At 40.9% G+C, this 57,671-nt stretch carries 48 protein-coding genes and 1 pseudogene (2 of these 49 only partly in view); 24 read left to right on the forward strand and 25 right to left on the reverse strand.

Going from position 1 to position 57,671, the window contains the following annotated elements:
- Positions 1-1,566, reverse strand: partial view of a sensor histidine kinase gene (locus IPMB12_RS07380; RefSeq protein ID WP_166916415.1) — the 5' portion only. It extends 126 nt beyond the left edge of the window; only the first 1,566 of its 1,692 coding nucleotides appear in the window; it begins with the start codon at positions 1,564-1,566; its stop codon lies off the left edge, out of view.
- Positions 1,567-1,785: 219 nt separating this feature from the next.
- On the opposite strand from IPMB12_RS07380, the gene trmB reads away from it, so the two are divergent.
- Positions 1,786-2,508, forward strand: coding sequence for a tRNA (guanosine(46)-N7)-methyltransferase TrmB (trmB, locus tag IPMB12_RS07385; RefSeq protein ID WP_166916417.1), 723 nt, complete (start codon positions 1,786-1,788; stop codon positions 2,506-2,508).
- A 67-nt stretch (positions 2,509-2,575) separates the two neighbouring features.
- Here the strand turns inward: trmB and tal are convergent, their stop codons facing one another.
- Both tal and rpiB read right to left on the reverse strand, forming a co-directional pair.
- Positions 2,576-3,526, reverse strand: a complete 951-nt coding sequence (tal, locus tag IPMB12_RS07390; RefSeq protein ID WP_166916419.1) for a transaldolase — start codon at positions 3,524-3,526, stop codon at positions 2,576-2,578.
- 53 nt (positions 3,527-3,579) lie between these two features.
- On the reverse strand, positions 3,580-4,038 hold the full coding sequence (rpiB, locus tag IPMB12_RS07395) for a ribose 5-phosphate isomerase B (protein ID WP_166916421.1): 459 nt from the start codon (positions 4,036-4,038) through the stop codon (positions 3,580-3,582).
- A 641-nt stretch (positions 4,039-4,679) separates the two neighbouring features.
- Between rpiB and pdxA the strand changes: the two genes are divergently transcribed.
- Both pdxA and IPMB12_RS07405 read left to right on the forward strand, forming a co-directional pair.
- Complete coding sequence (gene pdxA, locus IPMB12_RS07400) at positions 4,680-5,687, forward strand: 4-hydroxythreonine-4-phosphate dehydrogenase PdxA (protein ID WP_166916423.1); 1,008 nt, start codon at positions 4,680-4,682, stop codon at positions 5,685-5,687.
- Positions 5,688-5,777: 90 nt separating this feature from the next.
- Complete coding sequence (locus tag IPMB12_RS07405; protein ID WP_166916425.1) at positions 5,778-7,508, forward strand: four-carbon acid sugar kinase family protein; 1,731 nt, start codon at positions 5,778-5,780, stop codon at positions 7,506-7,508.
- Positions 7,509-7,597: 89 nt separating this feature from the next.
- Here IPMB12_RS07405 and ppa read toward each other — a convergent pair whose 3' ends face one another.
- Positions 7,598-8,128, reverse strand: coding sequence for an inorganic diphosphatase (gene ppa, locus IPMB12_RS07410; RefSeq protein WP_166916427.1), 531 nt, complete (start codon positions 8,126-8,128; stop codon positions 7,598-7,600).
- A gap of 123 nt (positions 8,129-8,251) precedes the next feature.
- On the reverse strand, positions 8,252-8,800 hold the full coding sequence (gene yjgA, locus IPMB12_RS07415) for a ribosome biogenesis factor YjgA (protein ID WP_166916429.1): 549 nt from the start codon (positions 8,798-8,800) through the stop codon (positions 8,252-8,254).
- A gap of 141 nt (positions 8,801-8,941) precedes the next feature.
- On the opposite strand from yjgA, the gene pmbA reads away from it, so the two are divergent.
- The 6 genes from pmbA to IPMB12_RS07445 all read left to right on the forward strand — a co-directional run bounded on the left by pmbA (position 8,942) and on the right by IPMB12_RS07445 (position 16,406).
- On the forward strand, positions 8,942-10,288 hold the full coding sequence (gene pmbA / locus IPMB12_RS07420; protein ID WP_166916431.1) for a metalloprotease PmbA: 1,347 nt from the start codon (positions 8,942-8,944) through the stop codon (positions 10,286-10,288).
- A gap of 46 nt (positions 10,289-10,334) precedes the next feature.
- Complete coding sequence (locus tag IPMB12_RS07425; RefSeq protein ID WP_208293454.1) at positions 10,335-12,074, forward strand: SulP family inorganic anion transporter; 1,740 nt, start codon at positions 10,335-10,337, stop codon at positions 12,072-12,074.
- Positions 12,075-12,104: 30 nt separating this feature from the next.
- Positions 12,105-13,307, forward strand: coding sequence for a nicotinamide mononucleotide deamidase-related protein YfaY (locus IPMB12_RS07430; RefSeq protein ID WP_208293455.1), 1,203 nt, complete (start codon positions 12,105-12,107; stop codon positions 13,305-13,307).
- 56 nt (positions 13,308-13,363) lie between these two features.
- Positions 13,364-14,263 carry a PHP domain-containing protein gene (locus IPMB12_RS07435; RefSeq protein WP_166916433.1) on the forward strand — a complete coding sequence of 300 codons (900 nt, stop codon included), beginning with the start codon at positions 13,364-13,366 and terminating at the stop codon, positions 14,261-14,263.
- Positions 14,264-14,350: 87 nt separating this feature from the next.
- Positions 14,351-15,628: a putative DNA modification/repair radical SAM protein gene (locus IPMB12_RS07440; RefSeq protein WP_166916435.1), complete on the forward strand. Its 1,278-nt coding sequence runs from the start codon at positions 14,351-14,353 to the stop codon at positions 15,626-15,628.
- Position 15,629: 1 nt separating this feature from the next.
- Positions 15,630-16,406, forward strand: coding sequence for a TIGR03915 family putative DNA repair protein (locus IPMB12_RS07445; protein WP_166916437.1), 777 nt, complete (start codon positions 15,630-15,632; stop codon positions 16,404-16,406).
- Positions 16,407-16,413: 7 nt separating this feature from the next.
- Here IPMB12_RS07445 and recG read toward each other — a convergent pair whose 3' ends face one another.
- The 4 genes from recG to gmk form a co-directional block, all read right to left on the reverse strand.
- Positions 16,414-18,501: an ATP-dependent DNA helicase RecG gene (gene recG, locus IPMB12_RS07450; RefSeq protein ID WP_166916439.1), complete on the reverse strand. Its 2,088-nt coding sequence runs from the start codon at positions 18,499-18,501 to the stop codon at positions 16,414-16,416.
- A 29-nt stretch (positions 18,502-18,530) separates the two neighbouring features.
- On the reverse strand, positions 18,531-20,639 hold the full coding sequence (spoT, locus tag IPMB12_RS07455; RefSeq protein ID WP_166916442.1) for a bifunctional GTP diphosphokinase/guanosine-3',5'-bis pyrophosphate 3'-pyrophosphohydrolase: 2,109 nt from the start codon (positions 20,637-20,639) through the stop codon (positions 18,531-18,533).
- 24 nt (positions 20,640-20,663) lie between these two features.
- Positions 20,664-20,957: a DNA-directed RNA polymerase subunit omega gene (gene rpoZ / locus IPMB12_RS07460; protein WP_166916444.1), complete on the reverse strand. Its 294-nt coding sequence runs from the start codon at positions 20,955-20,957 to the stop codon at positions 20,664-20,666.
- Between the two features lie 231 nt (positions 20,958-21,188).
- Entirely contained in the window at positions 21,189-21,824 is a 636-nt protein-coding gene (gene gmk, locus IPMB12_RS07465) for a guanylate kinase (protein ID WP_166916446.1), read from the reverse strand.
- A gap of 214 nt (positions 21,825-22,038) precedes the next feature.
- Here gmk and IPMB12_RS07470 point away from each other — a divergent pair, with 214 nt between their 5' ends.
- Complete coding sequence (locus IPMB12_RS07470) at positions 22,039-22,362, forward strand: putative hemolysin (protein ID WP_166916448.1); 324 nt, start codon at positions 22,039-22,041, stop codon at positions 22,360-22,362.
- A 59-nt stretch (positions 22,363-22,421) separates the two neighbouring features.
- Here IPMB12_RS07470 and greB read toward each other — a convergent pair whose 3' ends face one another.
- The gene (greB, locus tag IPMB12_RS07475) at positions 22,422-22,904 is read right to left on the reverse strand and encodes a transcription elongation factor GreB (RefSeq protein ID WP_166916450.1); all 483 of its coding nucleotides are present in this window, start codon (positions 22,902-22,904) and stop codon (positions 22,422-22,424) included.
- A 46-nt stretch (positions 22,905-22,950) separates the two neighbouring features.
- Between greB and IPMB12_RS07480 the strand changes: the two genes are divergently transcribed.
- The 3 genes from IPMB12_RS07480 to birA are packed head-to-tail and all read left to right on the forward strand — an operon-like array spanning position 22,951 to position 27,258.
- Positions 22,951-25,266, forward strand: a complete 2,316-nt coding sequence (locus tag IPMB12_RS07480; RefSeq protein WP_166916452.1) for a Tex family protein — start codon at positions 22,951-22,953, stop codon at positions 25,264-25,266.
- Entirely contained in the window at positions 25,263-26,285 is a 1,023-nt protein-coding gene (gene murB, locus IPMB12_RS07485; protein ID WP_166916454.1) for a UDP-N-acetylmuramate dehydrogenase, read from the forward strand. The genes IPMB12_RS07480 and murB overlap by 4 nt, the downstream gene beginning before the upstream one ends.
- Positions 26,286-26,295: 10 nt before the next feature.
- Entirely contained in the window at positions 26,296-27,258 is a 963-nt protein-coding gene (gene birA, locus IPMB12_RS07490) for a bifunctional biotin--[acetyl-CoA-carboxylase] ligase/biotin operon repressor BirA (protein WP_166916456.1), read from the forward strand.
- A 19-nt stretch (positions 27,259-27,277) separates the two neighbouring features.
- Here the strand turns inward: birA and IPMB12_RS07495 are convergent, their stop codons facing one another.
- Entirely contained in the window at positions 27,278-28,921 is a 1,644-nt protein-coding gene (locus IPMB12_RS07495; protein WP_166916458.1) for a sulfatase-like hydrolase/transferase, read from the reverse strand.
- Between the two features lie 142 nt (positions 28,922-29,063).
- Between IPMB12_RS07495 and IPMB12_RS07500 the strand changes: the two genes are divergently transcribed.
- Both IPMB12_RS07500 and IPMB12_RS07505 read left to right on the forward strand, forming a co-directional pair.
- The gene (locus IPMB12_RS07500; protein WP_166916460.1) at positions 29,064-30,218 is read left to right on the forward strand and encodes an iron-containing alcohol dehydrogenase; all 1,155 of its coding nucleotides are present in this window, start codon (positions 29,064-29,066) and stop codon (positions 30,216-30,218) included.
- Between the two features lie 169 nt (positions 30,219-30,387).
- A complete protein-coding gene (locus IPMB12_RS07505; RefSeq protein WP_166916462.1) occupies positions 30,388-30,720 on the forward strand; it encodes a DUF305 domain-containing protein in 333 nt (110 codons plus the stop codon).
- A gap of 102 nt (positions 30,721-30,822) precedes the next feature.
- On the opposite strand, the gene IPMB12_RS07510 is transcribed toward IPMB12_RS07505, so the two are convergent.
- Positions 30,823-32,031, reverse strand: coding sequence for an aminotransferase-like domain-containing protein (locus tag IPMB12_RS07510; RefSeq protein ID WP_166916464.1), 1,209 nt, complete (start codon positions 32,029-32,031; stop codon positions 30,823-30,825).
- A gap of 150 nt (positions 32,032-32,181) precedes the next feature.
- On the opposite strand from IPMB12_RS07510, the gene IPMB12_RS07515 reads away from it, so the two are divergent.
- Complete coding sequence (locus tag IPMB12_RS07515; RefSeq protein WP_166916466.1) at positions 32,182-32,865, forward strand: inner membrane CreD family protein; 684 nt, start codon at positions 32,182-32,184, stop codon at positions 32,863-32,865.
- A gap of 20 nt (positions 32,866-32,885) precedes the next feature.
- On the opposite strand, the gene rbsR is transcribed toward IPMB12_RS07515, so the two are convergent.
- From rbsR to rbsD, 6 genes are all read right to left on the reverse strand, one after another.
- Positions 32,886-33,896 carry a ribose operon transcriptional repressor RbsR gene (rbsR, locus tag IPMB12_RS07520; protein WP_166916468.1) on the reverse strand — a complete coding sequence of 337 codons (1,011 nt, stop codon included), beginning with the start codon at positions 33,894-33,896 and terminating at the stop codon, positions 32,886-32,888.
- A 165-nt stretch (positions 33,897-34,061) separates the two neighbouring features.
- Positions 34,062-34,994, reverse strand: coding sequence for a ribokinase (rbsK, locus tag IPMB12_RS07525; protein WP_208293456.1), 933 nt, complete (start codon positions 34,992-34,994; stop codon positions 34,062-34,064).
- Positions 34,995-35,088: 94 nt separating this feature from the next.
- Positions 35,089-35,979, reverse strand: a complete 891-nt coding sequence (rbsB, locus tag IPMB12_RS07530) for a ribose ABC transporter substrate-binding protein RbsB (RefSeq protein ID WP_166916470.1) — start codon at positions 35,977-35,979, stop codon at positions 35,089-35,091.
- A gap of 21 nt (positions 35,980-36,000) precedes the next feature.
- On the reverse strand, positions 36,001-36,948 hold the full coding sequence (gene rbsC, locus IPMB12_RS07535) for a ribose ABC transporter permease (protein WP_166916472.1): 948 nt from the start codon (positions 36,946-36,948) through the stop codon (positions 36,001-36,003).
- A 2-nt stretch (positions 36,949-36,950) separates the two neighbouring features.
- Positions 36,951-38,447, reverse strand: a complete 1,497-nt coding sequence (rbsA, locus tag IPMB12_RS07540) for a ribose ABC transporter ATP-binding protein RbsA (protein WP_166916474.1) — start codon at positions 38,445-38,447, stop codon at positions 36,951-36,953.
- A gap of 21 nt (positions 38,448-38,468) precedes the next feature.
- Entirely contained in the window at positions 38,469-38,888 is a 420-nt protein-coding gene (rbsD, locus tag IPMB12_RS07545) for a D-ribose pyranase (protein ID WP_166916476.1), read from the reverse strand.
- Positions 38,889-39,115: 227 nt separating this feature from the next.
- On the opposite strand from rbsD, the gene asd reads away from it, so the two are divergent.
- Entirely contained in the window at positions 39,116-39,961 is an 846-nt protein-coding gene (gene asd, locus IPMB12_RS07550; protein ID WP_166916478.1) for an archaetidylserine decarboxylase, read from the forward strand.
- A gap of 231 nt (positions 39,962-40,192) precedes the next feature.
- Positions 40,193-42,640, forward strand: a pseudogene (mscM, locus tag IPMB12_RS07555) (miniconductance mechanosensitive channel MscM); the annotation flags it as partial.
- Positions 42,641-42,644: 4 nt separating this feature from the next.
- On the opposite strand, the gene IPMB12_RS07560 reads toward mscM, so the two are convergent.
- A complete protein-coding gene (locus IPMB12_RS07560) occupies positions 42,645-43,178 on the reverse strand; it encodes a DedA family protein (RefSeq protein WP_166916482.1) in 534 nt (177 codons plus the stop codon).
- Between the two features lie 93 nt (positions 43,179-43,271).
- On the opposite strand from IPMB12_RS07560, the gene fdhD reads away from it, so the two are divergent.
- On the forward strand, positions 43,272-44,072 hold the full coding sequence (gene fdhD, locus IPMB12_RS07565; protein WP_208293457.1) for a formate dehydrogenase accessory sulfurtransferase FdhD: 801 nt from the start codon (positions 43,272-43,274) through the stop codon (positions 44,070-44,072).
- 272 nt (positions 44,073-44,344) lie between these two features.
- A complete protein-coding gene (msrB, locus tag IPMB12_RS07570) occupies positions 44,345-44,785 on the forward strand; it encodes a peptide-methionine (R)-S-oxide reductase MsrB (protein WP_166916486.1) in 441 nt (146 codons plus the stop codon).
- Between the two features lie 608 nt (positions 44,786-45,393).
- Here the strand turns inward: msrB and IPMB12_RS07575 are convergent.
- From IPMB12_RS07575 to ygfZ, 4 genes are all read right to left on the reverse strand, one after another.
- Complete coding sequence (locus tag IPMB12_RS07575) at positions 45,394-46,518, reverse strand: ABC transporter permease (protein ID WP_166916488.1); 1,125 nt, start codon at positions 46,516-46,518, stop codon at positions 45,394-45,396.
- Between the two features lie 2 nt (positions 46,519-46,520).
- A complete protein-coding gene (rbbA, locus tag IPMB12_RS07580; RefSeq protein WP_166916490.1) occupies positions 46,521-49,262 on the reverse strand; it encodes a ribosome-associated ATPase/putative transporter RbbA in 2,742 nt (913 codons plus the stop codon).
- Positions 49,259-50,332, reverse strand: a complete 1,074-nt coding sequence (locus IPMB12_RS07585; protein ID WP_166916492.1) for an HlyD family secretion protein — start codon at positions 50,330-50,332, stop codon at positions 49,259-49,261. Before IPMB12_RS07585 ends, rbbA begins: the two co-directional genes overlap by 4 nt.
- A 267-nt stretch (positions 50,333-50,599) precedes the next feature.
- Positions 50,600-51,538: a tRNA-modifying protein YgfZ gene (gene ygfZ / locus IPMB12_RS07590; RefSeq protein WP_166916494.1), complete on the reverse strand. Its 939-nt coding sequence runs from the start codon at positions 51,536-51,538 to the stop codon at positions 50,600-50,602.
- A 192-nt stretch (positions 51,539-51,730) separates the two neighbouring features.
- Here ygfZ and IPMB12_RS07595 point away from each other — a divergent pair, with 192 nt between their 5' ends.
- The 3 genes from IPMB12_RS07595 to IPMB12_RS07605 all read left to right on the forward strand — a co-directional run bounded on the left by IPMB12_RS07595 (position 51,731) and on the right by IPMB12_RS07605 (position 54,399).
- Positions 51,731-51,991 (forward strand): FAD assembly factor SdhE, encoded by a 261-nt coding sequence (locus IPMB12_RS07595; RefSeq protein ID WP_166916496.1) that lies wholly within the window; start codon positions 51,731-51,733, stop codon positions 51,989-51,991.
- Positions 51,973-52,377 (forward strand): protein YgfX, encoded by a 405-nt coding sequence (locus tag IPMB12_RS07600; protein ID WP_166916498.1) that lies wholly within the window; start codon positions 51,973-51,975, stop codon positions 52,375-52,377. The genes IPMB12_RS07595 and IPMB12_RS07600 overlap by 19 nt, the downstream gene beginning before the upstream one ends.
- Before the next feature lie 63 nt (positions 52,378-52,440).
- Positions 52,441-54,399: a peptidase U32 family protein gene (locus IPMB12_RS07605; RefSeq protein WP_323811307.1), complete on the forward strand. Its 1,959-nt coding sequence runs from the start codon at positions 52,441-52,443 to the stop codon at positions 54,397-54,399.
- Between the two features lie 84 nt (positions 54,400-54,483).
- Here IPMB12_RS07605 and queG read toward each other — a convergent pair whose 3' ends face one another.
- The gene (gene queG / locus IPMB12_RS07610; protein WP_208293458.1) at positions 54,484-55,593 is read right to left on the reverse strand and encodes a tRNA epoxyqueuosine(34) reductase QueG; all 1,110 of its coding nucleotides are present in this window, start codon (positions 55,591-55,593) and stop codon (positions 54,484-54,486) included.
- Positions 55,594-55,814: 221 nt separating this feature from the next.
- Between queG and IPMB12_RS07615 the strand changes: the two genes are divergently transcribed.
- Entirely contained in the window at positions 55,815-57,182 is a 1,368-nt protein-coding gene (locus IPMB12_RS07615) for an L-serine ammonia-lyase (protein WP_166916500.1), read from the forward strand.
- 68 nt (positions 57,183-57,250) lie between these two features.
- On the opposite strand, the gene rsmI is transcribed toward IPMB12_RS07615, so the two are convergent.
- Positions 57,251-57,671 carry the final stretch of a 16S rRNA (cytidine(1402)-2'-O)-methyltransferase gene (gene rsmI / locus IPMB12_RS07620; protein ID WP_166916502.1) on the reverse strand. It continues 422 nt past the right edge of the window, so the window shows 421 of its 843 coding nt (coding positions 423-843); the start codon falls outside the window, past its right edge; the stop codon is at positions 57,251-57,253.

Genomic DNA, 57,671 nt, shown 5'->3' on the forward strand with positions numbered 1-57,671 from the left:
CCCAAGACCAGTACTGCTTTTCTCTTTTTCTTTATATAAACCGGCATTATCGAGTACCTCTAAAATGAGGTGCATACCTTGTTCATAGGCATTAATGGTCAGTGTTCCGCCATCCAGCAAATTAGAAATACCATGTTTAATTGCGTTTTCGACAATAGGTTGCAAGGAAAAAGCGGGTAACTGAGCATTGTCCAGAGACTGCGGCACATTGATTTCAACCTGCAGATTTTCCATAAAACGGGCTTTCTCAATCTGTAGGTAAGCATTTACGTGTTCAATCTCATCGTGCAATGTGACGATTTCTTCCGGGCGTTTCAGGTTTTTTCTAAAGAACGTCGATAGATTTTGTACTAAGCCACAAGCTTGTTCGTTATTACGGCGAATCACCGCCATAATAGTGTTGAGTGCATTAAACAGGAAGTGAGGGTTAACTTGAGCGTGTAATAATTTGATCTCAGTTTGAGACAGCAGTTGCTTATACCGCTCATTTTGACCAGCCAGAATCTGAGCGGATAATAGGCTGGCAATCCCTTCACCAAGGGTACGGTTAATTGAGCTAAATAACTTATTTTTAGCTTCATATAATTTAATGGTCCCAATAACCTTATGATTATCCCCAATCAGTGGAATAACGACAGTCGATCCCAACGGACAAGATTTATGTAACGAGCACTGATACGGCTCATCAATGCCATTGATATATTTAACTTCATTATTTTCAATCACTTGTTTGGTGTGTATAGATGCTATTGGTGTGCCAACAATATGGTGATCATCACCAATACCAATAAAAGCCAGTAACTTTTCATGATCAGTGATAGCTACCGCCCCAATATCCAGCTCTTTATAGATAATCTGAGCAACTTTGGTACTGTTTTCCTGATTAAAGCCGTTACGCAAAATACCTTCCGTACTGGCAGCAATTTTTAGTGCTCGGGCAGAAAAGGCTGAGGTATATTTTTCAAACATCGCCCGTCTGTCGAGTAAGATACGCATAAACATAGCAGCACCTACACTATTAGCAATCATCATTGGTGCTGCAATACTTTTTACGATATTTAGCGCTTCAGCATGAGGCTTAGCAATCAGTAGAATCAGTCCCATCTGAAAAGCTTCAACTCCAATCGTAATCAAACCAACAGTGAGGGGATTATACAGGCGATCAACTCGTCCCTTACGCAGTAAATAGTAGTGAACCAGACCACCCACAATGCCGGCAAAAATGGTCGAGAGTACACAGCTTTCTGCGGTAATACCACCAAGTTGATAGCGGTGCAAACCACCTGTCAGTCCGACCAACAGTCCAACGACTGGACCACCAAGCAGACCACCCAGTACCGCCCCAATTGCGCGGGTATTAGCGATGGAATCTTCGATATGTAAACCAAGATATGTTCCTAAAATACAGAACATAGAGAAAATAATATAACAAAGGAGCTTATGAGGCAGATGTACTGTCACCTGCATAAGTGGGGTGAACAGTGGCGTTTTACTCAACAGATAGGCAATCATCAGGTAAATACACATTTGCTGTAATAGCAAAAGAATCAGATTAAATTCATACATCAAAGATACCCACTAAATGCCTGTTATTGGCGACGAATAAAACATAATTTTATAAGACTTGTAAAGTTAATTTAAAATCAAATTTATAACTATTTGATTTTATTGAATATTTTTAATTTGGTTGTGTAAGGGTATTTTACACACAGTTTTTCTGGCGACAAGGCAGAAGTTACTATAAACTACGGGCAATTTTTTAATCCCGATGATTTATACAGATATATGATTAATAATATTATTACTCCGGTTGTTGATGAAAACGGACAAAAACGTCGTCCAATACGTAGCTTTGTGCTAAGACAAGGCCGTTTAACAAAAGGACAGGCACTGGCGATTGAAAATCTCTGGCCTAAGTTTGGTATTGAGTATCAGACAGGTCAGCTTATCAATTTTACAAAATTATTTGGGCGTCAGGCTCCGGTAACGCTGGAAATTGGTTTTGGTATGGGAGCATCTTTAGTTGAGATGGCTAAAAATAATCCTGAACAAAACTATATCGGTATTGAAGTTCACCAGCCAGGTGTTGGTGCATGCCTGATGGGGCTGGAAGAAGCTGGTTTAACTAACCTGCGCGTAATGTGCCATGACGCGGTTGAAGTGTTCGAACAGATGATTCCTGATAATAGCTTACACATGGTACAACTGTTCTTCCCTGATCCGTGGCATAAGGCTCGTCATAATAAACGCCGTATTGTCCAGACTCCATTTGCTGAAATGGTGCGTAAGAAGCTGGCAATTGGCGGTGTATTTCATATGGCAACAGACTGGGAAGAATATGCTCAGCATATGCTGGCTGTCATGAGTCAGCTGCCTGACTATGAGAATCTTTCCAGAACGCAAGATTACGTACCAAGACCTGACTCAAGACCAGTGACTAAGTTTGAACGCCGTGGACACAATCTGGGACATGGTGTCTGGGATTTGATGTTTAAGCGTCTGCGTTAAAACAACTAAAAATACAGATATAAAAAAAGCCCTGATTAAGGGCTTTTATTTTGAGCAGAGAAAAGTATTAAAGTAGTTTAACTAACATCTCTTCCAGTTTATTCTGATCGACAGCAAACTGACGGATACCTTCAGCCAGTTTTTCAACCGCCATTGCATCAGAATTATGCTGCCAGCGGAATTCTGACTCAGTAATTGGACTTGGGCGATTTAATACTTCTTTAGAAGGCTCAAGTACACGAGTTACCGGCTCTTTTGAATCTTTCAGTTCATTTAACAGGTTAGGCGAAATGGTCAAACGATCACAACCAGCTAAAGCTAAGATCTGCTCTTTCTTACGGAAACTTGCACCCATTACAACAGTAGTATAACGGTGTTGTTTGTAGTAGTTATAAATGTTACGTACAGATACCACACCCGGATCTTCAGCAGCTACATAGTTAGTGATTGGTTGTCTGGTGTTGTACCAGTCGTAGATACGACCAACAAACGGAGAAATAAGGTAGACACCAGCCTCAGCACAGGCTCTGGCCTGAGCAAAGGAGAATAACAAAGTCAGGTTACAGTTGATTTTTTCTTTCTCAAGTTCTTCTGCTGCTTTAATACCTTCCCAGGTGGCAGCAATTTTGATCAGGATACGAGATTTATCGATCCCTTTTTCTTGATACAGAGCGATGAGTTTACGCGCTTTAGCTACACACATACCACGGTCAAAAGATAAACGAGCATCAACTTCAGTTGAAATACGGCCCGGGACATATTTTAAGATTTCAGCACCGATATTGACGGCAACCTGATCGCTGGCGTTAAGAAGCTGGGTCTCTTTTGAACCACCTTGTTGTTTTGCTGTTTCAATTGCAGAGTCAATTAAATGCTTATATTGTGGTAATTGTGCAGCTTTTAAAACAAGTGATGGATTGGTTGTTGCATCTTCAGGAGAGAATTGTTTAATGGAATCAATATCTCCGGTATCAGCGACAACAATAGTGTATTTTTTTAACTCATCTAACTGACTCATTTCATTATCCTCAAGTTTGATTTTTAAGAAAAAATAGACTCGTTTACTATAACCTATTTTTTATAATTTTGTTGCTCATAATAGCTAATTCGTTCAACTTTTGGTGCTGAACCACCGCCTTCATATTCTGAATCAAGCCACACCTGAACAATTTTTTTTGCCAGCTCAATTCCAATGACTCTTGCACCCATTGTCATTATCTGAGCATTGTTACTTTTTCGGGCACGTTCGGCTGAAAATGTATCATGGCACTGTGCTGCTCTGATTCCGAACACTTTATTGGCCGAAATGGCGACACCGATGCCAGTACCACAAATTAAGATACCTCGTTCATGTTTGCCATCTTTTATTGCGATAGCCACAGCCTGTGCTACATCCGGGTAGAGTTTATTTTCTGGCTGGACATCAGCACTGTAGTCGATAACAGATAAGCCTTTAGACTTTAAATAATTGGTGATCTGATCTTTAAACTCAAACGCAGCATCATCAGCTCCAATAGCAATCGGTAACATATTTGTTCTCCTTAAGAGGTTGTAAATTGTTCAAATGTTCATTTAATTAACTTTTGTTGTTTTGAAGTATATAAGGATTCATTTTTACGATCAAGCATTTGATCTCAATAAATGCATTTGTTCAGTTTGTTACATTGGTAGTGAGTGATGCTTAATCTTTTTCTATTTGATTAATTTGTATTTTTTATAATTATTCAAAGATGTGCTGTTAAGAGATGCAGCCTGAAGAGTGAGTATCTGACATAGAATTATTTTAAATGTAAAGGTTTGCTTTATATTTCAATCGTTTTCTATTGGGTTTATGCCGTGATTAGAAAGATATTTCTTTTTTGTATCTATTGGAAAATGGCCTTTTGTTCGCTTTTCTCTTTCTGAAATAAACATTTGTTTTATTGTTGTTCTTTCATCTGGTTTAAATTTGAACCTGATCACATTTTTAATATTCAGCATCATTTTATTGGTTGTTTAAGTATAGAAATTCAAAAAATTTGATGCTATTGTGATTAACAATTTGAACTAAAGTTCAATATATATTCAAATGTAATATTTTTTATTTAAATTCAATAAAATCAATTGGTTAATTTTATTGAATATCCCTCGATCAAGATAGTCTTAATAAAGATAGTTCCAAGGAGAATACTATGTCACAAATCAGATTACCCATTGTTGCCGTTACTACAGGTGATCCTGCTGGTATTGGACCAGAAATTACTGTTGCAACGTTGCAACAAAAAGAGGTCTATGATGTATGTAAACCGTTTTTAATTGGTTCAATTCCAATCATTAAAAGGGCAATGGCGATCAAAAATTGTGATTTCAAGATTAATAAAATCAGTAAGCCTTCAGAAGGGGAATATAAATTTGGTACTATCGATGTGCTGGAAACGGGCGATTATGATTATGATAGTATTGAGTGGGGTAAAGTACAAAAGCTGGCTGGTCAGATGTCACTGGACTATGTCAGAAAATCAATTGAGCTGGGACTAAATAAAGAAATCGATGTGGTCTCTACTGCGCCAATTCATAAAGAAGCGATTAAACTGGCTGGTTGTAAGCTGGCCGGTCATACCGAAATTTATCAGGAAGAAACCCATTCTGACTACGGTTTAACAATGTTCCATGTCCGTAATTTACGCGTCTTTTTTGTCAGCCGTCATATGGCACTTAAAGATGCTTGTGACTACGCAAACAAAGAGCGTGTTCTTGATTGCGTGAAACAGATTCACCATGAATTTACTGAACTGAAATTTGATAAGCCACGTATTGCAGTTGCAGCCCTTAATCCACACGGTTCAGATAACGGTTTATTTGGTCACGAAGAGCAGGATAACCTTATTCCTGCAGTCAAAGCTGCGCAGGCACTTGGTATTAATGCTATTGGGCCTATTCCGGCCGACTCAGTATTCCATTTAGGTTTACAGGGGCGTTATGATGCCATTCTTTCTCTTTACCATGATCAGGGGCATATTGCCTGTAAAACACTGGATTTTGAGCGCTCAATTACTATCACGTTTGGTCTGCCATTTATGCGCAGTTCTGTTGATCATGGTACTGCTTTTGATATCGCCGGTAAAAACTTAGCGGGTTCAGTCAGTATGATCGAATCGACCGTCGTGGCTGCCCAGTACTGGAAAATGAAACAAAGATAGTTGATTTTTAATAGTGTTTCTCTACCACTGGCATGCATAGTGTCATGCCAGTTCAGATCATGATTTTGTATTCAGTCTGGAGATGAAGAGATGAAGCAGTATATTTGTATCGAAAAGGGTGAGGCTGGCTGGGGTGGCCCTTTAAAATTGTTAGTAGAAAAGAATAAAAAGATTGCCTATATGACTGGTAGTATTAAACCAGCCATTGTTGACCGAATTGCCGAACTAACCGGTTGGGAGCCGGTCGATATTTTCAAACATGGTGAGCCGGCAGAACATGAAATTGGTATTGTGGTCATAGAATGTGGTGGTACTTTACGTTGTGGTATTTATCCTAAACGCCGTATTCCAACCATTAATGTCCATGCTACTGGTAAATCAGGGCCACTTGCGCAATATATTTTAGAAGATATCTATGTTTCAGATGTAAAGCCGATCAATATCTATTTAGTGGGTGAAGATGGTCCGCTGGACAAAATTGGTATCGTGGCGGACGATTTAACTGGAGCAACAACAGTCGGTGTTTTACTCGCTCGCTCTGGTGTTGAAACTGCGGCATTTTTTGATGCTCAGTCACTTTCTCAGGTGGATAAGAATTATCAGGCGATGGTACTAAGCAGTGATAGCAGACCGCTCCCAAAAGAACAAGCTAAGCAAAAAGTTAAAGAAGCAATGCTGGCACTTAAACAAAAAGGTGCAACACAATTTTCTAAACGTACTGACACGACGATGCGTGGTGGGATTGGTTATGAAATTGATGCGATGCTTGAAGAGTTATCACCAGATACTATTGCTGTCGTTGTTCCGGCAATGCCTCAATCTCGCCGCATTTTAGTCGGGGGCTACTCAGTAATTGATTGTATTGCGCTGTCAAAAACTGATGTGGCTAAAGACGTACGAACCCCGGTTAAAGAGTCGCATATTCCCACTTTGCTTGGGGAGCAGACAGAACATCAAATTGGTTATATTTGCTTATCTGACATATTGCATGGTCCTCAGGGAGTCTGTGAAGCGTTTAAGAGAGAAAGAGCCAAAGGTGCCAGAGTGATTATTGCAGATTCTATTACTCTTGATGACGTGGAGACGATCGCCAGAGCAGTAGTTGAGCTGCAGTGGAATATTTTAGCCGTTGATCCGGGACCATTCTCAGAAAGACTTGCTGTGGTTAGGGGACTGGCGAAAGTTAATCATCAAAATAATATTGAAGAGTTACCACGTGAAAGTCAGTCAGGCTCTGTGATTGTGGTGGCAGGTAGCGCTACGCCAGTGACTAAAAAGCAGCTACAAAAATTGATCGATACAGATGACCGGATATGTCATATTCCGGTGGATGCGGAGCTGTTGATTGACAGAGAAAACGCGGCTGATGTTGAGATTGAAAGAACAGTGAATCAGGCTATTGATTGTGTCTCTACCCGTAAAAACGCTATTTTTATCTTTGAAACAGCATTAACCGGGCGAGTGCTTGATCTGGCTAAAGAGGAGCAGATGTTTAATCTGGAGCCAGGCAGAGCAGCAACGCATATTAATATAGGTTTAGGTGAAATTGTCAAAACCACGCTTGATCGTGACAGAAGTGATATTCGCGGTATCTATATGACGGGTGGAGATACAATGGTGAATGTGCTCAGACAACTTGGTGCTAAAGGGATTGAACTTATTGATTATGTTATCCCTCAGACTGATCTAGGCTGTGTTATTGGTGGTGATTATGACGGGCTGATTTGTGTGGGTAAAGGCGGTTTAACCGGTCATGAAGATATTGTCAGTGCGATTATTAGTCGCATCTATAAAGAGTCTCAGATGCGTAAATTTGACTGATAAAAGATAGCGAGTTTTTATTCATTTTTCACGTAAAAAATATGCCCATCATTTGATGGGCATTATGTTATTTAAAGCTGGCAGAAAAATTATTTTTTCTTAGCACGCTCAAAAGAGTCAAGGATCTCTTTTCTTGCAGCTGCGGCGTTATCCCAACCGTCAACTTTAACCCATTTACCTTTCTCTAAATCTTTATAGTGTTCAAAGAAATGCTGGATTTGTGCTTTAAGTAGCTCTGGTAAGTCCTGCACATCTTTAACGTGCTCATACTCTTTACTTAATTTTGTGTGCGGAACAGCAACCAGTTTAGCATCCTGACCAGCCTCATCAGTCATTTTTAATACACCAACCGGACGGCAGCGAATCACTGAACCAGGTTGTAGTGGGTAAGGAGTTGGAACTAAAACGTCAACCGGGTCACCATCAAGTGATAAAGTATGATTGATGTAACCATAGTTACATGGATAGAACATCGCTGTTGACATGAAGCGGTCAACAAAAAGCGCACCTGATTCTTTATCAACTTCATATTTGATTGGATCTGCATTAGCAGGAATCTCAATAACCACATAAATATCATCTGGTAATTCTTTACCGGCAGGAACGTTATTTAATCCCATTATATTTTCCTCTGTATCTGTATTAAGTCGTTTTAAAAGCGACGATTCGGGCAAAAGTGTATTTTTTCTGTCAGCTGTTTGTCAAGCTGGCAGAAGTAAATTTTGGTGTTCTATTATGAAACTTTATTCATCATCACTCAATTCTTTTAGGTATTGAAATATTTGACGTGAAGATTTTGGTGGTTTATTGCTTTCCTGCTCTTTTTTAGCAGCTCTGGCAAGAGAACGCAATTGCTGTCGATCAGCATTTGGATAGAGCTCCATAATTGGCTCACAATCACCACTTTCAATCAAGCTATCTCTGAGTTGCTCAAATTTATGTAACAGAGCAATTTGTTGGTTATGTTTGTTTTTTAACTTATCCAGAGCCTGGTTGATCGGCTCAACATCACGGCTACGCAGGAGCTTACCAATATATTGAATCTGACGGCGATAGCCCTCTTTTTTGATTTTTTGAGCAAGCTCAATATTACGTTTCAGGTCTTCATCTAAAGGAATTTTTTCTAACGCATTTTTACTTAACTGAATGAGTTCCACACCCAGTTTTTTTAAGGCTTCAGCATCACGTTTAATTTCACTTTTACTAACCCAAATAATTTCATCATCTTCATCTTCCGGATGCTCATCAGGTAAGTCTTCTGTTTCCCAAAGTTCATCATCATTTTTGTGCATACTTAATCCAAAGTCAGGTTATTGAAGAAAAATAAGATTATTTCTCTTTATTACGTTAGTGATCGATTTTATTGTTCGGTATTATAACGTATGATGGACATAATTGTAGAAAATAAATAACCGATATTAATATTAGCTATTATGACAACGCGTAAAATTAAAGAAGATGTTGCTCGTCAACAACAAATATTGAGAGAAGCGGTCGCTTATGCTCTGTCTGAGTCGATGAAAGAAGCTGACGCTGCAGAAGTTTCTATCTCTAAATCAACCGGAATTAATGTCAGTACTCATATGGGTGAGACAGAGAACGTTGAGTTTAATAGTGATGGCGGACTGGGGATTACGGTTTACCATCAGCAGCGTAAAGGTAATGCGTCTACCAATGACCTCTCTTTCCCGGCTATTTTACAAACGGTTAAAGCAGCACTGGATATTATGAAATATACCTCACCCGATCCTTATTCAGGACTTGGTGATAAAGAGTTATTAGCATTTAATCCACCAGATTTAGATCTGTTTTATCCAGATGAGCTAAATGTGGATGAAGCAATTAAACAAGCACAAATTGCTGAGCAAATTGCATTAAGTCATGCTGGAATAACACGTAGCGATGGTGGTTCATACAGCAGTAGTTATGGTATTCATGTCTATGGTAATAGCTATGGCATGCTGGAAAGTTATTGTGCCAGCAGACATTCACTCTCTTGTAGTGTGATTGCTGAACAGAACGGTCAAATGGAACGTAACTATGACTATACTGTAGCCAGAGATAGCTATGATTTAGTGAGTGCGGAGCTAATCGGTCAGTCAGCTGCGGAGCGTACGTTGTCTCACTTAGGTGCTAGACAAATTGAAACGACTCAGGCTCCGGTGCTATTTTGTGCCAATGTGGCTACCGGTTTATTTAGCCATTTTGCAAGCGCTATTGGCGGTGGTGCCGTCTATCGTAAATCGACGTTTTTACTGGATAAAGTGGGTGAGTTAGTGTTCCCGGAATGGTTAACTATTACGGAACTTCCTCATTTACGTAAAGGGCTTGGTTCCTCCCCATTTGATAATGAAGGAACGCTGACAATTGAACGTAATATTATTGAGCAGGGACGATTACAAACTTATCTATTAAGTAATTATTCTGCTAAAAAACTAGGTTTAAAATCAACCGGTCATGCCGGCGGTATACATAACTGGCAGCTAACCACAAATGGCGGTGATTTTGACACGATGGTGAAAAAGTTACATCGTGGCTTAGTGGTTACCTCGTTAATGGGACAAGGCGTGAATATTATTACCGGCGATTATTCCCGTGGAGTTAGCGGATTTTGGGTTGAAAATGGACAAATTCAATATCCGGTGAGTGAAGTTACCATTGCTGGTAATTTAAAAGAGATGCTTTCTGGTATTGTGGCAATTGGTTCAGATATTGAAAGACGTAGCAGTATTCAGTGTGGTTCGGTACTGCTGGAAAATATGAGCATCGCAGGCAAATAATCTAAAAATAATAAATAAATTTAAAGGGATATAATTTAAAATAAAGATGATTAATTTAACACAGCGCACATTCTTTCAGCGTTTATTTAGATATATGCCGGGACTTGGCAGTTTATTCTCATATGAACGTAAAAATTTAAGTTATGACATGAAAGCCGGGCTATCTGTAGCTGCGGTAGCTTTACCTGTGTCAATTGCCTATGCTGAATTAACCGGAGTTGGAGCAATTGCAGGCCTGTATTCAACGATTTTACCGTTAATTGCTTATGCGTTATTTGGCTCATCCCGCCAGTTAATTATTGGTCCTGATACTGCAACATGTGCGGTCATTGCCGCAGTTGTTACACCACTGGCTTTTGGCGATCCGGTGTTACGCTGGCAATTGGTTATTATCATGACGCTGATGATTGGTGGCTGGTGTATCCTCGCCAGTCGTTTACATCTAGGGGCACTGGCAGATCTGTTATCCAGACCTATTTTGATCGGCCTGCTAAACGGTATCTCCTTTACGATTATTATTGACCAGATCGGTAAAGCCAGCGGCTTTAAATTTGAAGCCTCCGGTTTTATTGAACGCTTAATTGAACTCCCCATGATGATGATTACCAGTGCTCATGTAAATACCGTTCTGGTTTCTCTGGCGACACTGGTTATTTTAATTGTGATTAAGAAATTTAAATCACGCTGGCCGGCACCACTGATTGCTGTAGTGATTATGACGTTCTGCTCATGGCTGATTAATTTTGAATCTTATGATATTAGTATCATCGGTCATATTACGTCAGAAGGTTTACCGCTCTCTTCATGGAACAGTTTTGAAATCGGCCTCAGCCGTGAACTGGTCGTGCCATCTATCAATATTGCAGTCATCTGCTTTGTGAGTATGATGATTACTGCACGTAGCTTTGCCGCTAAAAATAACTATGATATTGATGCCAATGTTGAGTTCCGTGCTTTAGGTATTGCCAATATTGTTGCCGGGCTTTCTCAGGGCTTTGTGGTTAGCGGTACCTCTTCACGTACGGCGGTGAACGATGCTAATGGTGGTAAAACGCAGTTGGTCTCTATTATTGCCGCTGTGATTATCGGCATCGTGGTGATATTTTTACTTTCTCCGCTACAATTTATACCGGTTTGTGTACTTGGTATTGTGCTTATTTATTCGTCCTGGTCGTTAATTGATTTAAAATCTATTTTCCAGTTACGCAATCGTAACCGGGATGCTTTTTACTTAAGTCTGGTTACACTGCTGGCAGTACTTATTATCGGTATTATTCCGGGTATGGGGCTGGCAGTTTTACTCGGCTTATTACTCTTTTTAAGAACTGTTTTCCGTCCGTCAGAACAACTGCTTGGTGTGGATGGAGCAGGTCTGATTCACACCATTAAAATGGATGTTAACCCGATTCCTAATGTTATGATTTATCGCTTTAACTCGCCATTAACTTATTTCAATATCGCTTATTTCAAGCGCCGAGTACTGACTTTAATTGATGAGTCACCAACACCGATAAAATGGGTGATCGTTGATGCAGTACCTAGCTTTACCTATCCTGATGTTAGCGTGCTTTCTGGGGTGGAAGAACTGATACGGGCATTTAAAGTGCGGGATGCGGTGCTCGTTCTGGCTGGTCGTAAAGGGACTTTAGAACGCTGGTTTAGTGATATGCATATTGATTTAGATAAGAATCATCTGGAACTGGTGTCAGATCTCTATCTGGCTGTTCGTATGATTCAAAGTAAGGATCAGATGGATGATGGCTCAGGTTCATCGTCATCATCATAATATTATTTAATGAGTTTCAGGCGGTTTAAAATGAATAAAAATGACACAATGCGAATAGAGATGCTAAGTACCGGCGATGAAGTATTGTACGGGCAAATTGTTGACACAAATTCAGCCTGGTTATCAGACTTTTTATTCCAGCAGGGTTTTCCTATTACGTCCCGCGTGACGGCGGGTGATAATTTAAATCAACTTGTGGATATGTTGCGTGAACGCAGTAAGCAAAATGATGTGTTGATCGTCAATGGCGGTCTTGGGCCAACCAGCGACGATTTAAGTGCTTTAGCTGCGGCCATGGCCAATAACGAAGAACTGGTTGAACATGCAGAGTGGATCGCTGAGATGGAACGCTACTTTGCGCAGCGTGGCCGACCAATGTCACCCACTAATCGTAAACAAGCAATGCTTCCTAAGAGTGCCACGATTATTAATAACCCGGTCGGTACAGCTTGTGGGTTTTTAGTTAAGCTCAACGGTTGTTCACTGTTTTTTACCCCGGGTGTGCCTTCTGAATTTAAGGTCATGGTAAAAGATGAGATCTTACCTCGTTTAAAACAGATGTTTCCAAATATTGTTACTCCGGTTTGCTATCGCTTAACCACGCTTGGCCGTTCTGAAAGTGAGATTGCAGCAGAGCTTGAAAGCCAGCTTAAACTGCCAGAAAACGTCGATCTGGGCTACCGTTCAGCCATGCCAATTATTGAGCTGAAACTGACCGGACCCGGGACTAAACAAGCAGAAATGGAAAAGGTCTGGCAGCAATTGAAAGGCTATGTACGCGATAATACTATTTATGAAGGAACTGTCGGTTTACCTAAACTGGTGACAGAGCTACTGACTGAGAAGGGATTATCTTTAACGGTTTCAGAACAGTACACAGCAGGTTTGATGGCTTATCAGTTATATGATGCAGAAGCACCGCTGACAGGTTCAGAAGTGACTCGCAATCAGCAAACCAGTTTAGTTGAATATGCTAAAGCACTACGCCAAAAAAATCATACTGATATTGCGTTAGTTCTTGGTGATTATAAGCAGGAACAAAAGACGTTTGAAGTCGTGCTGGATACTCAGCAAAAAACCTATCACTATCAGTTGAAATATATCAGCAGAATATATAGTCGTACTATGTTGCAGGATATTTTTTCAACCGTGGCACTGGATATGTTAAGACGTCATCTGTCTGGCTTGTCTTTAATGACACCAAATATCTGGATGGAAGCAATAGAACTTTAGTTTAATTAAAACTGTATATTAATCAAATAGTTATAAATTTATAATAAGGATGAATTATGCAAAAAAATATTATTGATTTACATATGCATTCTGCACACAGCGACGATGGTGAATTTACACCAACTGAACTGGTTAAAATGTGCGCCGAAAGTGGATTGAAATATTTTGCTTTAACTGATCATAATTCAACTAAAGGTACAGCTGAAGCTTATCAGGCTGCTCAGCAATATGGGCTTACTCTGATTTCAGGTATTGAAATTGATTGTGTTCATGAAGGTACACATCTGCATGTTCTTGGCTACGGCGTTGATCCCAATTATCCAGCATTTGCCAAAATTGAAGCTGATATTCTAAAGCAGGAACAACAAAAATCCGTGCAGCGTGTCGGGCTGGTTGAAAAACTGGGTATTTATATCAATCATGACAAGCTAAATAAGCTAAGCAAACATGGTGTGATTATTGGTGAAATGATTGCCGAAGCTTCCATTTATGAGCCGGAGAATAAAGATCATCCGTTAACAATGCCTTATTTAGCTGGTGGTAAACGTAGCAATAATCCTTATGTTAACTTCCACTGGGATTTTTGTGCGCCGGGTAAACCTGCACATGTGGCGATTAATTACATTAGCTTAAATGAAGCCATTAAATATATAGTTGAATCGGGTGGTATCCCTGTTTTAGCTCATCCGGGTAATAATATTCACGAGAGTGAAAAGTTATTAGTCAGCATACTGGCACAAGGTGTGAAAGGGATTGAGGTTTACAGTAGTTATCATTCAGAAGAACAGATTCAGTTTTATCTGTCTCAGGCGCAGCAACGTGGTTGTTTAATTACTTGCGGTAGTGATTTCCATGGTAAAACTAAACCCTCTATTAAGCTAGGCGATTGCCGTTGCAGTAAAGAGACAGAACAAACGCTAATTCAGAAGTTAGCCCCTTATTATTTTAAAAAATAATTCTGCGTATTTATTAGACATTTCTAATGACAAATCTGCTTCGTTTATTTATACTGTGTTTATATACAGTATAAATAAACGAATATTATGCAAGAGAGCACATTAAAAAAACTCGAAATCCTCGCTGAATCTGCAAAGTATGATGTTTCATGCTCATCCAGTGGTACGACCAGAAAAAATAAATCTGGTGGTATCGGTAGTGCCAGTGGCTGGGGAATTTGCCATAGTTTTACCGAAGATGGACGCTGTGTCTCCTTACTGAAAATCATGCTGACTAACTTTTGTATGTATGATTGCGCGTATTGTATTAACAGACGCAGCAATGATATTCAGCGTGCTGCTTTTTCGCCTAAAGAGTTGGCAGAACTCACTATCGAGTTTTATCGTCGTAACTATATTGAAGGACTATTCTTAAGTTCCGGTGTGATTAAAAACCCGGATCACACGATGGAAAAAATGATTCGGGTAGTGAAAGAGCTACGTGAGACTCACGGGTATCATGGTTACATTCATATGAAAACCATTCCAGGAGCCAGTAAAGAACTCACTCATCAGGCAGGTTTATATGCTGACAGGCTGAGTATTAATCTGGAAATTCCTACTGAACAAAATCTAAAACTGTTAGCACCGGAAAAAGATCATCAAAGTATTTACCGGCCCATGCATGATATCCAGCGGGGTATTATCATCAGTCAGGAGGAGCGTAAAAAGTTTCGTTCTGCACCCAGATTTGCACCAGCAGGTCAAAGTACGCAGATTATTATTGGTGCCACTGATGAGACAGATAAAGATATCCTGCAACTTACTTCGTCACTCTATCAAAGACCAAGCATGAAGCGTGTTTACTATTCAGGTTTCATTCCGGTAAATAGCTATGATAAACGTCTGCCGGTTGGTAAAGAGACGCCGCTGGTACGTGAAAATCGTCTGTATCAGGCTGACTGGCTGATGCGGTTTTATCAGTTTAACGTGCATGAAATCGTTAATGATGAGCACCCGGAGCTGGACTTAGAAATCGACCCTAAATTGTCATGGGCGCTACGTAATCCGGCACAGTTTCCGGTGGATGTAAATCGGGACAGTTATGAAAAGATTCTCAGAATACCGGGAGTAGGTGTTAAATCAGCGCGTCTGATTGTGGCGGCCAGACAACACGGGGCTTTAACCCTTGACGGACTAAAACGTATTGGTGTGGTTTTAAAGCGGGCACAATATTTCCTGACCTGTCAGGGGATGCATAAAATTGTCTCCGTGAATGAAACATCACCAGAGCGTTTACGGCTTTTACTGGCTGAACCTAAAGCGGCTTATAAAGCGCTGGAAAATAAAGCTATGCCGGAACAACTGGGCTTTGGATTTAACTAATATGAAAATCGCTTATTATGATCAGACCTTTGAGGGGTTACTCTGTGTCATTTTTGATGCCTATAAGCTGAAATATTTCCCTGAACATATTCTGGTAACTGGCGATGTGCCGCCACTACTGACTACTTTTGAGCATACGGTTGAAACTGCTAACGGTAAATATGAGCGGGTACTCACTGCGCTGAAAAAAAAGCTCTCAAAGAGTGCCCTAAATAATCTGACTAAAGTCTGGCTATCTGAAGTACCTGAGCGGGAGATGCTGTTGTTCCGATATATCTGTAAGGTATTTGACCATCAGCAGAATATCGAGAGTAACTTTGCTGATGAAGACGTCATGGCTGTTTTAAAGCTGGCTAAGAAAGTAGGCTGTGATATGCATTTTATCAGCATGATGGTTAGATTTAACAAGACGGCAGACGATGTCTTTTTTGCTCCTGTCGCACCCACCTATAATGTCTTGCCTTTGGTTTTACCCCATTTTAAAGATCGATTTTCTGATCAGAAGTGGGCAATTTATGATGAAAAGCGTGGTTATGGTTTCTACTACGATTTAGAAAAAATAGTGGAAATGACCCTGAGTGAAGCAGATGACTTTTTAGTTCATCATCGTTTAAACGAGAAGTATCAGGATGAAGATGATAAGCTGATTACTTTGATGTGGCAGCGCTATTTTAAGGCGCTTACTATTAAAGAACGTATTAATTTAAAACAACAACGCCGTGCTATGCCAGCTCGGTTTTGGGCTTATTTGCCGGAGATGCAGGATAGAGTGAATTAGTGCTTTATTAAGCGTTAATATATTTTTCTCTGTCTGGTAGCCAGCAGTCGATCAGTTGCTGTACTTTCTCCGGATGAGTTTGTTGTAAATAACGAGAAGTACGCTGAACTTCGGCAATCAGGTGCTGATCGCGGGCTAAATCTACCACTTTAAAAGCTGCAGCACCAATTTGCCTGGTTCCCAGTATTTCACCAATTCCGCGTAGTTCCATGTCTTTCTGGGCGATGATAAAGCCGTCATTGGTTTCCCGCATCACTTGTAAGCGGGATTGTGCTGTTTTTGAGAGTGGTGCCTGATACATCAGCACGCAGTGAGAAGCCGCTGCACCACGTCCAACGCGCCCGCGTAATTGATGCAACTGAGAAAGTCCTAAACGTTCAGCATTTTCAATGATCATCAGGCTGGCATTAGGAACGTCCACCCCAACTTCAATTACAGTAGTGGCAACGAGCAGTTGAATATCGCCTTGTTTAAAGGCTTGCATGATAGCTTGTTTTTCATCTGGTTTCATACGGCCATGAACCAGACCAATGACAATCTCTGGCAGAATTTTTTGCAGATCTTCAGTAATACTTTCTGCTGCCTGAGCATCAAGGACTTCGGACTCTTCAACTAATGTACACACCCAATAAACCTGACGACCGGACAGGCAAACTTCTTTGACGCGCTCAATAATTTCACCACGTCTGGTATTGGAAACCACCGCAGTTTTAATCGGAGTTCGGCCAGGTGGCAGTTCATCAATCACAGAAACATCCAGATCGGCATAAACGGTCATTGCCAGTGTTCTTGGAATTGGCGTGGCGGTCATAATCAGTTGATGTGGCGCATTACCATTATGAGCACCTTTTTCCCACAAACTTAAACGCTGATTAACACCAAAACGGTGTTGTTCATCAATAATCACTAAAGCTAAGTCATGAAAGCCTACTTTATCATAGAAGATAGCGTGGGTCCCTATCACCATCTGATATTCACCGGCTGCGATTGCTGCCAGCTGAGTCTGTTTCGCTTTGCCTTGTAATTTGGCAGAGACTAAATCAACAGAAATACCTAGTGGTTCAAACCAGCGTTTAAAGTTATTAAAATGTTGTTCTGCCAGAATTTCAGTTGGAGCCATAAGAGCAACTTGCTTACCATTACTCAAAGCAAACAGAGCAGACATCGCAGCAACCAGCGTTTTACCTGACCCAACATCCCCCTGTACTAAACGCATCATCGGGATATTCAGTTGCATATCCTGCTTAATATCCTGAATCACTCTTTGCTGCGCGCCCGTTGGTTTGAATGGAAGTTGTTGTAAAAATTGTGTGATTAAATCCACGGATGGAGTCAGCGAATAAGCCTGTTGCTGCTGATTGTGGCTTCTGACTGCCAGCATACTCAGGTGATAAGCCAGTAACTCTTCAAACACTAAACGGATTTGAGCAGGATGGTGGCCTGTTTCCAGCTCTGAAACATCCATATCGGCTGGTGGCTGATGTAAAATTTCTAACGCTTCACGCACAGGCATTAAACCCGTAGCTAAAGAGTCCGGGAAGAGCTCTTCCGGGGGATTACGCTGTAGCAAGAGTAAAGCCTGTTTAATCGCCTTACGGATGACATTTTGGGTCAGCCCGTCAGTGGTGGGATAGATTGGCGTCAGGTTATCATCAGCAGCTGTTGTTGGTGCCGGAATATTGGCTGAAATAACCTGATACTGAGGGTGAAACATCTCTGGTCCGGTTTTACCACGCTTGATCTCGCCATAAGCTTTCACCCGTACACCTTCAGCCAGCCCGTTTTTCATACCGTTATTAAAGTTCATAAAGCGCATGGTTAATACGCCGGTGCCGTCAGATATTTTACTGACCAGCATACGACGTCTGCCAAAAGTTATGCCGGTAGTGAGTACATTACCTTCCAGCGTCACATACTGACCGGGCAGGGCCTCACCAATGGATGCAGTATTAGCACGGTTTTCATAGCGGAAAGGAAAATGCAGCAGTAAGTCCTGCACTGTATAGATATTTAATTTATGGAATTTAGCCAGAGAGGCTGCGCCAATACCACTCAGTGAGCTTACCTGAATATGGTTAAGTAAGCGGGATGACATGATATTTACCGCGCTTTGACCAGGTAGTATTAATTGGTATTACGTGTAACACTGACAATACCTGCCTGATGGCTGATATTACGCATTACCGCGCTAAGATGATGAATATCCTGAACTTCAACCAGAACTGTAATGGTATAAAGACTGGCATCTTTCTCTTCGGTGTTAAGTCCTTGTACATTGGCTGACTCAACATTGATAGCAGAAATAATACTGGCAAAAGCACCTTGTGTGTTAAGCATATCTACTTTTAGTTCTGCAACAAATCGCTGATCAGGGGAAACATCCCACTCAAGCTGGATATATTTCTCTGGATCGTTCTGGTAACCAGAAATATTACGACAGAATTCATGATGAACGGTCAGTCCTTTTTCCGGACTGACATGGCCAATAACCGGATCGGTTGGAATCGGGTGACAACATTTAGCAAAGCTGACTAATACGCTTTCGGCACCAGTAATGCTGAGTTTTTTCTTCTCACCAGAAACCAGTTCAGTAAACTGATTCTTCTCTAGTCCCTTGGCTACAAAAATACTCACTATATTACCCAGACCAATTTCCGACAAGAGATCATCAAGGCTTTTTAGTTTCATAAACTTAAGCACGCGCTTGATGTTTTCCTGAGGAATCGTATCAATACCGCCTTCATTAGTCAGCACGTTATTAAGGAGGCGACGACCAAGTACAATCGCATCATCACGTTCTAACGTTTTTAGTGCCTGACGGATTCTGGCACGCGCTTTTGAACTCACCACAAAGTTCAGCCAGGCAGCATTAGGGCGTGATTCCGGAGAAGTCACAATTTCAACCGTTTGACCACTAACCAGTGGCTGGGATAATGGATAAGGTTTACGATCGACAATCGCACCGACGCATTGATGACCGATATCGGTATGTACGGCATAAGCCAGATCGATAGGGGTGGCACCTTCAGGTAATTCAACAATACGACCTTTCGGTGTAAAAACGTAAATCTCATGCGGGAAGAGGTCAGATTTTACGTTTTCAATAAATTCGAATGAGTTACCGACGCTTTGTTGTAACTCAAGTAAGTTCTGCATCCAGCGCTGAGCTTTAATCTGAGCAGTGGTGTTATTTAGTTCATCTTTCTCATTATAAGCCCAGTGAGCCGCGACACCCATTTCTGCCATTTGTTCCATATCTTCTGTTTTGATTTGGACTTCAACCGGCGTGCCATGTGGACCAATCATTGAAGTATGTAGTGATTGATAACCATTGGCTTTAGGAATAGCGATATAATCTTTAAAACGGCTGGCTCTTGGTTTATAAAGATTGTGCATTAAACCAAGTACGCGATAACAGGTGTCGACATCTTTGACGATGATACGGAACACATAAATATCCATAATCGAATGGAAATGCTGTTCACGCAGTTGCATCTTCTGATAGATGGCGTAAATATTCTTTTCAAGTCCTTCAACACTCGCTTCAATCTTTGCTTCACCTAAACGGTTACGAATTTCGGTTAAAATCCGTTGGATCATCTCTTTACGTGTACCACGTGCAGCGCTGACAATTTTTTCAATGACATGAGCACGGTTAGGATAAAGGGCAGTAAAGCCAAGAACTTCCAGTTCTGTTTTTAAATGATGAATACCAAGTCGGTGAGCAAGAGGGGCGTAAATTTCCAGAGTTTCTTTGGCGATTCGGCGACGTTTATCCGGACGTAGTGCGCCAAGCGTGCGCATATTATGCGTTCTGTCGGCCAGTTTAATCAAAATGACCCGAACATCCTGCACCATTGCCATAACCATTTTACGGAAGTTTTCTGCCTGTGCTTCTTTACGATTACGGAATTTTAGTTTATCAAGTTTTGATACACCGTCGACCAGTTCTGCCACATGGTGCCCGAACTTATTGGTGATATCTTCATAAGTGACTGGAGTGTCTTCGATAACATCATGTAGTAAGGCGGCGATAATGGTTTGGTAGTCAAGGCGCATTTCTGCGAGGATGGAAGCAACGGCAACAGGGTGAGTAATATAGGGCTCACCGCTGGAGCGTGTTTGTCCTTCATGGGCGTTCCGCCCGAAAATATAGGCTTCTTTTATGCATTCAACCTGCTTTTCAGGCAGGTATCGTTTCACAATTTGATGTAAATTTTCAAAGATACGCATAAGCGGAACCTACAGACGAAAATTCTAGTGAGAAGAATTATCAAACAGTACGGTTTCGTGAATGATTGGATGAGACTCTTCTTCTTCAACTTCTATCTGATGTTGTTGCTGATAATCAACAGTGTCAAGTACGTTCTTATTAATTAAACCTTGTTCAATTTCACGTAAAGCAATAACGGTTTCTTTATCGTTTTCTTCCGGAACAAGTGGTGATTTCCCTTCAACCTGAATCTGACGGGCGCGTCGAGAAGCAATTAACACAAGGTCAAAACGATTGCCAATTTCATCTACTGCATCCTGAACTGTTACGCGAGCCATTATTTACCTCTACTCAATGTGACTTAATTTATAGTGATTCAATTAGGGTTTGAAGTGACTTACTTTCGAGATTCAAATCTTCAAACAAAAATTTTTGTGTATGATCTGACATTTTACTTAATTTATGCTGTCTTTGTCTATCATAAACTTTGAAAAGCTTGATGTAGCAAGACTTTCCAAAAATTAATCAATTTAACATTTTGATTTATTTGAATATTTTATTTTCGTTTATTACTTTAGTAAACTTTCCAGCAAAGCGTGATGTTGCTGAGACTGTTTATCCAGTGTTAAACGCTCTGTTTGTATGATGCAGCGTAGCTCAAATAGTGACTGCTCAAAATTATCATTAATGATTAGATAATCATATTCTGAGTAATGAGAAATCTCTGATTTTGCTTTTAACATTCTTTTTTGAATGGTTTCCGGGCTATCCTGACCGCGTTGAAACAGACGGTTTTCCAGCTCAGTTAGTGAGGGTGGAAGAATAAAAATACTTTTTGCCGAAGGCATTTTTGCTCTGACCTGCTGCGCACCCTGCCAGTCTATATCCAGGAAAATATCAATACCGGCCGCTAAATTACCTTCAATAGCTTGACGTGACGTGCCGTAATAATTCTCATAAACCTGAGCGTGTTCAACAAAATCATCTCTGCTGATCATCACTTCAAATTCTGCTTTATCCACAAAATAGTAATGCTCACCATGCTGCTCTCCGGGTCTTGGTGCACGGGTAGTATGAGAGATAGAAACTTTAGTCGGGTGATTATCCGATAAGTTGAGATAAGCCTTAATTAAACTGGATTTACCGGCACCACTTGGTGCAGAAATGATATAAAGTGTGCCAGTCTGAGCTGAATTTTGTGTCATTATTCTTGCCATATAAAAAGATAAGTGAGTCTTATGACTATTATTCAGTAATCTGCGGTGAATTGCCAGTTTTGCATCGTAAGTTTTCACAGGGGCAATAATAATTATTGTAAAAATTAATTACTCTTTCCTGTTATCATTCGACTGTTAACAGGCATATACTATGCGAAGAGTTAATTTCAACTCTTAATTCATATGGACAAAGGATGTTATTATGAAAAAATATCTTGCTCTTGCTGCACTCGTGCTATTACTTCAAGGTTGTGCTGGCGCCAATAATCACCAAACAATAGATACAGGCCTTGCACCTGCCCCAACAGAAAAACCAACTCTGCCAGCTAAACCAACCACTTCAATTGATACAGGTCTGGCAAAAGCACCGATTGGTCTTCCTAACCCGGCTGATAAATATTGCTTAGAAGTTGGTGGTCAGGTGATCAATAAAACCACTGCTGAAGGTGTGCGTTCTGTCTGTCAGTTAAAAGACGGTACGCAGAAAGATGCCTGGGAATATTATCGCGAACAAATCAAACGATAATGGTTAAACAGTTAAATCTAATCAAGGCGTACAAGGTGCGCCTTTTTTGATCTGATTCATTAGATTAAGGTTGTATAGCTGATTTCCAAAATCCAGTAGGTCACCGGACCATTAGGTGTCATCACTCTAATCTCATCATCAACCCGATGGCCAATTAAAGCTCTGGCTACAGGGCTGTCGAGTGAGATCCACTTCTTAGCCGGGTCAAACTCATCAGGTCCGACGATACGAAAAATCTTCTCTTCCTCATTATCATCTTCAAGACGGATCCAGGCACCAAAAAAGACTTTTCCTTCCTGCTGTGGGCTTGGGTCGACAATAGTTAGTGCTTCTAAGCGTTTAGTGAGAAAGCGTACCCGACGATCGATTTCACGCAGACGACGCTTACCATAAATATATTCGGCGTTTTCGGAACGATCTCCCATCGCGGCAGCCTCTGACACAGCTTGCGTAACACGTGGTCGCTCCTCTTTCCATAAGTATTTAAGTTCACGATCGAGTGCCAAGTAGCCCTCTCTTGTTATATAATTACTTCTAGCCATAATGATAATTTTATAACCTATTGATTTATTTGAAGAAAATATATTTATGATGAATTCCAAGATTAGCCATATTATAGCCACTGAGTTGAATGTAAAACCAGCACAAGTTTTATCTGCCGTTACTTTACTTGATGAGGGCAGCACTGTTCCCTTTATCGCTCGTTACCGAAAAGAGGTAACGGGAGGGCTGGATGATACTCAATTACGTCAACTGGATACACGTTTAAGTTATTTACGTGAACTGGAAGATCGTCGTCAAACTATCTTAAAATCAATTGAAGAGCAAGGGAAACTCACACCAGAATTATCACAAAAAATTAGTGATACGCTGAGTAAAACTGAGCTGGAAGATCTCTATTTACCTTATAAACCTAAGCGTCGGACGCGTGGTCAAATCGCTATTGAAGCAGGACTTGAACCACTGGCTGATGATCTGTGGACTAACGCCAAACTTGATCCGGAAGCAGAAGCAGAAAAATATGTGAACGCTGAAAAAGGCGTGGCTGATACCAAAGCGGCTTTAGATGGTGCCCGTTATATTTTAATGGAACGTTTTGCGGAAGATGCCGGACTGCTGGCTAAAGTGCGTCACTATTTATGGAATAATGCTCATATTGTGTCACAGGTAGTAGCGGGTAAAGAAGAAGAGGGTGCTAAGTTTCGTGACTATTTTGAATATAGTGAACTTATCTCAAAAGTGCCTTCACACCGTGCTTTGGCAGTGTTTCGTGGTCGTAACGAAGGTATTTTACAACTCTCACTTAATGCCGATCCTCAGCATGATGAGCCACCAAAAGAGAGCTATTGTGAGCAGCTGATTACCGAATATCTGCACATTCATTTGAATGACCAGCCTGCTGATAAATGGCGTAAAGCTGTGATTAACTGGACATGGCGCATTAAAGTCTTAATGCATATGGAAACTGAGTTAATGACGACGCTGCGTGAACAGGCAGAAGATGAAGCGATCAATGTTTTTGCCCATAACTTAAAAGATATGCTGATGTCAGCACCAGCGGGTATGCGCGTCACCATGGGGATGGACCCGGGACTGAGAACCGGTGTTAAGCTGGCAGTCGTTGATGCCACAGGTAAACTGGTTGCAACAGAAACGATTTACCCACATACCGGGCAAGCTGAAAAAGCCGCAATGATCGTTGCTGCGCTTTGTATTAAATATCAGGTAGAGCTGGTGGCAATTGGTAATGGTACGGCGTCGCGTGAGACAGAGCGTTTTTATTTAGATGTACAAAAGAGATTCCCAGAAGTAAAAGGCCAAAAAGTGATTGTCAGTGAAGCAGGGGCTTCTGTTTATTCTGCTTCTGAACTGGCAGCACAAGAGTTTCCTGATCTGGATGTATCAATTCGTGGTGCGGTATCTATCGCTCGTCGCCTGCAAGATCCACTCGCTGAACTGGTAAAAATTGAACCGAAATCAATTGGTGTGGGTCAGTATCAGCATGACGTGAGTCAAACACAACTGGCTAAGCGTCTGGACGCTGTGGTTGAGGACTGCGTGAATGCTGTGGGAGTTGATCTGAATACTGCATCAGTTGCACTGCTGACACGTATTGCTGGTTTAAGCAAAGTGATTGCTCAAAATATTGTAGACTGGCGTAATGAAAATGGTCAGTTTGTGAATCGTAGTCAGTTACTAAAAGTCGCTCGTTTAGGGCCAAAAGCCTTTGAACAATGTGCCGGCTTTTTACGCATTATGAATGGTACAAACCCACTTGATGCATCATCTGTGCACCCGGAGGCTTACCCGATTGTTGAACGAATTCTGTCAGCTACTCATAAAACTCTAAAAGATCTGATGGGTAATTCAACTGAACTACGTACTTTAAAAGCAGTAGATTATGTGGATGATAACTTTGGTATTCCAACGGTGACTGACATTATTAAAGAACTGGACAAACCGGGTCGCGATCCTCGTCCTGAGTTTAAAACTGCTAAATTTGATGAAAGTGTTGAAACCATGGATGACCTAAAAGTTGGTATGATTATGGAAGGAACTGTCACCAACGTAACTAATTTTGGTGCCTTTGTTGATATTGGTGTACATCAGGATGGTCTGGTACATATTTCTTCGTTATCTAACAAATTTGTTGAAGATCCGCGTACTGTGGTTAAGACCGGGGATATTGTCAAAGTTAAAGTCTTAGAGGTAGATATTCCGCGTAAACGTATTGCATTAACGATGCGACTTGATGAAACGGCACCGGCTAAATCGGCTGATTCTAAACCTGTGGGGAAAGCAGCACCGAGAGCGGCTCAGCCGGATCGCAACTCGGGTAATCAGGCAGGCAATAATGCTATGGGTAATGCCTTTGCCGCCGCTCTTGGGAAGTTAAAAAAATGAGTCAGCTAATCCCTAATACATTTGGTTTATCTGTCACCGCGAAACAGGTAGTGACTGCAAATACGTCAGATGAGTTATTACAAGTGTGGCAAAACGCGACCGCGCAAAAATTACCAGTCCTGATTCTGGGCGAGGGCAGTAATACCTTATTTACAGAGAATTTTTCAGGCGTAGTGATCGTCAACCGAATCAAAGGGATGACAATTACTGAAAGTGAGCAGGCGTGGCTGCTGCGTGTTGGTGCCGGAGAAAACTGGCACAAACTGGTTGAGATGACGGTCAATAGTGGTATGAGCGGGTTAGAAAACTTAGCTTTGATTCCGGGTTGTGTTGGTTCTGCACCTATTCAAAATATTGGTGCTTATGGCGTGGAATTTAAAAAGTTTGCTGATTACGTTGAATTGTTAGAGCTTGCGACAGGTAAAATCATCACGATTACTGATGGCCAATATGGTTATCGTGAAAGCATCTTTAAACATCAGTATTTATCCGGCTATGCTGTCATTTATGTTGGGGTGTGCTTACCTAAAAACTGGCAACCTGTTCTGGCTTATGGTGAGCTGCAAAAAATGGATCCTGCGACCGTGACCGCTAAAATGATTTTTGATACAGTGTGTGAAGTGCGTAATGCTAAGCTCCCTGACCCTAAAAAGTTAGGCAATGGAGGGAGTTTCTTTAAAAATCCAGTGGTTGAGCAAGCGCTGGCAACAAAAATACAGATGCAATATCCACAGATGCCGGCTTATCCTCAGGCTGATGGTTCTGTAAAACTGGCCGCTGGTTGGCTAATCGATCAGTGTGGTTTAAAAGGATTCCAGCTTGGTGGAGCCGCAGTACATGAAAAACAGGCGTTAGTTCTGGTAAATAAATCACAGGCAATCTCTGATGATATCGTGTCACTGGCGCGCCATGTACGTAATCAGGTACTGCAAAAATTTGGTGTGAGTCTTGAACCGGAAATTCGTTTTATGGGGCGAGATGGGGAATTAAATTCATTAGAAGTTCTAATGAATGATTAAGGATTAAGCTATGCGTGACTTAACTCAGCCTTTAAAACTGATTGAAATTTTATCTGACGGACAATTTCACTCCGGAGAAGAACTTGGTGCTTTATTTGGCATGAGTCGGGTGGCGATTAATAAACATATCAAAACCATTAAAGAGTGGGGGATTGCTCTCTCCTCTGTGCAGGGAAAGGGCTATAAGCTGGATTATCCTCTGCAGTTGCTCAATCTGCAAAAAATTGCCGATTATTACCCTCGAAACAAAGAATTACAGTTAGAGGTAATTCCGGTTATTGACTCGACTAATCAGTATTTACTAAATAAAACTCAGCAGCTGAGTCCTGGTGATGCGTGTGTGGCAGAATATCAACAAGCCGGGCGCGGCAGACGTGGTCGTCAGTGGTTCTCTCCTTTTGGGGCTAATCTGTACTTATCTATGTACTGGCGCTTAGAACAAGGCCCTGCTGCTGCTATGGGGCTGAGTCTTATGATCGGTATTGTTCTGGCAGAGGTTTTACGCGAGGTTTCCGGACAGGATATTCGGGTAAAATGGCCTAATGACTTATATTTAAATGATAAAAAGTTGGTTGGTATTCTGGTTGAGATGATAGGCCGCACAGGTGACTATGCGCATGTGGTGATGGGGATGGGGATTAATCTGGCGATGCACAATCCTGATCCAAACATAGTGAATCAACGCTTTGAGAACTTAGGTAATGTTGATCGTAATCAGCTGGTCGCTAAATTATTACAATCTCTAAGAGCCTCGCTGGTTGAGTTTGAAAAAACGGGTTTTACGCCATTTATTCAGCGTTGGAATCAACTGGATAACTTTTTAAATCGTCCGATTAAGTTATTGATTGGTGAACAAGTGATCCGTGGTATTGGTCGCGGTATTAATGAACAGGGTGCTCTGTTACTCGAACAAAATGGTGTGATTAAACCGTTCATTGGCGGAGAGATCTCTTTAAGAGCTGATGACTCGTAAAAAGAGCGGTCAGGTGCCGCTACTTTTCCTCACCGGCATCTTTTAAGGTTTGATAGATATAGTGTTTATAGCTATTTACTAACTGTTTATCATCACAATCATCTAACTTCCCGTCACATAAGTAGCGCATAGCAATATTGGCCTGATAGAAGTCAGAAACCTGCAGATTAGCCTTTTCCAGAATCATGCCACTTGCCAGCGACAAATCAAGCACAGGATAACTGGCTTTATCAATTGGGTAGTTACTGGTCAGCGCATATTGGGTCAGCCATGTTGGTGTGGCAAGTTCAGTTTTATACTCTCCTTGCCAGTTAAGAGCCGGTTGATGATCACCAAAATAGAAGAACAGTGTCGGATTTGCCCGGTTTTGAATATAGCTCGTTAAATCATTAGTTGCAGCATTTAAGCGTTCAATACGTGGTAAGTAGTCATTCAGACGTCCGACAAAAGCCTTATCTTGTTGTGTTAGCTGAGTTAACTGATATTGATCAGGCGTGTTCTCATCATATGGGCCATGCTCATCCATGGTTAGTACGTAGAGAAGCAGGGGTTTATCCGTGTAGGTTTCTAATACTTTTTTAGCGCATTCCAGTAGATCTTTAGTTGGAATATGCCAGAGGTTAGCGCCTTTCTCGCCTGGATAGCCTAAGTCCTGAGGTTGTAAGAAAGTCTGCATACCAAAATGAGTATAGGCAGGTCCCGCGTTGTAGTTGCCATATCCCATTGAAGACAGCACAACTGTCTGATATCCGTTATCCACCGCTTCTTTAAACAGGCTGGTTTGGATGTTTTCTGCTACGATATAAAACACTGAATTTTTACGGAAAGAGAAGTCATTAGGATCAAGACCGGTGAGTACCGCAAATTCTGAAATCCAGGTACCACCGCCAAACGTTCTGACGCGTAATAATCCGCTATTTGGCTGGCTAAATAGGGTTAAGTCAGGTAGTGTCTGACTATTAAAATCAAATAATCTGGGATTAAAGGTTGATTCTTGTAGCAAAACAATAATATCTGGTTTTTTTACATTATTATCAGAAGTGAGCGAGACCGTTTTCATTTTCTCTAAAAAATAGTTATCACTCTGTGAAAAATAAGGTGGCGTATAGCTTTGCTCATGAGCAGAAATAAATAGATTGGAAATTGTTCCACGGCCTTTAGGTAAATGGTTTTGCCAGGTTTCAATATTGGTACGCTGGCTGCTTAAATAGATATTGAGTCCAATAACAACAAATGCGGCAATCAGTAAACTAACACGAGTTTTCCCTGTAATTGGAGTGCTTTTACGAAATATAAAAATATTAAAAATCAGAAACAAAAATAAGCCAAACAGCGCAGCCATCCCTAAAGGATAGTACAAGAGTGTTTCTAAATTCCGGTAGTCAAGAGCAACATAGATATCCTGAAAAAACAGTCGTTCTTTATAAAAATGTACCTTTAATTGACTAAGTAGTTGTAGAATAATAATTAAGCTGCTGGCGATAATGAATGAAAGTTGTTTTTTACCGGTCAGAAAAATAAAGAAAGCGATCAGCGCAAAATAGGTGCCAAACGCGATGACGGTAAAGACAGAAAAACCGACAGAACCACCACAAATAATCAGTGCAGCGACAACCAGCAGAAATGTATAGAGTACTTTTAATACAGAGCAAATATTTTTCACGTTAGAATTTATCGTTTTTATTATGAAAGTATTGATAAATAATAGTGGAAAGCCCTTTATAAGACAAATGGATTATATATTTTTTTCATTATAGTCAGACAGGTCTTATACTTTTCTGTGTAACTAAAATAAGGAGTATCTTGTGTTAAATTTTCAATTTTATAACCCAACTCGTATTATTTTTGGTAAAGAAACCGTCTCTGAACTATCTCAACAATTACCGGCACAGGCTAAAGTGTTAATTCTGTATGGCGGTGAGAGTGCAGTAAAAAATGGCACTATTGATGAAGTCAAAAAGGCGCTTGGTGAACGGGAGTATTTTGAATTTGGTGGCATTGAGCCTAACCCTCATTATGAAACCTTATTAAAAGCGGTAGCTTTAGTTAAACAGCATCAGATTGATTTTTTATTAGCTGTGGGTGGCGGTTCGGTAATTGATGGGACCAAATTTGTTTCACTGGCGACTTGTTATGAAGGCGATCCATGGGAGATTTTATCACGCAAAAAAGTTCCGGTAACAGCGTTACCTATTGGTACTGTTCTGACTTTACCGGCAACCGGTTCAGAGATGAATTGCCGCGGTGTGGTAACCAGAGCTGAAACTAAAGAAAAACTCTCATTCAGAACGCCTCTGGTTTATCCGCAATTTTCTATTTTAGACCCGACTAAAACTTATACGTTGCCTGAGCGTCAGTTGGCTAACGGTATTGTTGATTCATTTATGCATACTCTGGAACAATATCTGACTTATCCTATTGACGCTAAAGTGCCTGATTACTTTGCCGAAGGTGTACTACGCACTTTAATTGAAATTGCACCAGATGTACTAAGTCAACCTGATAATTATGAGGCCAGAGCAAACTTTATGTGGGCGGCTACAGTCGCTTTAAATGGCTTTTTAGCCACCGGTGTACCGGAAGACTGGACCACGCATCGCATTGGCCATGAACTCACTGCTCTGTATGGTATTGACCATGCGCGTACTTTAGCCATTATTCTTCCCGCTTTACTTGAGGTGAAAAAAGAGGCGAAGCGAGGTAAGTTATTACAATATGCTAAACGAGTCTGGGATATTACAGAGGGTAGTGATGAACAAAAAGTGGATCTGGCAATTCAAAAGACCTGTGAGTTTTTTGAATCAGTAGGAATCAAAACTCACTTTTCAGATTATGGACTTGGCCGTGAAGTGATTGAGCCAATTTTGCAGCAAATGGAAAAACATGGTCAAATTAACCTCGGTGAGCATCAGGATATCACTTTATCTACCAGTCGTCAGATACTAGAAAAGGCACTTTAAGTTTTATGTAGCTAATTGTTTCTATTACATAATTAGCTACATTAAATCAGATTTATCTATCAGACTGATAGGTAAAATTAATTATTTTATTTATCTTCCGGGTGATAACGTGAAGAAAATATCAACAAGGTAGTTGATATTATTTATTCAAACTTACAAGGATTTTACTATGAAAAAATTTACAGTTGTAGCATTAATGGTTTCTGCTTTAACGTTCGGTAGTCAAGCTGCATTTGCTAACGAAACTCAAGGTGAAGGTTTTGATACATTAAAAGATTTAGTAACAAAAACATCACAAACTATGCAACAACAAGCTCCAGATACAACATTTGCAAAAACTATGATTGCTCATTATGAAAGTTCTATTGAAATTGCTAAATTAGAACTACAACACGGTAAAGATGCTGATGCACGTAAATTTGCTGAAAGCGTGATTACTAACCAAACTAAAGATATTGCAACATTAAAAGCATGGCTAGAAAAAAATCCAGCTGCTAAATAATTGCTTGTAAATAGTGCTATTTTTACCTGGTTAGTTTTTATAGCATAGAGTTACAAAAAATCCCGCTCAAATGGCGGGATTTTTTATTGGGTTAATTAAAGCTTAAACCATTACCGGGCTTTCTTCTAAATCGTTAGCATGTTTTTTGATTAGTTCAGCTAAAATTTTAATGCCGCGTTCAATCTTCTCTTCCGGTACGGTTACAAACGCCAGGCGCATACAGTTAGTTCTTTCACCACCAGCGAAGAAAGTTTCTCCCGGCACAAATGCCACTTTGTGTTGAATTGCTTCTGTGAGTAATTCTGTGGCATTGATATTTTCAGGAACATTGACCCAGATAAACATACCACCTTCGGGTTTACTCCAGTTCACACCAGCAGGCATATAGCGAGTGAGCGCATCAAGCATAAATTGACAGCGTGTTTTATATAGCTGACGAATTTTTGGAATATGAGTATCTAAGAAGCCATCTTTAACGATCTGATACGCAATACGCTGAGTGATGCTTGGTGTATGTAGATCAGTTGCTTGTTTAAGTTGTACCAGTTTATTGATAAATACTTCAGAGGCAATGATATAACCTAAACGGAAGCCTGGTGCTAAAATTTTAGAAAATGAACCAAGATAAACGGTATTTTCAGGCGCTAAAGAGAACAAGCTGGCTAAGCGGTGACCTTTATAGTCCAGTTCGCCATATGGGTCGTCTTCAACCATCAGCATTTTAGCTTGTTTCGCTTTTTCTGCCAGTTGTTGACGGCGCTCTAGTGGTAAACGGCGGCCCGTTGGGTTCTGGAAATTAGGAATAACATATAAGAAGCTGGCTTCATCAGCAACTTCTGCTTTTAGGGAGTCCGGAACTAAGCCCTGTTCGTCACTTTCAATTGAAATATATTCAGGTTCAAATTGCGTAAAAGATTGCAGACCACCTAAGTAAGTTGGGGTTTCAACCAGTACTTTACTACCTTTATTAATTAAAGCTTTACCAATTAAATCAAGGGCTTGCTGTGAACCTGTGACAACTAAAACCTGACTTGGGCTGATAGTAATATTGTCACGTTTTGAAACATGCTCTGCGATCCACTTACGCAGTGGTGCGTAGCCTTCGGTCGGGCCATATTGTAAAGCCCCAATAGCTTCACTGCCTTGCATAATCACATCAAGAGATTGTTTAATTTCTGTCACTGGAAATGTATCAGGAGAAGGTAAACCACCGGCAAATGAGATCATATCTGGTTGTTCGGTAAGTTTAAGAATTTCACGAATAGCAGAACTTTTTAGTGCTATAGCACGATCAGAAAATTTCCATGACATACAAATACCTTTGAATTTATTGTAATAAGAGTGGGGGTAAAATAAAAAGTTAATTTAGTTACTATAATACTGAGTTTTTCATTTGTCATCTTGATAAACAAAAATTACAATATAAAAACACAAATAAATTAATAATAAGAGTTATTTTGCATGGAAATGAGACTGACCCTGTTTTGGAAAGTCATTGCGATTATCGCTTTGACTTGTATATTAGAAGTACCTCTCTACATTGTTGGAGAGTATATTGCAAATAAAGTTACTGAACTAAATAGCGTGTCATCTTTAATTGTGGATTCGGCAGATAAATTGACCAGTCTTTTGCATACGGCTGTAGATACCACAAAAGATGGTGTAGTTGATGCGTCATATAATTATGAACTTAATGCGCGACTGTTTTATTATTCCGTATTCTTCCTTGGATTGGCATTTTTGTTATTACTGGTTATCGATTTCTTAGCACACGCTAAGTTGCATCTGTTCCATTATTCAATTATCGGTATTGGTTTACTGTTATTCTATCTGGTCACTTTAGCGTTATCTGACTATGTGGCATTCCCTTTTGCTTACTCTATTTCAGCAGTACTATGTGCGCTGTTATCGATGTTCTACCTTTCATCACCAATGAATAGTATTGGTGCGAGCGTAGGTTATGGTGTAGTGTTATTAGTGTTATTTGGTTTGAACTTCTACTTAGTGACAATTATCAATAATGTCTTAATCTTCAGTGTTATTTGCCTGTTTATTCTGTTTGTGACTGTGCTGGTTTTAACCCGTACCGTAAACTGGAATGAACCACCAAAAAGAATTGAAGGTGGAGCAGAGAAGATCTCTTAAAATCTTCTCGTTATCTTGATTTAAGCTGGCGCTTTGGGATTAACCGAGCGCCTTTTTTGTAAGATCGGAGTCAGCGTTAATACTTCCGGCTCTTCATCCTTATGTTTGAGTCGATGCAGAAGTGTTTCTACAGCAAGCTGCCCAAGTTCGCTTTTAGGCTGATGAATCGTGGTGAGTGGTGGCGTCATATACTGTGCCAGTTCAATATCATCATAACCTATCATGGCAATGTCTTTGCCTGCCTCAAGACCTGCCTGATAAAGTGCCTGATAAGCACCAATCGCCATCGCATCATTACAACAGAATACAGCTTCCGGCGGTTTTTTTAGAGCCAGTAATTTAGTCATGGCTTCATAGCCGGATCGAAACATAAAGTCTCCTTCTGCTTCATAACCTGACTTAATCTTTAGATTAGCCTGCTGCATTGCAACCCGATAACCCTGTAAACGTAACTGGGCTTGTGGATTACTTAGCGGGCCAGTAATACAGGCGATATCTTGATAACCGTTTTCAATTAAATATTGTGTGGCAAGTGTTGCTCCAAGTAGTGAGTTATCCTGAATAACATCACAAACACCATGAAATGGCGCCCAGTCCATCATCACAATAGGTAAGCTTGGATAGCGGGCAAAGATGTCAGGTGTAAGACTGTCTGTCTCTGTACATATCACCAGAATACCATCGACACTTTTGCTCAGCAGAGTTTCAATATTATCCTGTAAACGCTTTTTATTGCCTTCTGTGTTACATAAGATGAGATTATACCCTAACTCATAACAACTGAGCTCAACGCCTTGTACAACTTCAGAGAAGAAAGGATTGTTACTGGTAGTAAGAACCATTCCGATAGTTTTGGTCTCTTTGATTTTCAGGCTACGGGCGAGGGCTGAAGGAGCATAGTTCAGCTCTTTAATTGCCGCTTCAACGCGTTCTTTAATTTGCGGGCTTACGTAGCGATCACTATTAATGACGTGTGATACGGTTGAAGTTGAAACCTTTGCCAAACGGGCAACATCTTTCATCGTGGCCAAAGTAGATATCCTCACTCATGATCATTTGGTGATGTTTTTAATTATTAAACAAATTATCCAACTAAATATATTTAGACCTGAGATTTATACTCCAAAATAACTAAAGCAACAAGTTTTAATATGATAAAAAAAAGGGCACGTTGCCGTGCCCAAGGACTGACTTAACTACTTTGGAGAATTAATCTCATTTAAAAACTTTTCTACTTCATCGCGCCACGGAACAGAAGGCTGAGCTCCGGCGCGGGTAACTGCAATGGCTGCGGAGGCGTGTGCATATTTTACCGCTTCATCCATTGGCATATCTTCCAGCAGAGCAGTGACCAGCATTCCGTTAAAAGTATCACCGGCAGCGATGGTGTCGACGGCTTTAACTTTAAAACCAGTAATGAGTTTACCCTGACCATTCATGCTCACCCAGGCCCCTTTACTACCCAGTGTAATAATGACGGTTGGAATACCTTTTTGATGTAAATATTGTGAGGCTTTATCTGCACTTTTTTCATCATTGACTGGAATCCCAGTCAGACGTTCTGCTTCGGTCTCATTGGGGGTAATAATATCAATGCATTTCAAAATATCATCAGCTAGTGTCTGGGCCGGAGCCGGATTAACAATAACCTGAGTATTATTGGCTTTAGCCAGTTTTGCCATCTCTGCAATAGTTGAAAGTGGTGTTTCCAGTTGCATTAACAAAGCGTCAGCCTGAATAATATCTTGCCGATATTTACCTGCATATTCAGGTGTAACTGCTGCATTGGCACCAGCATAAATACCGATTTGGTTTTCACCCTGTCCATTGACATAAATCAGGGCTACACCCGTTGTTTCGTTTCTGATTTTACTAATTGAGCGAGTATCAATATTATCTTTCTTAAGTTGTTCACAAATACGCTGGCCAATATCATCATCACCAACAGCAGCAATAAACTGAATATCTGCACCACCACGACCCGCGGCAACAGCCTGATTGGCGCCTTTGCCACCAAAAGCGATTTGATACGTTGAACCAATAATCGTTTCACCAGGACGAGGAAATTGTTGTACATTCATAATATGATCAACATTGATGCTGCCAAGTACTATCAGTTTCTTTTTCATAATCTCGTCCCGTCTTTATCTTTTTGAATATCTGTACTACCAGCAATCTAAGTGTGTAGTCAGGTAAGACACTTAGATTGCTATCAATGTAAACTTATTTAGTGATGAGTTTTAAATCGACCGGAATCGTTTCTGCTACCGGCTCATTTTTTAGTAGCTGATCAGCGGTTTCTACACCAATTGAACCAATTAGCTCAGGTTGCTGTGCAACTGTTGCAGCCAGGCGTCCTCTTTCAACTGCCTGAATACCATCATTAGTACCATCAAAACCAACGATAATAATGTCAGCTGAACGACCTGCTGTTTGAATAGCACGCATTGCACCTAAAGCCATTTCATCATTTTGTGCAAAGACTGCCTGAACAGACGGGTTTGCCGTTAACAGATTTTGCATCACGTTCATGCCTTTAGCACGGTCAAAATCTGCCGGCTGAGAAGCAAGTAATGTAATATTGTTGGCTTCCATTGATTGTTTGAAACCTTCACCACGCTCACGGGCAGCAGAGGTTCCTGCAATACCTTCCAGTTGAATCACTTTGGCGCCACTACCGAGTCTTTCAACAATGTAGTCTCCAGCAACGCGTCCGCCTGCTACGTTATCAGAAGCGATATGGCTAATTACTTCACCTTTGTTGGAGGCTCTATCCAGCGTGATGACCGGAATATTGGCTTTATTGGCCGCCACAACAGCATTACCCACTGCATCTGAATCTGTTGGGTTAATCAGGATAACGCGTGTTCCTTTAACAATTAAATCTTCAACGTTAGCCAGTTCTTTAGCCGGATTGTTTTGTGAATCTAAAACAATTAACTCATAGCCAAGCTCATTTGCTTTTTGTTGAGCGCCATCTTTTAAAGCAACAAAGAATGGGTTATTTAAGGTGGAAACAACTAAAGCAATGTTTTCTTTTGCCATAACCTGAGAACTCATGAGTAGTCCAAAAGTCACAGCTGAAAGGTAAGAGGTTACTTTTTTGAAATTCATATGCTGCTCCTAAATAGTCAATTATTTGCTTGTTTTATTATCAACCAGTACAGCCAGTAAAATTACTGCACCTTTGACAATCATCTGATAGTAGGCATCAACACCTAATAAATTTAATCCATTATTTAAAAAACCAAGAATTAAGGCTCCAATTAATGTGCCAATAATTTTACCACGTCCGCCAGACATACTGGTGCCACCAAGTACTACTGCAGCAATTGCATCCATCTCATACCCCATACCAGCATTAGGCTGGGCAGAAGAGAGGCGAGCAACTTCAATGGTACTGGCAAGGGCACAAAGTAAACCGCTAATGGCATAAACTGTAATTTTAACTCGATCAACATTAATACCTGATAAACGAGTTGCCGCTTCATTGCCACCAAGTGCGTAGATATAGCGGCCAAGGCGAGTATATTTGAGTAAATACCAGGTAAACAGGAAGACTAAAGCCATGATCCAGATTGGTACTGGCACGCCCAAAATTCTGCCAAATCCAATCCATTCAAATAACTCTGCATTATCAGACATTCCCAAAGTAACCGGGCTACCTTGAGTATAAACCATCGTCACACCGCGCAGAATAAGCATCATAACCAGTGTTGCGATAAAGGCTTGTAGTTTACCTTTTGCTACAATGGTTCCGGTACAAACACCAAGTACTGCACCAAGCCCTAAAGCCGCGGCAATGGCTAAAAATGGTGATAAATCATAACCAACAATAGAAGCAGCGATAGCACCTGTCAGAGCAAATAACGCACCAACAGTCAGGTCAATGCCTGAGGTTAATATAACCAGTGTCATACCAACAGCGATGATGGCATTGATCGAAGTCTGTTGCAGAATATTAAACAGATTATTAATAGTAAAAAAGTTAGAACTTAAGCAAGAGACAAAAATGATTAAAACCAATAGCGTAATTAATGATTTTTGTTCAATAAGCCAACGTTTTAAGGTTTTACTTTGCATCCTTAATTCTCCTGCACTTTTCCAATAGCGGCCGCCATCAGAGTTTCTTGTGTTGCTTCAGCAATAGGGTAGTGTCCGGTTATTTTCCCTTCATGCATCACTAAAATGCGATCGCTAATACCCAGTACTTCCGGCATTTCTGAGGAGATAATAATGACACTAAGTCCTTGTTGCTTAAATTGATTGATAAGATGATAGATCTCTTTTTTAGCACCAACATCTACACCGCGTGTTGGCTCATCTAAAATTAATACTTTCGGGCGGGTCATTAAGCCTCTGGCAATCGCTACTTTTTGCTGATTACCACCGGATAATAAACCAATCGGCTGATGCATTGATGGGGTTTTAATATTAAACAATTGAATAAAATCACCGACGGCAATTTTTTCATCATTGAGCTTTAAAGTACCTGTAGGATGACTAAAATAACGCAATGCGGTCAGTGTCATGTTCTCTTTAACTGACATCCCAAGGACTAAGCCATCTTTCTTACGGTCTTCAGAAATATAGACAATCCCATTACTTAAACCGTCTTCCGGAGTTTGATTATTAATCGATTTACCAAACAAAGTGACTTTCCCTTGTTTAACCGGCAGCGCACCATAGACGATCTTCATCAGCTCTGTACGACCAGCACCCATAAGGCCGGAAATCCCCAGAATTTCACCTTCATGTAATTCGAAACTGACATTGTTGATACCATGACCGCAGAGGTTTTCAACTTTAAGTGATAGTGCGCCTTTTGGATGGTCAACTCGCGGGTATTGTTCATCCAGTTTACGGCCCACCATCATTTCAATCAGAGATTCTTCTGTCAGTTCGCTCACTGGTTTTTCTGCAATAAATTGACCATCTCTTAGAATCGTCACGTCATCACAGATTTCAAAAATCTCTTTTAAACGGTGAGAAATATATACAATGCCGCACCCTTGAGCTTTAAGATCGTTTATTACGTTAAAAAGGGCTGCTGTTTCGGTATCAGTTAACGCATCGGTTGGCTCATCCATGACAATAACCTGAGACTTAAAGCTGAGTACTTTGGCGATTTCAACCATCTGTTGCTCACCAATAGAGAGTTCACTGACCAGACGGCGGCTATCATAATTGAGTTTTAATTTAGACAGCAGTTTATCAGCTTCAGCATAGGTTTTAGACCAGTTAATACAGCCGACAGAATTGGTAAACTCCCTGCCTAAAAAGATATTTTCTGCAATGGTAAGCTGAGCAATTAAATTGAGTTCCTGATGAATAATACCAATGCCAGCTTCCTGAGAGGCTTTAGGGCCTGAGAAAGTAACTTGTTTGCCCAGATATTCGATAGTACCGGCATCTTTAGAGTAAATGCCGGTTAAGACTTTCATTAGTGTTGATTTGCCTGCACCATTTTCCCCAAGCAGAGCCATCACTTTACCCGGGTAAACATTGAGGTCAACACCAGAAAGCGCCTTTACTCCAGGAAAAGATTTTTCAATTTGATGAATATGAAGTAACGGTTGCATAATCGTTCTCTTTATCTCAATTTAGAAAAATACACCAGATTGTAAAATAATATTGGCGTAAGGAGAGCATTCACCTGTACGAATAACAGCTTTACAGGCTGCTGTTTGCTGTTTGAATTCCTCGTGAGGAACATATTCAATCATAACTGTATTTTTTTGTAATTGCCCAACTTCTTGAATTCTTTGCAAAATTTTCTGGTGAATGGTCGGGTTTTTTTGTTTAATTTCTTCCGCCAGAACCACTTTCTCAATTTGCATATCAGTAGAGACAACATTAAAAACTTGCAGGAAAGAGGGAATATCTTTAGTTAAAGCAAGATCGATGCGTTGAGTTGAATCCGGAATAGGTAAACCGGCATCACCAATAGCAATGCAATCAGTATGGCCTAATTTGGACAGAACGTGACAAACATCAGAATTAAATAATTGACCTTTTCTCATGTTATTATCCCTGCGTTTTTGAGTTATCGAAACGTTTCGATAACTAATATGACAATCTACTAAAAATTAATCAATAAAAATACTTTCTAACTGTGATCTAAATCATATTAATAATTGTAAATTTTTTAGGCAGTCTTTGTGGAAAGGGTCACATTACTATAGATGCAATGTACTTTTAGATACAATGTATTATAATGGCGACTTATCTATTTTGAAGAGGCAAAAACATGTTGAATCACTTTAAGGCAATCATCCAGTATCTACTTCCTAAGCAGCTACTTACCATTATGTTTGGCTGGCTGGCTAAAAAACGTTTAGGGGTAATTACTACGTGGTTAATTAAAGGTTTTATTAAACTTTATGATGTAGATATGAATGAGGCAAGAGAATCAGATCCTGAAGCCTACTCAACGTTTAATGAATTTTTTGCACGCCAGCTTAATGAAGATGCACGTCCTTTAGCGGGTGGCGATAATACGATTGTTATGCCGGCTGATGGTGTAGTAAGTCAGTTTGGTGTGATCGAAAATGGTCAGCTGATTCAGGCTAAAGGTCATTATTATAATCTGGACTCTTTACTTGCTTGTAACTCAGCCATGATCAATCAGTTTGAAAATGGTTTGTTTGCAACTACTTACTTATCACCAAAAGATTATCACCGTGTTCATATGCCATGTGATGGTAAACTGCGTGAGATGATCTACGTGCCAGGTGCGTTATTTTCAGTGAATAAAGCAACAACAGAAGGTATTCCAAATATTTTTGCCCGTAATGAACGTGTGATTTGTTTATTTGATACAGAGTTTGGTCCAATGGTACAAATTCTTGTTGGAGCAACGATTGTTGGTAGTATTGAAACTCAGTGGCACGGTATGGTTACTCCACCTCGTGACGGGATTATGAAACGCTGGACTTATGATGATGTTGAGCTGAAAAAAGGTGAGGACATGGGCTGCTTTAAACTTGGTTCAACCGTTATTACTCTATTTGCTGCCGGTAAAGTTGAATTTAATGAAGACTTAAGCACAGATGATAAAGTAAAAGTTGGTGAAGCCTTAGCTCACGGTATTTAAGTTAACAGGTAAAATATGAATGTAGAAAATAGTAGGTACAGAAAGGTAAAACGCTATTTTGTTAAAGCCCTGCTGAGCAGTATATTACTATTTTCTACCGGACTCGCGCTGGCCGAGGAAATTACGCCGCCAGAAGAGCCTAAATTTGATTTTGAACTGGTTCTGCAAGATTTAGCTGATCAAAATAGTGAGCTGAAACAACAAAGAGCACTACAGGAAGAGCAGCTAAGCTATATTATTAATGAACAAAATAATATTTCGACTCAGATAAATCATGTCCAAAACACCCTAAATACGCTTGATGAGCAAGGTGAATGGCTAAGTTTTTCAACCGCTCTGGGTGAAACATTACGTCAACAACTCCTACGTTTACCAGAAAAGCCAAAATCTCAGCCACTTGATGAAGATATCGCTGAGATTCGGGTTAAACAGCTTAATTACAATGATCAGTTAGTCACTCTGGATGAAAATGTTGAAATCATTGAGCCGATGGCTAACAGTAAGCAGTTGGCGTCATACCGTCGTCTGGTGCGTGAGCAAAGGGATTTACTAAAAGCATTACAACTTAATAGTGATGCACAGATTCTGGAGCTGACTAAATTAAAAATTGCTAACAAGCAGTTGATTGATGCGATTGATAATGTGTTTGAAGCGGCGCACCGATATTTCTTCTGGGTTGCTGACGTCAATCCGGTATCAACCAGTTATCCGGTAAGTCTGGCACGTGATATTGGTTATGTCTTTTTCTCTGCTGATACTTTCTCTCAATTACTTGGTGCCACAGGGGAAATCTTAACTTCTGTCGGTACCTTTATTTTGCTTCTGCTGGCAATTGTTTTTGTGGTTATTCATTTCCGCTTTCAAGCCAGATATTTACAGTTTTTAGAACAAAATAGCACCCGGGTTGGCAAGGTGACACAGGATCACTATATGCTAACGATTCGTGTTGTCTGTTATTCGCTACTGATGGCTTTACCAATCCCAGTACTTTGGGGTGTGCTTGGTTATTGTTTAAAAAGTGCCTGGGATTATCCGGTAGCCGTGGCGTTGGGGCATGGTGTGAATGCGGCAGCACCAGTACTTTGGGTCTTTATGATCAGCGCTTATTTTGCTGAGCCAAAAGGCTTGTTTATTACTCATTTTGGCTGGCCAAGTGAACGTGTTCAGTCAGCGATGAAGTATTACCGTTTATCTGTCTGGGTCGTGATTCCGCTGGTGATGCTGGTGATTGCATTTGGTAATTATCATAATGGTCAGTTTGCCGCGACGCTTGGTCGATTCTGTTTTATTCTGCTCTGTTTTGCTCTTATTTTTATGACAACAGCACTGCATAAAGCGGGTGTGCCGTTATATATAGATAAAAAGGGTAATGGTAACAATCTGTTCAGCCGAATTTTGTGGATCATTTTGTTATCTGCTCCGTGGCTGGCAATTCTGGCTGCCTGTTTAGGTTACCTGTCAACGTCACAAGTATTACTCGGGCGTCTTGAAGCATCTGTCGTTATCTGGTTTGGTCTGCTTGTCATTTACTTTATGATTCGTCGCTGGATGTTAATTCAAAAACGTAAGATTGAATTTGAACGGGCTAAGCAGCGACGTCTGGAACGACTTGCTCAGCGTAATAAGAGCTTTGTTGAAGACGACAGTAGTAACAATGATAGTGTTGATGAGCCGGTGGTCGATTTAGATGTGATCAGTTCCCAGTCTTTACAACTGGTACGCTCGATTTTGGTTATGATAGCGTTAATTTGTATGATCGTACTCTGGTCAGAGCTGCACTCTGCTTTTGCCTTTATGGAAAATATTACTCTGTGGCATTCAAAAGCTGCGACCGCTGGTGGTACCGAACTGGATCAAAATATCACGCTGGCTTCTGTCTTTATCGCTATTTTAGTGATGACAATAACGGTACAGTTAGTTAAAAATCTGCCAGCATTACTTGAACTGGGAATTTTGCAGCATCTGGATTTAACGCCAGGTACCGGTTATGCCATCTCAACGCTGACTAAATATATTATTCTGATGATCGGCTGTATTATTGCCTTCTCGTTCATTGGTATCGACTGGTCCAAGATTCAGTGGCTTATTGCCGCTCTTGGTGTTGGCCTTGGTTTTGGTTTACAAGAGATCTTTGCTAACTTTGTGTCAGGTCTGATCATTCTGTTTGAAAAACCAATTCGTATTGGTGATACAGTTACGATTCGTGATTTGACTGGTAATATCACTAAAATAAATACCCGTGCGACCACGATTGTTGACTGGGACAGAAAAGAGATTGTGATGCCAAATAAGGCATTTGTGACAGAGCAGCTGATTAACTGGTCATTATCAGACTCTATTACCCGTATTGTTTTAACAGTTCCGGCGACGATTGATGCAGATAGTAATTTAATTATTGAGATCTTAAAAGAGGCGGCTATTGATTGCAGCTATGTGCTTAATGATCCTGAACCACAAGTCTTCTTAGTGGATATTCAGGAAGGGATTCAGTTATTTGAACTGCGTGTATTTGCTGCAGAAATGGGGCATCGTATGCCGCTGAGAAGTGAGATCCATCAGCTGATTTTAAGTGAATACCGTAAACGTGATCTGGAATTACCATTCCCGCCACTGCAAACTAATCTTGAAGCGATTGGTCGTAAGAGTGGACGCCGAACCTACAATGTTGGGACACTATAGGCAATCAGCCAAATAGTGTCTCAAGCCACGAAATACCAAAAGCACCCGGAGCAAGTAGCACAAAGGCCCAGAGTGGTGCAGAGGTAACATTGGCGATACTGAATTTAAATGAAGACATTCTCATGGTACCTGCAATGAGCGGTACAATTGCCCGTAAAGGCCCAAAGAATCGTCCGACAAAGACACCGCTAAATCCCCAGCGATAGAAGAACTGCTCACCTTTAACAATCAAACGCTGATTTTTTGATAAAGGCCATAACTTGATAATCTTGTCATGGTAATGCTTTCCTAACCAGTAAGAAATCCAGTCGCCTAAAATAGCACCAACAGTTGCAGCCAGCCAAATAGGGAAGAACGGTAGCAGATCTGCTCCAATTAGTGCTCCTGCACCTAGCAAAATAGCCGTCGCCGGAATAATCAATGAAACTAATGCTAAAGACTCACCAAATGCCAGCAGGAACATAATTGGAATAGCCCAGTTTTGATTAGCCTGAATAAACTGCATAATGCTTGCAGTTGCGTCATAAATAAATTCCATTGCTAATTTAATTCTTCTCTTTAATGTGCGAAGTCATCATTTTACAGGTAAAATAGCTTTTTAATAACTAAATTAGTGCTAATGGTAGATATTATGGTCACAGGTGCAAAGTCAGTTTTAATCAATCGTTATCAGGACAAGATATTGCAGGAAGCGGAGCAAGATACTATTGCGCTGGAAGTGCCTGTGGCATTGATTTATAACGGTATATCTCATGTGGTGATGATGACAACACCAAAAGATCTGGAGCATTTTGCGCTGGGTTTTTCATTAGCAGAAAATATTATTCAGTCTCCGGCTGAAATCTATGGTATTGAAGTGATGCCTGTTGAGCAGGGGATTGAAGTCCATGTTGAGCTATCCTCCCGTCGTTTTAGTGAATTAAAAGAAAAGCGCCGTTCTTTAGCGGGCAGAACCGGGTGTGGTATTTGTGGTACTGAGCAACTGGAACAAGTCTGTCAGACTGTTCCTATTCTCCCAAACAGTCAACAATTTGATTTATCATGTCTGGATAGTATTTTGCCTTATTTAAAAGAAGTGCAGGAAGTAGGGGAGAGAACCGGTGGTACTCATGCAGCGGTGTGGGTGAGCTTAGATGGTAAGTTACTCGGTGGTTTTGAAGATGTTGGTCGTCATGTCGCGCTGGATAAATTACTTGGCTACCGTGCAAAGCAGAAAGATCAACAGGGTGTGATTTTAGTTTCCAGCCGTGCCAGTTATGAAATGGTACAAAAAGCAGCAAATTGTGGCGTTGAAATACTATTTGCTGTTTCAACTGTCACCTCTATGGCAGTTGATATGGCAAATCAATATGGTTTAACGCTGGTTGGTTTTTGTAGGCCAGGGCGCGCTGTTGTTTATACCAATGGGCAGCGTTTAGTGACCTCAAAATAGTCAGAGTTATTACTGACAAGATAAAAATATAACACTTTGATTTTATTACACATTATTATATTTAAATGCTTATTAATCAATAAGTTAATATAAAAAGTGGCATATTTATGTCACTTTAATAACATCTGTTCTTTTATCTCCGCAATTTCATCAATAGTAATTTTGCCGTCATAACCACCAAAATATCAGCTGTAGATTTATAAAAATCGTGATATAACAGATCTATATTTATTTTTACTTGATAACTCAAGACATAAACAGAGGGAATTGTTATGGATATTAAAGATAAACAAGCTAAATTAAAAACGCTTACACCAATGCAGTATCGTGTGACTCAGGAAAATGGTACTGAACCACCATTTCGTAATGAGTTTAATGAGCATAAAGAAGAAGGTTTATATGTCGATATTGTGTCTGGTGAGCCTCTCTTTACCTCAATGGATAAGTTTGATTCAGGTTGTGGCTGGCCAAGCTTCTCTAAACCTATTGAAGCCGATAATGTGGAAGAAAGAACAGATAATAGTCACGGTATGCGCCGCGTTGAAGTTAGATCGTCTGAAGCAGATTCTCACTTAGGGCACGTCTTTACCGACGGACCTAAAGCACTGGGTGGTTTACGTTACTGTATTAACTCGGCAGCGCTACGCTTTGTACCAAAAGATCAGCTTGAACAACAAGGTTATGGTGAGTATTTAGCACTGTTCAAAAAATAGAGCGGTGGTGTTGGTTGCGCGACGAAGTCGCGCTTCTGAGATCATAAACTGTGAATTTGATTTAGCTGTGTGACTTGGCAAATTGAGACTTAAAACCAGTGGAAGAGTCAGCATGGTGTGAGCTTACCGGCTCTATTCCGATGCGCAGGACATGCAAGCATGTAACGCTTACTCCATAGAGCCGCTAAGCTCAGTCAGCATTTCTAAAAACTATACACCAGTAGGGCGTATTTCCTATTAAAAATTTGCTAGTTGCACGACATAGTCGCGCTTTTTGAAATAAGAAATCAATATCATAATAAGAAACCAGAGAATAATTTAAAGAAACTAAAAAAATAAAGAAATATGAAAATTGAGTGTAGTTGTTGCATTTGATGGAGAGCGTACCTCATAGGTCTTAGCGAGTCCTCGAGCGGGTGCCTATGGGATGCGATAAGCCGTCAAACCCACGGAGCAGGCAACATCACCAAAAACATTGCGCAAAGCAGCGCAGTCCGCCCCCAGATCCAATGCTAATAACAAACAACAGCAACAGAGAAACACGCTAGCGGGGCGTGCTCCCCGCCCAAAACCATGCTGATAACATCACTAAAATTGAAATTAAAACCTTACGCCATTTGACTAATTGTGTTACGAAAACGCATCAATGAAATCGCAAATAACACACTACCAATTAAGAACAGTGCTAAAAACGATGTCCAGACGATACTCAGGTCAGCGCCCCGGAATAGAATCGCCTGCCCAAGTTCCACAAAGTGAGTCGTTGGGGCAAAAGACATCACATCCTGTACCAGTTGAGGCATACTCTCTCTTGGCGTCATACCACCAGATAACATTTGCAAAGGTAATAACACCAACATTAGCAGCATACCAAACTGTGGCATACTTCTGGCAATTGTGGCTAAAAAGATTCCCATTGAAGTAGTGGCAAAAAGATGCAGAGAAACACCAACAAAAAACAGTAGTTTTGAGCCTTCAATCGGTACTTCTAACAGTCCCTGCACGACAAAGATCAGTGACAGAATTGTCGCTACTAATACCACGAGTCCCATCGACCACACTTTTGCCAGCATAATTTCGGTTGGTGTTACCGGCATAACCAATAGATGCTCAATCGTGCCATGTTCACGTTCACGAATCAGTGCAGCTCCGGTCAAAATAATTGACAGCATCGTTACCTGATTGATGATATTTGATAACGCACCAAACCACGATTGGGTCAGGTTTGGATTGAATCTCATACGTAGTGCTAAATCAACCGGAAGCGCTGCCACTGTCCGGTAGCGCTGAATAAATTCCGTTGTCTCACTATTGATCATTTGCTGAATATAGCCATTACCAGTAAAGGCTTGTGACATTCTGGTGGCATCAACGTTAACTTGTAAATCTGGTGAGCGACCGGCCAGTACATCACTTTGGAAGTTTGGCGGAATATTTAACACAAAAGTATAGTTACCAGAATCCATTCCCGGATCAACTTCACTCAGTGATATTCGACTTGGAACAGTAAAATGTGGTGGATAGAATGCACCAATAATGCGTGAAGAGAGCTGAGAATCATCTTCATCAACAACAGCAATACTGGCTTTATATAAAGAATCCGGAACTGCCGTTGCTGCGGTATAAATCGATACAGTAAAAGTAAACACAATCAATACCAGCATGATGGGATCACGCGCTAAGCTCCATAACTCTTTGACACCTAAACGATAAATATTTGCGAGTTGTTGCATAATTAAGTGTCCTGTTTTTTAAGTAATAGGATTGTGACACCTAAGATCACAGGGACTGCAATCACAAGCATGGTGATCGCCTGATGCAAATCAGAAAAGTCCAGTGCTTTACAAAACACACCACGGCTGATGGTCAAAATATGGGTGGTTGGATAAATTTCACCAATAATTTTACCTGATCCTTCCAGCGATGAAACCGGATTGAGCATTCCGGAAAATTGAATCGCAGGGATTAATGTTCCAATCAGAGTAAAGAACATCGCGGCAATCTGGCTGCGAGTAAAAGTAGAAGCAAACAGTCCCATTCCGGTTGAAATAATGCAGTAAATCAACATAGAGAGGGTTAAGGTGATAAAACTACCTTTAAGTGGAACATCAAACAGCGTGACAGATAGCAACACCATCAGGAAGTAGTTAATCATTGCCAGCGTGATATAAGGTATTTGCTTGCCGATTAGAAATTCTGTACGAGTCACTGGCGTGACATATAAATTGATAATTGAGCCTAGCTCTTTCTCTCTCACAACAGCCAGCGCTGTTAGCATCGCCGGGAACATTAACAGGAGAATTGGAATCACCGCTGGCACAATAGCTGGTAAACTTTTCACATCCGGGTTATAGCGGAAGCGGGTTTCGATATCTACCAGTGAGGTAATTGGTGTACCAAGACTATATTTTGCCTGATCAGCCAGCCATCCCTGATGCATACTTTGTACGTAACCTCTGACTGTTTCTGCCCGCTGTGGCATGGCACCATCAACCCAGGCACCAACCTGTACGTCAACACCACGCTGGATATCTCTGGCAAAGTTTGGTGGAATTTCAATCGCTAAAGAGAGCTCGCCATTACGCATACGTTTATCTAAATCAGCGTAGTCAATAATCGGGTCTTTCTCAATAAAGTAACGGGAGCCGGAAAGATTTAATGTATAGTTTTGACTAAGCGTAGTCTGATCACGATCAAGTACTGCAAAACTTAAGTCCTCTACGTCCATACTGATACCAAATCCCATCACAAACATCAGCATAATTGAACCAAGTAAAGCCAGTGTTGCCCGAATAGGATCGCGGCGCAGTTCCAGTGTTTCTCGCCACATATAGCTGACCATACGGCGGAAACTAAAATAACGATGCTGGTTTGGATGCTGCTCTGTTGTATCTGATACAAGCTTTGCCTGCTGATTTTCTGCTGGTTCTGAGTCAGTTCCCGCGCCGGCATCAATCAGATATTTAATGAAGGCCTGTTCAAGCGTACCCACACCATATTGCTTAACCAGTTTCTCCGGAGAATCACTGGCCAGAACTTTACCTGCGTGCATCAGAGAGATTCGATCGCAGCGCTCGGCTTCATTCATAAAATGGGTAGAGATAAAAATAGTCACCCGATCATTACGGGAAAGCCCAATCAGCAAACGCCAGAAGTTATCCCGCGCGATAGGATCAACACCGGATGTGGGTTCATCAAGAATCAGCAGTTCTGGTTTATGAATCATCGCTACAGCTAAGGATAAACGCTGGCGAATACCCAGTGGCAGACTATCTGGCAGAGAGTTAATTACATGTTTTAGGTCAAAGCGTTCAACCATTTCAATCACACGAGCAGGAATATCTTTTTCCGGCACATGAAACAAGCGGGCATGCAGAACTAAGTTCTGCTCAACAGTTAGCTCGCTATAGAGTGAAAAAGCCTGTGACATATAGCCAACGCGACGCCGGGTATTAATGTCTTTAGGATCGACTTCATGGCCAAATAACCAGGCTTGTCCTTCAGTTGCCGGTAAAAGTCCGGTTAGCATCTTCATAGTGGTGGATTTACCGCAACCGTTGGAACCTAAAAAGCCAAATATCTCACCCTGACGGATGGTAAAGTTGACGTGATCAACGGCGACAAATTGCCCAAATCGCATGGTCAGGTCCTTGGCTTCAATGGCAACCTGAGTTGATTCATCAATATTTAACGGCGTGATTTCTACCGGTTTATAGCCCTGACGTTTTTCTTCCGGTAGCAGATAGATAAAGGCGGTTTCAAGTGAAGTTGTATGCGTTTTTTCCAGTAGCTGGGCAGGAGTTCCGGTATCTAAAATCTTACCGTCATCCATCGCGATTAACCAGTCAAAACGCTGTGCTTCATCCATATAGGCAGTAGCGACAATCACGCTCATTTGTGGGCGTTCCTGCCTGATGCGGTCAATCAGATCCCAAAATTGTGAACGAGCAAGCGGGTCAACGCCGGTGGTTGGTTCATCCAGAATAAGTAGGTCTGGGTCATGGATTAAAGAACAGCATAAGCCCAGTTTTTGCTTCATCCCGCCTGATAATTTACCGGCAGGTCTGTCAAGGAAAGGGTAAAGTCCGGTACTTTGAGTCAATTCATCAATACGGCGTCGGCGCTCTGCTGCATTATGACCAAATAATAGGGCAAAGAACTGCAAGTTCTCTTCAACTGAAAGAGTGGGATAGAGGTTTTTGCCCAGCCCCTGTGGCATATACGCGATACGTGAACAGATAGCATCGCGATGCTTTTTACTGCTCATATCACCCTCTAAGGCGATAATTGTTCCTTGTTGGATCTCTCTGGCACCAGAGATGAGCGAAAGCAGGCTGGATTTACCCACGCCATCAGGTCCAATCAGGCCGACCATACCACCAGCCGGAATATCTAATGTGATATTATCCAGCGCTAATGTTTTTCCATAGTGTTGGCTCACATTGGTGAGCTTTACTGCTGGAGTGAGCGATTTCATAACGATACATTAACAGCTAAGTTAGCCGGCCACTCGGCATCAGGATCAAGTTTGACCCAGGCAACGCCCGGGAGTCCTGTTTTAACCAGTTCCAAATGTTTTTGTAGTAACTCTTTATCAATCTGCGCTTTGACTCTAAACATTAGTTTTTGTCTTTCACTGGCAGTTTCTACCGTCTTAGGCGTGAACTGAGCGGTACTGGCAACAAAGGTAATTTTAGCAGGAATAACATATTGCGGCGCAGCATCTAAAATAATATGTGCTTCACCACCAATAGAGACTTTACCAACGGCGACTTCCGGTAAGAAAAAGGTCATATAGACGTCAGATAAATCCACCATATTTAATACTTTACCACCAGCACCAAGTACTTCACCCGGTTGGGACACTCGGTATTGAATGCGCCCGTCACGCGGTGCAATCAGTTGGCTGTCTTCGATATCCGCCTGAACACGATCAATGGTTGCCTGAGCCGCTTTTACAGTTGAAGCTGCACCAACAGCCTGAGCTTTGGCGGCATCAACAGCGGCTTCTGCTGCTGCAACTTGTGCTTTAGCAGCCAGTACTGCAGCCTCAGCGCTTTTTACGCTGGCGCGATCATCATCAAGTTGCTGATAAGATAGGGCCTGAGTTTTCGCTAAGGTTTCGGAACGGGCTAAACGTTTTTGCGCGGCATCAAGTTCGCTTTCTCTTTGCACCACAACTGCCTGAGCGGCTAAGACGTCACTTTCTTTTAATTTAATTTGTGCTTTAGCACTCTCTTCAGCATTGACTGCCTGATAATACTGCGCAGTGGCCTCTGCATGCTGGGCTTCCAGAACCTGAATTTGCATATGCGCAAGTGGTTGCCCGGTAGTAACAAAATCACCTTCATTCACCAAAATATCATCGATACGACCTGCTAGTTTGGTTGAGATATCGATCTCTGTGGCTTCTAAACGCCCATTGCCACTGATAAATCCATCACCGGGCCCCTGATCACGCGTGCTGTACCAAAAATAACCGCCAATAGCGACGACAACTAACATGAGAATGATGATTAACGTTTTATTCTGGCTGGAAAACTTCATAAAAGCTCCCTTTGGTAGAGTTAAAGTCAGTTAAGAGAAAAAACTAACTGCTTAGTAAGATTTTGCATAATTTCATGCTATCAAATTGTAATCTATTTATTTTTGTCATTTAATGCGACAAAATCTAAAAAAAGTGTAAATAATCCTACTATTTGAAATAGCGCACACTTTTAAATGCGGAGTTCGGCCAAAGGGAATGTTTTAAACAAATGAAAAAACAAAAGGGAGCTTTCGCTCCCTGTCTAAAAAGTACTATCAATGGGTTATTTATTTAGTTACGTGCAGCAGACTGTCCGGATTATTTTTCACTCTAAACACCGTAGCCTCTTCGACATCGTTATTTAAAACGGCTTGTACAATAATCTGCTTGTCTGTTAGCGCCAGTGAGGCCAAAACTGTACCGCTATCACGCCAGTTTTCACCCAGTTGCATTTCCAGACTTTCACCAACGACAGGCAGTGAAGTCGATGAACCAGTTAACTTGAAAAGAGCGCGTTTATTGATACCACGGTACTGGGCTCTTGCGATCATCTCCTGACCTAAATAGCAGCCTTTATCAAAGTGAATAGCATCAACTAGTTGTAAACTAAGAGCCTGAGGTAAAAACTCATTAGTATTAGGCAAATCAACGATTGGATAATCGGCTTCTATATCCAGCAGGAGCCACTGATTTGAATCAGCTGTAGCAGCACCTTGGGCAGCTAAATCTTGTTTGATTTGAGCTAATTTGCCTGAATCAGCAATGATGATAAATCGCTCGGTTGGTTTTGGTAAACAGATCAGTGTTATACCCTCTTTTTCAACCACAGTTTGCTCTGCTGTTGGGAGCTGTGGAAAGTAAGCGGATAGTTTTTCACGACTCTCTTTACCAGCAAAACCCAGCAAACCGCACTGATTTTCTTGTTCGATGGTGACCTTAGAAAATACGGCATATTTTTTAAGTTCAGTGAGCTGTTTTTCAGCAACATTTTTACGTTCAATATAGAAAAAATCACTACCATTTTGAAACAGCAGCCAGTTACTCCAGACTTTACCTTTAGCATCACAATGTACAGCAAAAGAGAAGTTTTCTGGCGTTAATTTACTGGTATTAATAGTGATCTGACCCTGCAGATATTTTGCAGCGTCTGCGCCTGAGACTTTAATCAGTTGCCAGTCATTAAGTGTAACAACACTAAATGGAAGATCTTTTGATAAATGAAGCATAATAATAAACCCGACAGAATTGATAAGGTATTATATATAGGCTTGAGCAAAAATTACCAGCCCGGATTAAGGAATTTTATATTGAAAGGACCTAATATATTTTGTGCACTTGCTCTAAAAACGGTATTTTTATTATAAGTAATCAGGTTATTTAGATTTAAAATGTTTTCAGCCTAATAATAGAGATTGCTCATGAATCAAAATATATTTTCTCAAGTTTTATGGTCTTGCCGTCGGGGTATGCGAGAGTTAGATCTGATGTTGATTCCTTTTGCGGAAAATTGTTTTAATCATTTATCGCCAGAACAACAACAAGCGTTTCAGTTACTATTAAAACAGGATGATTTAGTCCTGTTTGATAGTTTTTTTAATAATCAGCCACTGCAAGTGAAAGTACAACAAGAGCTGGTTGAGTTAATCAAATCTTATCAACAATGTGGCAAGCTGAATTAACTCGCTCAGTTTGTCTGTACTTGCTCTGTATTGTCTTTTATAGCTCGTTATTTGGATTCAGTATCTATTTAAGCTGGCATATTCATTTGGGTTTAACGTTTCTTTTGGGATGTTTATTCATCTTTGAGTTTTATCGTGGCTATAAAAAGATTATTCAGCATGTTGGGGCGATTGCAATCGACCTGACGGTACAACAAATATACTGGCAAAAACAGCGTTGGGTTATTCGACGTAAACCGTTGTTGTTGCGCTATTTTGCTGTTGTTTCAATTCAATCATTACGCACCAAAAAGCGTTGTACACTGCTGATTAGTTATGATCAGCTAACTTCTGAACACTGGCGTTCTTGTTGTTATTATTTAGAGCGACTCTCACAAGCATTTTAGTTGTGATTGAGATCAGCTATAATAACTCATTATGTTGTTTCGAAGTTAACTTAAGTGAGTTCCATGAGTCAGACAAACCCATCTTCTGCTATTTTGGGGGCAGAGCATCATATGGCTAATAATCGATTAGAATTACTCAGCCCGGCCAGAGATGTTGAAATTGCCAGAGCGGCTATCTTACACGGTGCTGATGCTGTGTATATCGGCGGACCAAGTTTTGGAGCCAGGCACAATGCAGGTAATAGCCTGAAAGATATTGCTGACCTGACAACATTTGCTCACCAGTACTACGCAAAAGTTTTTGTGACACTAAATACTATTTTGCATGACGATGAACTGGAGCCAGCCCGCCAGCTGATCTGGCAACTTTATGAGGCGGGTGTTGACGTACTGATTGTGCAGGATATGGGTATTCTGGAGATGGACATTCCTCCGATAGAACTACATGCCAGTACGCAAACAGATATTCGAACCGTTGAAAAAGCTAAGTTTCTGTCTGATGTAGGTTTTTCGCAAATTGTGTTAGCCAGAGAACTGAGTCTGACACAAATCAAACAAATTCACGACAATATCGATGCCCGAATTGAGTTTTTTATTCACGGGGCACTGTGTGTTGCTTTCTCTGGTCAATGCTATATTTCTCATGCTCAAACCGGGCGTAGTGCTAATCGTGGTGACTGTTCACAAGCTTGTCGTTTACCATATACACTGAAAGACGATCAGGGGCGTGTTGTTGCCTATGAAAAGCATCTGTTATCAATGAAGGATAATAATCAGGCGAATAATTTGCTGCCATTGATTGATGCTGGTGTACGCTCATTTAAAATTGAAGGACGTTATAAAGACCTCTCTTATGTAAAAAATATTACCTCTTACTATCGTCAGAAATTAGATCAGATTCTGGAACAAAGACCAGATTTACAGCCGGCCGCTAGTGGTAAAACAGAACATTACTTTACGCCTAATCCGGAGAAAACCTTCCATCGGGGTAGTACCGATTATTTTGTCAATGAGAGACGTATTGATATCGGCGCTTTTGACTCACCAAAATTTATTGGTTTACCCGTTGGTGAAGTTTTAAAAGTCGCCAAAGATTATCTGGAAGTTGAAGTGACCGAACCGTTAACTAACGGTGATGGGCTAAATGTGCTGGTTAAGCGGAAAATTGTTGGATTTAGAGCCAATAAAGTCGAAAAAGTCGCTAACTTACGCTATCGTGTTTATCCAAATGAGATGTTACCTGAGTTTAAACAACTGCGTTTAAATCATCCATTAAATCGTAACTTAGATCATATCTGGCAGCAGAATTTATTAAAAACGTCCAGTGATCGTCGTATTGCGGTTGAGTTTATCTTAACCGGTCAGGCAAATGAACTGCAATTAACTGCGATTAGTGAAGAAGGTGCCACTGTTACCTGTTCTTTAGAAGGACAGTTTGAAGTTGCTAATCAGGCAGAAAAAGCCTTGGCGAATTTACAGGAAAGTTTGGCTAAACTGGGCCAGACAATGTATTACGCCAGTTCTGTCGCTGTGAATTTACCGCAAATCTATTTCGTTCCCAGCGCTCAGTTAAATCAACTCAGACGTGAAACGATTGAAGCACTGACTGTTGCCCGTTTGGCTGAGTACCCAAGAGAGTTACGTAAAGCGGTCAGTGATCCAGCGCCAAAATATCCGGAAGAGCATCTGACCTTTTTGGCTAATGTCTATAATCATAAAGCCAGAGAGTTTTATCAACGCTATGGCGTGAAGCTGATCGATGCCGCTTATGAAGCGCATGAAGTGAAAGATGATGCTCCGGTGATGATTACCAAACACTGTCTGCGTTTTGCGTTTCATCTTTGTCCTAAACAGGCTAAAGGTGTGCAAGGTGTCAGAACTAAGGTTACTCCGATGCAGCTGGTTCATAATGATGAAGTGCTGACGTTAAAATTTGATTGTAAATCTTGTGAGATGCAGGTTTGGGGTAAAATCAAACCACATATTTTAAAAGGTATCTTACCGGGGAAAAGGATTTTATAAAAAATAACCTTTTGATTAATAATCACATTTTATTTTCTATTTATTAAGCCATTTATAAATATGGTATCAAACTATTTTAAGTCCCTAATAGCGAGACGTGATCTGACGAATTAAGCGGGCTTTTTGTGTATTAACCGGAATGATCTCAAGCTGAGATTTAGCTTGCTGTGCCAGTGACCAGTTAATATGAATATCCAGTAGCTCACTGATTTGTTTGTGTGACTCCAGTGCCTGAACAATCTCTTGTGAATAGGGCGCATTACCCAGCGCAATTGTAATATTTCTCAGCCAGTTTTGGTAACCAATACGGCGGATAGGTGTCCCTTCAGTAAAAGACATAAATTGCTGCTCGTTCCATTGATAGAGTTCAAGTAATTTAGAACTACTGAGCTGATGACGAGGTGTGAAATCTGCTTCCTGTGTATAGGTTGGTTCACGGTTCCAGGGACAAATCAGCTGACAATCATCACAACCATAAATGCGATTGCCTATGGCTGCCCGAAATTCCTCCGGAATAACACCTGAATATTCAATAGTTAAATAAGAGATACAGCGGCGCGCATCAACCAGATAAGGAGCTACAATGGCCTGAGTTGGACAAATTTGCAGACAAGCCTGACATTTTCCGCATTTTTCGTTTACTGCTTCGTCAACTGGTAAAGGAATATTGACCAGCAGTTCACCCAAAAAGAACCACGAGCCGGTTTCATTCATAATCAGTGAATGCTTACCACGCCAGCCAAGTCCGGCTTTTTCTGCCAGTGTTCGTTCAAGAATTGGGGCTGAATCGACAAAAGGACGGTAATTGAGGCCATGACAGTACTCTTTAATCTTTTCGCCCAGTTGTTTTAAGCGAGCACGCATCACTTTGTGATAATCCCGACCAAGAGCATAACGGCTAATATAGCCTTTATCAGGATCGGACAAAGTATTGGCTGAGTCCGACTGCTGTGGGAAGTAGTTCATACGAACAGAAATAACGCGGAGTGTTCCGGGGTGTAGCTCTGCTGGTCTGGCACGCATCATACCATGAGATGCCATCCAGTCCATTTCACCGTGATACTGCTTATCAAGCCAGGACTGAAGTTTAGGTTCTTCTGCTGACAAATCGACGTCACAAATACCCACCTGTTGAAAACCCAGTTCGAGTCCCCATTGTTTAATTAGTTGAGTGAGTTTTGTATAGTCGATCACGATGTATTTAAAGTCAGAAAGTATTTTTTGTATTGTACTGGTTTTTTTATCGTTTGCGTATCTTTGAATTACTCTGTGGTTGCTGAACAGATGAAAATGATTTTTGCTTAAAATAAACTCAACGTTAACATGATTTTGAGTTAGAATATCTGGCAATTTTGGTTAAGCGTCAGCCGGGCTTCAGATTATTCAATACGGTTGTAAAGTAATGAGGTAGATCAATGAGTTATACTGTTTTTGATATTTTTAAAGTGGGAATTGGCCCGTCCAGTTCACACACTGTTGGCCCGATGAAAGCAGCTAAGTGTTTCATTGATGATCTCATTGAGCAGAATAAAATGGCTTCGATCACGCATTTAGTTGCTGATGTTTATGGATCTTTGTCACTCACCGGACGCGGGCATCATACCGATATTGCTATCGTTATGGGACTGGCAGGTAATGCGCCGGCAACAGTAGATATTGCTTCTATTCCTGATTTTATGAAGCAAGTCGGACAAACTTCAAGACTCCCAGTTTATTCAGGTAAGTATGAAGTCGATTTCTCTTTAACGACGGATCTGGTGATGCACCGTGAGTTTTTGCCTCTGCATGAAAATGGTTTGACATTGTCAGCCTATCATCAGGATGAGCTGGTCTACCGTAAAACCTATTATTCAATTGGTGGTGGGGCCATTGTTGATGAAGAGCATTTTGGTCAACAAGATGCCTCTGAGGTTAAGTTACCTTATCCGTTTACATCAGCTAAAGAATTGCTGCAATATTGTGATGATGAATCAGTCTCACTATCAAGTATTGTACTTAAAAATGAGCTAGCTATGCATAGTCTGGACGAAGTGAGAAATTATTTTACACATGTCTGGAAGGTGATGGAAGAGTGTATCAATCGTGGTATCAACTCTGAAGGCTTACTACCGGGACCACTTAAAGTATCGCGACGGGCGTATTCGCTCTATCGTCAGCTAATGTCACAAACTAAAATCTCTAATGATCCGATGGTTGTTCTTGATTGGGTAAACGTCTATGCGTTTGCGGTGTGTGAGGAAAATGCAGCAGGTGGTCGTGTTGTGACTGCGCCCACTAATGGTGCCTGCGGTATTATTCCGGCGGTTCTGGCTTATTATAATCAGTTTGTACAACCAGTTACGCCTGATATCTGTATGCGTTATTTCTTAACTTCTGGTGCAATTGGTCTGTTATATCAACGTAACGCGTCAATTTCTGGTGCGGAAGTCGGCTGTCAGGGCGAGGTCGGTGTTGCTTGTTCCATGGCGGCTGCCGGCTTAACAGAACTACTTGGTGGTAATGCGGAACAAGTTTGTATGGCGGCAGAAATTGGTATGGAGCATAACTTAGGTTTAACCTGTGACCCGATTGGCGGACAAGTTCAGGTACCATGTATTGAGCGTAATGCGATTGCATCCGTTAAAGCGATTAACTCTTCTCGTATGGCGCTACGTCGTACGACAATGGGTAAAGTTTCTTTAGATAAAGTAATTGAAACGATGTATGAGACAGGTAAAGATATGAACTCAAAATATCGTGAAACGTCGCAAGGTGGACTGGCAATTACGGTGCGCTGTGAATAGTCAGCAGTTATAAAAATAAAAAAGGGATTAAATGATTAATCCCTTTTTTATTGCAATACATTTTGAAATTATTCTTCAAGTCCCAACTTATATAAAGCATTCTTCTTTAAACCATAAATCTCAGCAGTAATTGCAGCCGCCTTTTTCAGTGGTAACTCTTTTTGCAGAAGTTGGAGTGTTTTAAGTACCTGAGGATCCAGTTCTGCTTCTGCTGATTTTTGATAACCTTCGATAATCAGGACAAATTCGCCTTTAGTTCGATTGAGATCATCATTTAGCCAGGTGATTAATTCACTAACTGGTAAGCTGATAATGGTTTCCCATGTTTTAGTTAACTCTTTGGCCAGAACGACGTGGCGATCCTCACCCATGACAGTTTGAATATCTTGTAAGCTATCCAGTAATCTGTGAGTTGATTCATAAAAAATCATGGTACGGGTTTCTGTTAGCAGATTACTCAGAGAATCACAGCGCGCTTTACTTTTTGCT

The organism is Zophobihabitans entericus, from assembly GCF_011745665.1.
Lineage (GTDB): Bacteria > Pseudomonadota > Gammaproteobacteria > Enterobacterales > Orbaceae > Zophobihabitans > Zophobihabitans entericus.

Excerpts from the sequence above, each read along its gene's own strand:
- IPMB12_RS07470 (WP_166916448.1), top strand. The coding sequence starts at position 22,039 with ATGAAAAAATATCTTGCTCTTGCTGCACTCGTGCTATTACTTCAAGGT.
- rbbA (WP_166916490.1), bottom strand. The coding sequence starts at position 49,262 with ATGAAATCGCTCACTCCAGCAGTAAAGCTCACCAATGTGAGCCAACAC.
- IPMB12_RS07480 (WP_166916452.1), top strand. The coding sequence starts at position 22,951 with ATGATGAATTCCAAGATTAGCCATATTATAGCCACTGAGTTGAATGTA.
- IPMB12_RS07615 (WP_166916500.1), top strand. The coding sequence starts at position 55,815 with ATGAGTTATACTGTTTTTGATATTTTTAAAGTGGGAATTGGCCCGTCC.
- yjgA (WP_166916429.1), bottom strand. The coding sequence starts at position 8,800 with ATGCACAAAAATGATGATGAACTTTGGGAAACAGAAGACTTACCTGAT.
- asd (WP_166916478.1), top strand. The coding sequence starts at position 39,116 with ATGTTGAATCACTTTAAGGCAATCATCCAGTATCTACTTCCTAAGCAG.
- IPMB12_RS07430 (WP_208293455.1), top strand. The coding sequence starts at position 12,105 with ATGAATAAAAATGACACAATGCGAATAGAGATGCTAAGTACCGGCGAT.
- pmbA (WP_166916431.1), top strand. The coding sequence starts at position 8,942 with ATGACAACGCGTAAAATTAAAGAAGATGTTGCTCGTCAACAACAAATA.
- IPMB12_RS07405 (WP_166916425.1), top strand. The coding sequence starts at position 5,778 with ATGAAGCAGTATATTTGTATCGAAAAGGGTGAGGCTGGCTGGGGTGGC.
- spoT (WP_166916442.1), bottom strand. The coding sequence starts at position 20,639 with ATGCGTATCTTTGAAAATTTACATCAAATTGTGAAACGATACCTGCCT.
- rbsK (WP_208293456.1), bottom strand. The coding sequence starts at position 34,994 with ATGAAAAAGAAACTGATAGTACTTGGCAGCATCAATGTTGATCATATT.
- IPMB12_RS07575 (WP_166916488.1), bottom strand. The coding sequence starts at position 46,518 with ATGCAACAACTCGCAAATATTTATCGTTTAGGTGTCAAAGAGTTATGG.
- murB (WP_166916454.1), top strand. The coding sequence starts at position 25,263 with ATGAGTCAGCTAATCCCTAATACATTTGGTTTATCTGTCACCGCGAAA.
- IPMB12_RS07510 (WP_166916464.1), bottom strand. The coding sequence starts at position 32,031 with ATGTCATGGAAATTTTCTGATCGTGCTATAGCACTAAAAAGTTCTGCT.
- rbsC (WP_166916472.1), bottom strand. The coding sequence starts at position 36,948 with ATGCAAAGTAAAACCTTAAAACGTTGGCTTATTGAACAAAAATCATTA.
- IPMB12_RS07585 (WP_166916492.1), bottom strand. The coding sequence starts at position 50,332 with ATGAAGTTTTCCAGCCAGAATAAAACGTTAATCATCATTCTCATGTTA.
- msrB (WP_166916486.1), top strand. The coding sequence starts at position 44,345 with ATGGATATTAAAGATAAACAAGCTAAATTAAAAACGCTTACACCAATG.
- IPMB12_RS07505 (WP_166916462.1), top strand. The coding sequence starts at position 30,388 with ATGAAAAAATTTACAGTTGTAGCATTAATGGTTTCTGCTTTAACGTTC.
- rbsB (WP_166916470.1), bottom strand. The coding sequence starts at position 35,979 with ATGAATTTCAAAAAAGTAACCTCTTACCTTTCAGCTGTGACTTTTGGA.
- IPMB12_RS07425 (WP_208293454.1), top strand. The coding sequence starts at position 10,335 with ATGATTAATTTAACACAGCGCACATTCTTTCAGCGTTTATTTAGATAT.
- IPMB12_RS07445 (WP_166916437.1), top strand. The coding sequence starts at position 15,630 with ATGAAAATCGCTTATTATGATCAGACCTTTGAGGGGTTACTCTGTGTC.
- trmB (WP_166916417.1), top strand. The coding sequence starts at position 1,786 with ATGATTAATAATATTATTACTCCGGTTGTTGATGAAAACGGACAAAAA.
- ygfZ (WP_166916494.1), bottom strand. The coding sequence starts at position 51,538 with ATGCTTCATTTATCAAAAGATCTTCCATTTAGTGTTGTTACACTTAAT.
- rpiB (WP_166916421.1), bottom strand. The coding sequence starts at position 4,038 with ATGTTACCGATTGCTATTGGAGCTGATGATGCTGCGTTTGAGTTTAAA.
- rbsA (WP_166916474.1), bottom strand. The coding sequence starts at position 38,447 with ATGCAACCGTTACTTCATATTCATCAAATTGAAAAATCTTTTCCTGGA.
- IPMB12_RS07595 (WP_166916496.1), top strand. The coding sequence starts at position 51,731 with ATGAATCAAAATATATTTTCTCAAGTTTTATGGTCTTGCCGTCGGGGT.
- tal (WP_166916419.1), bottom strand. The coding sequence starts at position 3,526 with ATGAGTCAGTTAGATGAGTTAAAAAAATACACTATTGTTGTCGCTGAT.
- IPMB12_RS07435 (WP_166916433.1), top strand. The coding sequence starts at position 13,364 with ATGCAAAAAAATATTATTGATTTACATATGCATTCTGCACACAGCGAC.
- recG (WP_166916439.1), bottom strand. The coding sequence starts at position 18,501 with ATGTCATCCCGCTTACTTAACCATATTCAGGTAAGCTCACTGAGTGGT.
- IPMB12_RS07605 (WP_323811307.1), top strand. The coding sequence starts at position 52,441 with ATGAGTCAGACAAACCCATCTTCTGCTATTTTGGGGGCAGAGCATCAT.
- fdhD (WP_208293457.1), top strand. The coding sequence starts at position 43,272 with ATGGTCACAGGTGCAAAGTCAGTTTTAATCAATCGTTATCAGGACAAG.
- gmk (WP_166916446.1), bottom strand. The coding sequence starts at position 21,824 with ATGACACAAAATTCAGCTCAGACTGGCACACTTTATATCATTTCTGCA.
- birA (WP_166916456.1), top strand. The coding sequence starts at position 26,296 with ATGCGTGACTTAACTCAGCCTTTAAAACTGATTGAAATTTTATCTGAC.
- IPMB12_RS07560 (WP_166916482.1), bottom strand. The coding sequence starts at position 43,178 with ATGGAATTTATTTATGACGCAACTGCAAGCATTATGCAGTTTATTCAG.
- rpoZ (WP_166916444.1), bottom strand. The coding sequence starts at position 20,957 with ATGGCTCGCGTAACAGTTCAGGATGCAGTAGATGAAATTGGCAATCGT.
- IPMB12_RS07515 (WP_166916466.1), top strand. The coding sequence starts at position 32,182 with ATGGAAATGAGACTGACCCTGTTTTGGAAAGTCATTGCGATTATCGCT.
- ppa (WP_166916427.1), bottom strand. The coding sequence starts at position 8,128 with ATGGGATTAAATAACGTTCCTGCCGGTAAAGAATTACCAGATGATATT.
- IPMB12_RS07440 (WP_166916435.1), top strand. The coding sequence starts at position 14,351 with ATGCAAGAGAGCACATTAAAAAAACTCGAAATCCTCGCTGAATCTGCA.
- greB (WP_166916450.1), bottom strand. The coding sequence starts at position 22,904 with ATGGCTAGAAGTAATTATATAACAAGAGAGGGCTACTTGGCACTCGAT.
- rbsD (WP_166916476.1), bottom strand. The coding sequence starts at position 38,888 with ATGAGAAAAGGTCAATTATTTAATTCTGATGTTTGTCACGTTCTGTCC.
- IPMB12_RS07600 (WP_166916498.1), top strand. The coding sequence starts at position 51,973 with ATGTGGCAAGCTGAATTAACTCGCTCAGTTTGTCTGTACTTGCTCTGT.
- pdxA (WP_166916423.1), top strand. The coding sequence starts at position 4,680 with ATGTCACAAATCAGATTACCCATTGTTGCCGTTACTACAGGTGATCCT.